Origin of the sequence: Streptomyces albiflavescens (assembly GCF_014645835.1) — a bacterium.
In the GTDB taxonomy this organism is placed as follows: Bacteria; Actinomycetota; Actinomycetes; order Streptomycetales; family Streptomycetaceae; genus Streptomyces; species Streptomyces albiflavescens.
On sequence record NZ_BMMM01000002.1, the window covers coordinates 56,388 to 114,058 of the forward strand.

The 57,671-nt window shown below is 69.5% G+C and carries 45 protein-coding genes and 1 other RNA gene (1 of these 46 only partly in view); 28 read left to right on the plus strand and 18 right to left on the minus strand.

Annotated elements, in window-relative coordinates; all coding sequences use genetic code 11:
* Positions 1–56: 56 nt before the first annotated feature.
* The 4 genes from IEY95_RS05215 to IEY95_RS05230 form a co-directional block, all read right to left on the minus strand.
* Positions 57–965, minus strand: a complete 909-nt coding sequence (locus IEY95_RS05215; RefSeq protein ID WP_189184689.1) for a carbohydrate ABC transporter permease — start codon at positions 963–965, stop codon at positions 57–59.
* Positions 962–2,305: a carbohydrate ABC transporter permease gene (locus tag IEY95_RS05220; RefSeq protein WP_189184690.1), complete on the minus strand. Its 1,344-nt coding sequence runs from the start codon at positions 2,303–2,305 to the stop codon at positions 962–964. The genes IEY95_RS05215 and IEY95_RS05220 overlap by 4 nt, the downstream gene beginning before the upstream one ends.
* 7 nt (positions 2,306–2,312) lie before the next feature.
* Complete coding sequence (locus tag IEY95_RS05225) at positions 2,313–3,740, minus strand: ABC transporter substrate-binding protein (RefSeq protein ID WP_189184691.1); 1,428 nt, start codon at positions 3,738–3,740, stop codon at positions 2,313–2,315.
* 296 nt (positions 3,741–4,036) lie between these two features.
* Complete coding sequence (locus tag IEY95_RS05230) at positions 4,037–7,882, minus strand: FHA domain-containing protein (protein ID WP_189184692.1); 3,846 nt, start codon at positions 7,880–7,882, stop codon at positions 4,037–4,039.
* A 456-nt stretch (positions 7,883–8,338) separates the two neighbouring features.
* On the opposite strand from IEY95_RS05230, the gene IEY95_RS05235 reads away from it, so the two are divergent.
* The 4 genes from IEY95_RS05235 to IEY95_RS05250 all read left to right on the plus strand — a co-directional run bounded on the left by IEY95_RS05235 (position 8,339) and on the right by IEY95_RS05250 (position 13,646).
* Complete coding sequence (locus IEY95_RS05235) at positions 8,339–10,021, plus strand: serine/threonine-protein kinase (RefSeq protein WP_189184693.1); 1,683 nt, start codon at positions 8,339–8,341, stop codon at positions 10,019–10,021.
* Between the two features lie 180 nt (positions 10,022–10,201).
* Positions 10,202–11,443, plus strand: a complete 1,242-nt coding sequence (locus IEY95_RS05240) for a serine/threonine-protein kinase (RefSeq protein ID WP_189184694.1) — start codon at positions 10,202–10,204, stop codon at positions 11,441–11,443.
* A 110-nt stretch (positions 11,444–11,553) separates the two neighbouring features.
* Complete coding sequence (prfB, locus tag IEY95_RS05245) at positions 11,554–12,660, plus strand: peptide chain release factor 2 (protein WP_189184695.1); 1,107 nt, start codon at positions 11,554–11,556, stop codon at positions 12,658–12,660.
* A gap of 326 nt (positions 12,661–12,986) precedes the next feature.
* Positions 12,987–13,646 (plus strand): hypothetical protein, encoded by a 660-nt coding sequence (locus IEY95_RS05250; RefSeq protein ID WP_189184696.1) that lies wholly within the window; start codon positions 12,987–12,989, stop codon positions 13,644–13,646.
* Between the two features lie 97 nt (positions 13,647–13,743).
* Here the strand turns inward: IEY95_RS05250 and IEY95_RS05255 are convergent, their stop codons facing one another.
* Entirely contained in the window at positions 13,744–13,935 is a 192-nt protein-coding gene (locus IEY95_RS05255) for a hypothetical protein (protein WP_028805018.1), read from the minus strand.
* Between the two features lie 402 nt (positions 13,936–14,337).
* Between IEY95_RS05255 and ftsE the strand changes: the two genes are divergently transcribed.
* The 5 genes from ftsE to ssrA all read left to right on the plus strand — a co-directional run bounded on the left by ftsE (position 14,338) and on the right by ssrA (position 18,348).
* Positions 14,338–15,027 (plus strand): cell division ATP-binding protein FtsE, encoded by a 690-nt coding sequence (gene ftsE, locus IEY95_RS05260; RefSeq protein ID WP_189184697.1) that lies wholly within the window; start codon positions 14,338–14,340, stop codon positions 15,025–15,027.
* Between the two features lie 33 nt (positions 15,028–15,060).
* On the plus strand, positions 15,061–15,981 hold the full coding sequence (gene ftsX, locus IEY95_RS05265) for a permease-like cell division protein FtsX (protein ID WP_189184698.1): 921 nt from the start codon (positions 15,061–15,063) through the stop codon (positions 15,979–15,981).
* A 67-nt stretch (positions 15,982–16,048) separates the two neighbouring features.
* Positions 16,049–17,215, plus strand: coding sequence for a S41 family peptidase (locus IEY95_RS05270; RefSeq protein ID WP_189184699.1), 1,167 nt, complete (start codon positions 16,049–16,051; stop codon positions 17,213–17,215).
* 103 nt (positions 17,216–17,318) lie between these two features.
* Complete coding sequence (gene smpB, locus IEY95_RS05275) at positions 17,319–17,852, plus strand: SsrA-binding protein SmpB (RefSeq protein WP_229702578.1); 534 nt, start codon at positions 17,319–17,321, stop codon at positions 17,850–17,852.
* 126 nt (positions 17,853–17,978) lie between these two features.
* Positions 17,979–18,348: a transfer-messenger RNA gene (gene ssrA, locus IEY95_RS05280) on the plus strand.
* Between the two features lie 60 nt (positions 18,349–18,408).
* On the opposite strand, the gene IEY95_RS05285 is transcribed toward ssrA, so the two are convergent.
* The 7 genes from IEY95_RS05285 to IEY95_RS05315 form a co-directional block, all read right to left on the minus strand.
* The gene (locus tag IEY95_RS05285; RefSeq protein ID WP_229702580.1) at positions 18,409–21,336 is read right to left on the minus strand and encodes a glycoside hydrolase family 3 protein; all 2,928 of its coding nucleotides are present in this window, start codon (positions 21,334–21,336) and stop codon (positions 18,409–18,411) included.
* A 50-nt stretch (positions 21,337–21,386) separates the two neighbouring features.
* Entirely contained in the window at positions 21,387–22,397 is a 1,011-nt protein-coding gene (locus tag IEY95_RS05290; RefSeq protein WP_189184701.1) for a LacI family DNA-binding transcriptional regulator, read from the minus strand.
* A 2-nt stretch (positions 22,398–22,399) separates the two neighbouring features.
* A complete protein-coding gene (gene yicI / locus IEY95_RS05295; protein ID WP_189184702.1) occupies positions 22,400–24,649 on the minus strand; it encodes an alpha-xylosidase in 2,250 nt (749 codons plus the stop codon).
* Positions 24,650–24,660: 11 nt separating this feature from the next.
* On the minus strand, positions 24,661–25,482 hold the full coding sequence (locus IEY95_RS05300; protein WP_189184703.1) for a carbohydrate ABC transporter permease: 822 nt from the start codon (positions 25,480–25,482) through the stop codon (positions 24,661–24,663).
* Positions 25,479–26,444: a carbohydrate ABC transporter permease gene (locus IEY95_RS05305; RefSeq protein ID WP_189184704.1), complete on the minus strand. Its 966-nt coding sequence runs from the start codon at positions 26,442–26,444 to the stop codon at positions 25,479–25,481. The genes IEY95_RS05300 and IEY95_RS05305 overlap by 4 nt, the downstream gene beginning before the upstream one ends.
* On the minus strand, positions 26,441–27,733 hold the full coding sequence (locus IEY95_RS05310; RefSeq protein WP_189184705.1) for an ABC transporter substrate-binding protein: 1,293 nt from the start codon (positions 27,731–27,733) through the stop codon (positions 26,441–26,443). The genes IEY95_RS05305 and IEY95_RS05310 overlap by 4 nt, the downstream gene beginning before the upstream one ends.
* Positions 27,734–28,124: 391 nt before the next feature.
* A complete protein-coding gene (locus tag IEY95_RS05315; RefSeq protein WP_189184706.1) occupies positions 28,125–29,456 on the minus strand; it encodes an MFS transporter in 1,332 nt (443 codons plus the stop codon).
* Between the two features lie 83 nt (positions 29,457–29,539).
* Between IEY95_RS05315 and IEY95_RS05320 the strand changes: the two genes are divergently transcribed.
* The 10 genes from IEY95_RS05320 to IEY95_RS05365 all read left to right on the plus strand — a co-directional run bounded on the left by IEY95_RS05320 (position 29,540) and on the right by IEY95_RS05365 (position 40,465).
* Complete coding sequence (locus IEY95_RS05320; protein ID WP_189184707.1) at positions 29,540–30,562, plus strand: LysR family transcriptional regulator; 1,023 nt, start codon at positions 29,540–29,542, stop codon at positions 30,560–30,562.
* 470 nt (positions 30,563–31,032) lie between these two features.
* Positions 31,033–31,878 carry a hypothetical protein gene (locus tag IEY95_RS05325; RefSeq protein ID WP_189184708.1) on the plus strand — a complete coding sequence of 282 codons (846 nt, stop codon included), beginning with the start codon at positions 31,033–31,035 and terminating at the stop codon, positions 31,876–31,878.
* Positions 31,878–34,088: a bifunctional polysaccharide deacetylase/glycosyltransferase family 2 protein gene (locus IEY95_RS05330; RefSeq protein ID WP_189184709.1), complete on the plus strand. Its 2,211-nt coding sequence runs from the start codon at positions 31,878–31,880 to the stop codon at positions 34,086–34,088. Before IEY95_RS05325 ends, IEY95_RS05330 begins: the two co-directional genes overlap by 1 nt.
* Positions 34,085–35,374, plus strand: a complete 1,290-nt coding sequence (locus tag IEY95_RS05335) for an acyltransferase family protein (protein ID WP_189184710.1) — start codon at positions 34,085–34,087, stop codon at positions 35,372–35,374. The genes IEY95_RS05330 and IEY95_RS05335 overlap by 4 nt, the downstream gene beginning before the upstream one ends.
* 203 nt (positions 35,375–35,577) lie before the next feature.
* Positions 35,578–36,228, plus strand: a complete 651-nt coding sequence (locus IEY95_RS05340; RefSeq protein ID WP_189184711.1) for a hypothetical protein — start codon at positions 35,578–35,580, stop codon at positions 36,226–36,228.
* Complete coding sequence (locus IEY95_RS05345) at positions 36,216–37,256, plus strand: hypothetical protein (protein WP_189184712.1); 1,041 nt, start codon at positions 36,216–36,218, stop codon at positions 37,254–37,256. The genes IEY95_RS05340 and IEY95_RS05345 overlap by 13 nt, the downstream gene beginning before the upstream one ends.
* Positions 37,257–37,384: 128 nt before the next feature.
* Positions 37,385–37,708 carry a DUF6317 family protein gene (locus IEY95_RS05350; protein ID WP_189184713.1) on the plus strand — a complete coding sequence of 108 codons (324 nt, stop codon included), beginning with the start codon at positions 37,385–37,387 and terminating at the stop codon, positions 37,706–37,708.
* Positions 37,705–39,045, plus strand: a complete 1,341-nt coding sequence (locus tag IEY95_RS05355) for a hypothetical protein (RefSeq protein ID WP_189184714.1) — start codon at positions 37,705–37,707, stop codon at positions 39,043–39,045. Before IEY95_RS05350 ends, IEY95_RS05355 begins: the two co-directional genes overlap by 4 nt.
* An 89-nt stretch (positions 39,046–39,134) precedes the next feature.
* Entirely contained in the window at positions 39,135–39,755 is a 621-nt protein-coding gene (locus IEY95_RS05360; protein ID WP_189184715.1) for a hypothetical protein, read from the plus strand.
* 20 nt (positions 39,756–39,775) lie between these two features.
* The gene (locus tag IEY95_RS05365; RefSeq protein ID WP_189184716.1) at positions 39,776–40,465 is read left to right on the plus strand and encodes a hypothetical protein; all 690 of its coding nucleotides are present in this window, start codon (positions 39,776–39,778) and stop codon (positions 40,463–40,465) included.
* Between the two features lie 287 nt (positions 40,466–40,752).
* Here IEY95_RS05365 and IEY95_RS05370 read toward each other — a convergent pair whose 3' ends face one another.
* Entirely contained in the window at positions 40,753–40,947 is a 195-nt protein-coding gene (locus tag IEY95_RS05370) for a DUF397 domain-containing protein (RefSeq protein ID WP_189184717.1), read from the minus strand.
* Between the two features lie 11 nt (positions 40,948–40,958).
* Positions 40,959–41,810, minus strand: a complete 852-nt coding sequence (locus IEY95_RS05375) for a helix-turn-helix domain-containing protein (protein WP_189184718.1) — start codon at positions 41,808–41,810, stop codon at positions 40,959–40,961.
* A gap of 224 nt (positions 41,811–42,034) precedes the next feature.
* On the opposite strand from IEY95_RS05375, the gene IEY95_RS05380 reads away from it, so the two are divergent.
* Positions 42,035–42,505 carry an ATP-binding protein gene (locus IEY95_RS05380; RefSeq protein ID WP_189185391.1) on the plus strand — a complete coding sequence of 157 codons (471 nt, stop codon included), beginning with the start codon at positions 42,035–42,037 and terminating at the stop codon, positions 42,503–42,505.
* A 391-nt stretch (positions 42,506–42,896) separates the two neighbouring features.
* Here IEY95_RS05380 and IEY95_RS05390 read toward each other — a convergent pair whose 3' ends face one another.
* The 3 genes from IEY95_RS05390 to IEY95_RS05400 form a co-directional block, all read right to left on the minus strand.
* Positions 42,897–43,664, minus strand: coding sequence for a hypothetical protein (locus IEY95_RS05390; RefSeq protein ID WP_189184719.1), 768 nt, complete (start codon positions 43,662–43,664; stop codon positions 42,897–42,899).
* Positions 43,661–44,137, minus strand: coding sequence for a hypothetical protein (locus IEY95_RS05395; protein ID WP_229702582.1), 477 nt, complete (start codon positions 44,135–44,137; stop codon positions 43,661–43,663). The genes IEY95_RS05390 and IEY95_RS05395 overlap by 4 nt, the downstream gene beginning before the upstream one ends.
* 115 nt (positions 44,138–44,252) lie before the next feature.
* Complete coding sequence (locus IEY95_RS05400) at positions 44,253–46,484, minus strand: glycoside hydrolase domain-containing protein (RefSeq protein ID WP_189184720.1); 2,232 nt, start codon at positions 46,482–46,484, stop codon at positions 44,253–44,255.
* Between the two features lie 834 nt (positions 46,485–47,318).
* Between IEY95_RS05400 and IEY95_RS05405 the strand changes: the two genes are divergently transcribed.
* The 3 genes from IEY95_RS05405 (at position 47,319) to IEY95_RS05415 (ending at position 51,048) form a co-directional block, all read left to right on the plus strand.
* Complete coding sequence (locus IEY95_RS05405) at positions 47,319–48,236, plus strand: hypothetical protein (RefSeq protein ID WP_189184721.1); 918 nt, start codon at positions 47,319–47,321, stop codon at positions 48,234–48,236.
* Between the two features lie 179 nt (positions 48,237–48,415).
* Complete coding sequence (locus IEY95_RS05410; RefSeq protein ID WP_189184722.1) at positions 48,416–49,798, plus strand: nitrate/nitrite transporter; 1,383 nt, start codon at positions 48,416–48,418, stop codon at positions 49,796–49,798.
* A gap of 98 nt (positions 49,799–49,896) precedes the next feature.
* Positions 49,897–51,048: a uroporphyrinogen-III synthase gene (locus tag IEY95_RS05415; RefSeq protein WP_189184723.1), complete on the plus strand. Its 1,152-nt coding sequence runs from the start codon at positions 49,897–49,899 to the stop codon at positions 51,046–51,048.
* Here IEY95_RS05415 and IEY95_RS05420 read toward each other — a convergent pair.
* Entirely contained in the window at positions 50,997–51,578 is a 582-nt protein-coding gene (locus tag IEY95_RS05420; RefSeq protein WP_189184724.1) for an anthrone oxygenase family protein, read from the minus strand. The two genes, IEY95_RS05415 and IEY95_RS05420, sit on opposite strands and share 52 nt — an antisense overlap.
* Before the next feature lie 163 nt (positions 51,579–51,741).
* On the opposite strand from IEY95_RS05420, the gene IEY95_RS05425 reads away from it, so the two are divergent.
* The 5 genes from IEY95_RS05425 to IEY95_RS05445 form a co-directional block, all read left to right on the plus strand.
* Positions 51,742–52,329, plus strand: a complete 588-nt coding sequence (locus tag IEY95_RS05425) for a CGNR zinc finger domain-containing protein (RefSeq protein WP_189184725.1) — start codon at positions 51,742–51,744, stop codon at positions 52,327–52,329.
* A 314-nt stretch (positions 52,330–52,643) separates the two neighbouring features.
* Positions 52,644–53,174, plus strand: coding sequence for a sigma-70 family RNA polymerase sigma factor (locus IEY95_RS05430; protein WP_189184726.1), 531 nt, complete (start codon positions 52,644–52,646; stop codon positions 53,172–53,174).
* 38 nt (positions 53,175–53,212) lie between these two features.
* On the plus strand, positions 53,213–54,001 hold the full coding sequence (locus IEY95_RS05435) for a zf-HC2 domain-containing protein (RefSeq protein ID WP_189184727.1): 789 nt from the start codon (positions 53,213–53,215) through the stop codon (positions 53,999–54,001).
* Positions 54,002–54,083: 82 nt separating this feature from the next.
* Entirely contained in the window at positions 54,084–56,612 is a 2,529-nt protein-coding gene (locus tag IEY95_RS05440; RefSeq protein ID WP_189184728.1) for a HelD family protein, read from the plus strand.
* Between the two features lie 394 nt (positions 56,613–57,006).
* Positions 57,007–57,671, plus strand: partial view of an NAD-dependent malic enzyme gene (locus tag IEY95_RS05445; protein ID WP_189184729.1) — the start only. It continues 769 nt past the right edge of the window; 665 of the gene's 1,434 nt are visible here — the first part of the coding sequence; the start codon lies at positions 57,007–57,009; its stop codon lies off the right edge, out of view.

A 57,671-nucleotide genomic window follows, 5' to 3' on the forward strand; every position in this document is an offset into this window, starting at 1 on the left:
AACGACGAGGGGCGGGCCGGTGTCCGGCCCGCCCCTCAAGTGCGATGTCGCCGACCCTACTTCACCGCGCCCGCCATGACTCCGGACACGAACTGCCGCTGGAACGCGAAGAACACGGCCAGCGGGATCACCATCGAGATGAAGGCGCCCGGCGCCAGCACGTCGATGTTGTTGCCGAACTGGCGTACCTGTGTCTGGAGTGCGACCGTGATCGGCTGGCTGCCCGAGTCGGAGAACACCAGCGCGACCAGCATGTCGTTCCACACCCACAGGAACTGGAAGATCCCGAGCGAGGCGATCGCCGGGCCGCCGAGCGGCATCACGACCCGTACGAACAGGCGCAGTTCACCGGCGCCGTCCAGCCGGGCCGCCTCCAGGAGCTCACGCGGGATCTCCGCGAAGAAGTTCCGCAGCAGGAACACCGCGAAGGGCAGGCCGAAGCCCACATGGAAGAAGACCACGCCGATGATCGACCCGAAGATGCCGATCTTGCCGAAGAGTTCGGCGATCGGGATCAGCGCCACCTGCACGGGAACGACCAGCAGTCCGACCACGCCCAGGAACCACCAGTCGCGGCCGGGGAACTCCATCCACGCGAAGGCGTACCCCGCGAGCGAACCGATCACGACGACGAGGACGGTCGCCGGAACCGTGATCAGCACCGTGTTCAGCAGCGAGTTGGTGATGTCGCTGTTCTCCAGGAGCTTTTGGTAGCTGTCCACGGTGAGCTGTGAGGGCTCGCTGAAGACCTTCCACCACCCGCTCGCGCTCATGTCCTCCGGCTTGCGCAGTGAGGACAGCAGCAGCCCGATGGTCGGCACCAGCCAGAACAGCCCGACGAGGAGCAGGAAGACCCGCAGGATCCCGCCACTGACCCCGCTCGCCAGCCGCGAGCCGAGGGACTGCTTCGCCTTCACGGCCGTCGCGGGCTCCGCTTCCGCCAGACTTCCGGCGTGGGTGGTCATCGCCGTACCTCCCGCCTGAGCCTGCGGACGTTGAACAACATCACCGGGATCACGAGCAGCAGCAGGAACACCGCGATGGCGCTCGCGATGCCCGGCTGGTCCTCCGAGAAGCCCTTGCGGTACAGCTCCAGGGCCAGCACGTTGGCGTCGTCCTGGGCCGAGCCCGGCGCGATGATGAAGACCAGGTCGAAGACCTTCAGCACGTTGATCATCAGGGTGACGGTGACGACCGCGAGCACGGGTGCGAGCAGCGGCACCGTGACCCTTCTGAAGACCTGCCACTCGCTCGCCCCGTCGACCCGGGCGGCCTCGAGGAGCTCGCGCGGCACTCCCGCGAGCCCCGCCGCGATCAGCACCATCGCGAAGCCCGCCCACATCCAGATGTACGAGCCGATGATGGCCGGGGTGACCAGGGACGGGCCGAGCCAGTCGAGGCCGTTGTACGGTTCCTTGAAATTGCTTGCCGGGAGCCGGAGTTGGGCCCCGCCAGCCTTGTCCGAGAGTGTGAACGTGCCGTCGTCGCGCACCTTCGTCGAGTCGACGACCTTGCCGTCCTTGACGGCCTCGATCTTCATGCCCGCGTAGCCGAGCTCACCCGTGTCCACCTGGCCGAGCTTTCCGACGCCCTTGCCGCGGGTGAAGTCCTGCCAGGCCGTGCCGGTGACCTTGCCGGGCTCGGCCTTGGCCTGTACGGCCTTCTTGGCGCTGTCGGGCATCTGGTCGGGGGCGACCCCGACGAGGGGGAGGGTGACGGACTGCCCGGCCTGGACCGGGCTCTTGGTGATGAACCCGCCACTTCGGGGTTCGAGTGGTGACTGCCGTCCCGGGTGGGCCTTCGGGAACGCGGACGACTCGGCGAACGTGTCGTGGATGCCGACCCAGACCGCGTTCGCGACCCCCTTGTCCGGGTCCTGGTCGTACACCAGCCGGAAGATGATGCCCGCGGCCAGCATCGAGATCGCCATCGGCATGAAGACGACCAGCTTGAACGCCGTGCCCCAGCGCACCCGTTCGGTGAGCACCGCGAAGATCAGCCCGAGCGCGGTCGCGATCGTCGGCGCGAACACCACCCAGATGATGTTGTTCTTGAGCGCGGTGCGGATGCCGTCGTCGGTGAACAGGGACTTGTAGTTGTCGATGCCGGCGAAGCCGTCGCCGGACTGGTTGTAGAAGCTGCGGACGACCGAGTATCCGATCGGATAGACCACGAGCGCGCCGAGCAGCACGAGGGCCGGCAGCAGGAAGAGGGCTGCCACGGTCTTGCGGGTGCCGGTCACACTCTTGCGCGGGCGGGGCGCGGCGGGGGTCGGGGGGACCTCCGCCGCCGCTGCCGACGTCATCGCCTGATCAGCTCCCGCTGCCGTACGCCGCCGCCGCGTCCTTCTCCAGCTTCGCCTGGGTGCCCGCGACGTCGGTCGGGTTCTTCAGGAAGTCCTGGAGATCCTTCCACTCGCCCTTGCCGGGCGTGCCGCCGAAGGCCTGCGGGGTCTGGTCGGACATGTCGAAGCGGAAGTCGTCGCCGGCCGCGATGAGCGCCTTGGCGATCTTCTGTTGCACGGCGTTCGGGTACGCCGAGTTCGGCACGTTCTTGTTGGGGGAGAGATAGCCGCCGAGCTTCGCCTGGATCGTCGCCGCGTCCGGCGAGGCCAGGAAGGTGGCGAGTGCCTGGGCCGCCTTGGAGTCCTTGAGGATCACCGCGGCGTCGCCGCCGGAGACCACTGGCGCGGTGTCGCCCACCGTCGGGAACGGGAACACCTTCGCGCCCGTGCCCACCTTCGCCTTCGTCTCCGCGATGTTGACCTGCACGAAGTCGCCCTCGTAGACCATGGCGGACTTCGGCTGGTCGCCGCCGGTGAAGGTCTGCGTCACGGAGGCCGGGAACTCGGTCTGCAGCGCGCCTTTCGCACCGCCCGCGACAAAGTCCTTCTTGCCCCAGATCTGGGCGAGGGTCGTGAGGGCCTGTTTGACGGACGGATCCGTCCACTTGATCTTGTGCTGGGCGAGCTGGTCGTACTTCTCCGGACCCGCCTGGGAGAGATACACGTTCTCGAACCAGTCGGTGAGGGGCCAGCCGTCGGCGCCGGCGACGGAGAACGGGGTGACACCGGAGTCGTAGATCGTCTGCGCGGTGCTCAGGAGGTCCTGCCAGGTCTTGGGCTCCTTCGCGCCCGCGTTCTCGAAGACCTTGGTGTTGTACCAGATCAGCGACTTGTTGGCGGCCTTGTAATAGACGCCGTACTGCTTGCCGTCGACCTTGCCGATGTCCTGCCAGCCCTGCGAGTAGTTCTTGCTGAGCTCCGCCTGTGCCTCGGCGCCGATCGGCTTCGCCCATTTCTTGTCCACGGCCTGCTTGATGGCCCCGGGCTGCGGCAGCATCGCGACGTCCGGCGGCTTGCCACCGGCGATCTTCGAACCGAGGAAGTTGATGATCGGGTCCTGCGCGGGTACGAAGGTGACCTTCGCGCCGGTGCGCTTCTCGAACTCCGCCAGCACCTTCTTGAAGTTGGCCTGCTCGTCGCCGGTCCACACGGCGGCGATTTCCAGGCTGGCGCCGTTGAGCTTGGGAAGGGTGACGGTGTCGCCGCCACTGCCGCTGCTGCTCTCCTTGCCGGTGCCGTCGTTCCCCTTGTCCTTGTTGTCGCTGCTGCATGCGGTGAGTGTGAGCGCGCCCGCGATGACGGCGGCCGCGGCGGCTCGTGCGGCTCTGCGTGACCTGTGTGTGGAGTGATTGGTGGAGTGATTGGGCGACCTGCGTACACGAAGATTGCTGCGCATCACTGCCCCGTTCTTCGTTCCTCGTCGAACGTCCGAGCGCTGTCCCGTGCGCTCTGGTCTACGCCCGGGGCTTGAGGGCGGCAAGAGCGCCTGCCGTGTCAAGTGAGCGATCGTGATTGGGTCGTGACGTGTTGTCGCCCCCGCCCCGTCAGGGGCGCGGGGAACTGCGCGACCAGCCCTCACCGGTCCGCACAAAAAGAACGACCAGGGGGTCTGGGGGCGCAGCCCCCGGTTACAGGACGGGTAGGGGCGGAGGGGGCGAAAAACCTCCCGGCCCCACCCACCCGCACCGGACGCTAAAGCAGCGACGGCACCTCGACCGCGGCCACCGACCGAGCCGCCCGCTCCAGCGCACTGGCGAGCAACGCCAAGTCCGTGGGCCCGTTGCCGAGTTCGCGAACGGGCCGCCGTGCCGGCGGGTCGCCCATGCGATGCCACTCCAGGGGCACGACGGTGGGGCGCAGGGTAGCCGTACGAGGAATGCGCCCGGTGACCCGACCGCCCTGGAAGGGCGTGTCCCGCCCGTCCGGGCGAAGCAGCCGTCCCCGCCCGGGAGCCGGCTCGTCCGGCCCCGTGGACACCGCGTCGAGGACGACCCGCACCGCGGCGGAACGCCCCAGCTCGGACGCCGCCGTACGCCCGTCGACCCCGGCCGCCGCCACAAGGTGCACCCCAAGCCGCTCCCCCTCACGGGCAACGGCCTCAAGGGCCCGTATGACGGATCCGGCCGCGGGCCTCCCCGGTGACCCCAACGGGGGCGACAGCAGCGCGTCCAGGTCGTCGACCACCACGACAAGACGGGCGAGCGGCGGCCCCGGCTCCGTACGCTCCCGCGCGGCGGCCGGCCGCAACCGCAGCGTCGAACTGGGCGGCGCGTCCAGATCCCCGGCGCCGGACGACGCCCCGGTCACCATCCCGGGCGACGACGACTTGGCCGAACGCTGGGCCACGATCCGGCCCGACACCTCGCGCCGGGTGTGCCACTCCGCGAAGTCGAGCCGCCCGAGCAGCTCGGCCCGCCGCTTCAGCTCGGCGCTGAGGGCCTGGGCGAACTCCCTCATCCGTACGGGGTCGTTGGCGGTGAGGTGGGTCGTGACATGCGGCAGGTCCGTACAGACCTGGAGCCCCTTGCCCCGCCCCGCGCCGCTGCCCCCGGTACCGTCGCACCCGTCTATCAGGACGATCCCGAGCCGGTCGGGTCGCTCCGCGGCGGCGAGGGACGCGGCGACGGAACGCAGCAGCTCCGTACGACCGCTGCCCGAAGGCCCTTCGATCAGCAGATGCGGGCCCTCGGCGGGGAGATCCACGGCGACGGGCCCGCGCGGCCCGGCGCCGAGGACGACCCGGCCGCGCCCACCGAGCGCCTCGGGGTCGTCGGCCGCGTCCGCCCAACGCGCCATCAGCGAGGCCGGGGTGGCCCGTGCGAGCCCCAATTCGTCGAGCAGACGTGCCGCTTGAGGCAGCGGCGCGGACACGCGCGGGTGCCGGTCGCCGTGCGTGCCGTCGGCCCGCAACGGCGCGAGCGCCCGTGCGAACCGCTCGGCCCACGCGACCGAGACGGCGTCGATCGCGGCGACGGTGCCGTGGCCCACGGGGCCGCGTGCCAGGTACCCGGTGGTGCCGAGGTGGGTGTGACCACCGCGCATCGAACCGGCATCCGCCCCGAAGGTCCCGGCGCGCGGGGAGCCTCCGTGGGTGGCGTCGGCGTGCGGGGGCCCGTCATGCGTCGGGCCCCCGTACGCCGACGCGCCGTGCGTCGGACCGCCGTGTGCGGGCCCGCCAGGTGTCGCGCCGCCGTGCGTCGGACCGCCGTGTGCTGTCCCGCCGCGCGTGGGCTCAACCCCGCCGCCGCGCGCGCGGTCCGCGGAGCCGCCCCGCGAGGACCCGCCGCGTCCGTCCTGCCCAGACCCGCCGAGCACACCCCGCCCGGCCCCCGCGGCGTCGGCCGCCGTGCTTCGTGCGGCCGCGCCCTGGGCGGAACCGGCAGGCCCGCCCGGCGCGACCCGCATCAGCCGCAGTGCCGTGGCCACGTCCCCACTGAGCAGCGCGACCGCTCCGCACTCACGGAACGCCGGCGATGCCTCGCACGCCGCCTCGTACGTCTCCGTCACCGGCGACGCGGGCGACGCCGCGGGGGCCTCGGCGAGGCACACCACATGGATCCCGGCCCGCGCCCCCTCATGGGTCAGCCGCATCACGGCCTTCCGCACATCGGCGCCCCCGGGGTCCCCGTCCACGACCACCACGGTGTACGGCCCGTCGAAGGCTCCGTCCGCCTCGTCGTCGTCCCGTGCCCAGGACGGCCGCCGGGCCGCGCCCCTCACATCGTCGTCGGGACGTGGGCCTCGGCGGGCGGCCGTACTGCCCGGTGTGCGGCCCGCTTCGGTCAGGTGGTCCTCCAGACGGCGGAGGAGTTCGTCCGTACGGGCCGTCGCCTGCTCGCGGTCGTAGGCGAGGAGGAGGCGGCAGTCCTGGCCGTGCGTGGGGCGGAGGTGAGGGAGCCAGCCGAGCCAGGACCACTCGGCGGTGCGCTCCTCCATCGTGCGGGAGCGGTCCGTGCTGATCAGAACGATTTCGAGGGCGTCGGGGGAGTGCAGCGCGGCCAACTGCGCCACGACCGCGCGGGCCAGCCCCGCGAGGCGCGGACGCGGCCCGGCCAGGCCCAGCGCGCCGACCTCCCGCAGGCCGGCGGTCACCGGCACCGCCGGCAGCAGGCCCGCGCCGTCGGGCGCCGCCCGGTCGGCCGTGCCCAGCCGCACCGTCAGTGCCTCCGGGTGCCCGGGGCCGCGCTCCCACAGCCGCGGTCCCGGCCCCAGCGCGGTGAGCAGCAGCGTCGCGGGGTCGGGCCAGCTCTCCGGCGACTGAGGCGCGGCGGGGAGGGGATCCTCCACCGTGGCTTCCTCGCCGTCGTACGGGTCCTGATCGGCTCCCGCCGGGCCAACGCGCCCTCCGGCCAGCCGCCGCGCCCAGGCGCCGATTCCGCCCCGCCTGCGCACACCCGACGGGACGTCCGTGCCCCGAGGGGGAGTGCCCTTGCGGGTGCTCGCGGTGCCCGCGCGCGCGGAGTCCCCGGTCTCCGTGGCGGGCTCGCCGTGCCCTGCGGGCTCGCCGCGCCGTTCGGCGCCGCCGCGCGGACGGCTCTCGATGCGGGGTGCCCCGCCCTGTTCCGGCACGACGGACGGCGAGGGAGACGGCCCGCCCGAGGGTGCGGTCTGCGGTACGGCCCGCCCGTGCTCCTGCGCGTCCGGGACTCCCCCCGCCGCTCCCCACTCCGCCGCTCCGTAGGCGTGATGTGTGTCGCCGGCGGACGGCGGGACCGGGGTGCCGTCGGTCGGCCCGGCGGCGGGGGTCCGGGCTGCGACGCCCCCCACGCGTGCGGGGGGCACGGTCGCGGTGGGCGATGCCGGCCCCGGGCGAGCGGGGCCGCCGTCACCGGGGGCACCGCTCTCCGGCCCGGCGTCCACGCTCACGCGTACATGCCCCTCCCCGTCCGGCGCCGTGCCCAGCGCCCCCGTACCCCCGGGCGGAGCCAGCCGCAGGGCGGACTCGCCGACGCGCAGGAGGGCCCCCGGGGCGAGGCGGACGGGGCGGGTGCCGACGCGGGTGCCGTCGAGTGCCGTGCCGTTCGTGGAGTCGAGGTCGGCGACCGAGACGCGGCCCTCGGGGGTGACCGTGACCGCGCAGTGCAGGCGGGAGACGTCGGGGTCGTCCAGGGGCACGTCCGCGTCGCCGGAGCGGCCGATGTGGACCTGGCCGCCGTGCAGGAGGTGGACGCCGCCCGCGTCGGGGCCCGCGACCACATGGAGCTGGGCGGCGCCGTCGTCCACGTCGGGGCCGGGCTCCGTGGGCGCGCCCAGGGACAGCACGGCGCCGTCCGTCAGGGGCGGCTCGCCCAGCGTGCAGCGCTGTCCGTCGAGCCGCTCCGCACCCGCGTACAGCACGACCTGGCCTCCGCCGGGCTCTCGGCTGCGCTCGACCGGGGAGGTGCCGCCGTCCCCGCCGACCGCCGAGGCCAGGCCCGACGCGACCGCGGCCAGCGCCGTCCCGGCGGGCGCGGTGACCAGCACATCGCAGGCCGCGGCTCGCCCCCGCGGCTCCGAGGGCGAGCCCAGCGGGTCTACGACGGTCAGCCGGATCTGCATCGCCGTCAGCGATCCCTTCCGCGCAGGTGTCCGCGACGAGGACGAGGCTGCGCTGCGGTCCCCCACCGCAGATTCCCCCACCGCACACGGGCACGTCGGCCAGTACTGGAGGCATCCTCGCACCTGCCACTGACAACGCGCCCGCCCCCCACCCGTAAGTGATCTTGATTGGTCGGCTCTGCCCGTAAAAGTGCCTGACCAGTGCCCGACCGATGCCCGCTTGAGATCGGTCACGTCCACCATTCGGCAACCAAGTGACCGGACCGAGCGTCTTTCCATCGAACACGGATGGGAAGGCGTACGTAAGCGCTTATGCGAACCACAGGCGCCTACGGGAAGCACAGCAAGGGGACAGCCCAGTGCCATGTGTGACGGCACTACAGTTGGGTCGGAACACCTGTACCACGGTGATCACGGTGGACGGACCAGGCAAGCAAGCAACAGGGAGCGCATGACGTGCGGCCGGTAGGGAGCAAGTACCTCCTTGAGGAGCCGCTTGGGCGCGGCGCCACAGGCACCGTCTGGCGGGCCCGCCAGAGGGAGACCGCGGGCGCCGAGGCGGCCGTGGCCGGACAGCCCGGCGAAACCGTGGCGATCAAGGTTCTCAAGGAAGAGCTCGCGAGCGACGCGGACATCGTGATGCGGTTCCTGCGGGAGCGGTCCGTACTGCTCCGGCTGACGCACCCGAACATCGTGCGGGTACGGGACCTCGTCGTCGAAGGCGAACTGCTCGCGCTCGTCATGGACCTGGTCGACGGGCCCGACCTGCACCGCTACCTGCGCGAGAACGGGCCCTTCACGCCCGTGGCCGCCGCCCTCCTCACCGCCCAGGTCGCCGACGCGCTCGCCGCCAGCCACGCCGACGGTGTCGTACACCGCGATCTGAAGCCGGCGAACGTCCTGCTCAAGCAGGACGGTGGCGAGATGCATCCGATGCTGACGGACTTCGGCATCGCCCGGCTCGCCGATTCCCCGGGCCTCACGCGCACCCACGAATTCGTGGGCACGCCCGCGTACGTCGCGCCCGAGTCGGCGGAGGGGCGTCCGCAGACGTCCGCCGTGGACATCTACGGGGCGGGCATCCTGCTGTACGAGCTGGTCACCGGGCGTCCGCCGTTCGCCGGCGGATCCGCCCTCGAGGTGCTGCACCAGCATCTGAGCGCCGAGCCGCGTCGCCCGTCGACCGTCCCGGACCCGCTGTGGACCGTTATAGAGCGCTGCCTGCGCAAGAATCCGGACCAGCGGCCCAGCGCCGAGAACCTCGCGCGCGGGCTGCGCGCCGTCGCCGCGGGCGTCGGTGTGCACGCGAACGCCGCGCAGATCGCCGCCGCCGAGGGTGTGGGCGCGCTGCTCGCCCCCGACCCGGCCCCGGCGACCGTCCCGGACGTGCCCGGCTCGGCCGACCCCACCCAGGTGCTGCCGCAGGGCGCGGGCGCGTACGACCCGCACGCCGCGACCAGCGTGCTGCCGCACACCTCCGGAGACGCCGACCCCACGTCCGTCCTCCCGAACCGTGGCGCGGCCGACCCGACCGCCGTCATGCCGCCCGTGCCGCAGCACCAGCCGGGCGGACAGCAGGGTCAGCCGGGCCGGCCCGAGGACCCGCATCCCTGGCAGAACCAGCTGCGCGCGGCCCGCGACCGCAATGAGCAGACGCAGGTCCAGTACCTCGACCCGAACGAGGATCCGCTGCGCCGGCGCCCGCAGCGGCAGGTCGCCCGGCCCCAGCAGCAACAGCGCCAGCAGCGTGGGCAGCAGCAGCCGCCGCCCGGATACGGATATCCGCAGCAGCAGCAGTACGCGCCTCAGCACCAGCAGCGGTACGCCCCCGCGCCCCAGCAGCAGCCGCAGCGGTACGCGCCTGCCCCTCAGCAGCCCCAGCAGCCCGCGCCGCGTCAGTCGCGCGAGCCGCGGCAGCGCAGCGCCAACCCCATGAAGATCCCGGGGCTCGGCTGCCTCAAGGGGTGCCTGTTCACCATCCTCATCCTGTTCGTCGCGAGTTGGCTGATCTGGGAGTTCAGTCCCCTCCAGGACTGGATCGGCTCGGGCAAGGGGTACTTCGCCCAGCTGAAGGATTGGTACAACACCGTCAGCGGGTGGATCGGAGACCTCGGCGGGGGCGGCTCCTCCGGCAACTGACGCCGGGTCAACCGCCCTTCGGGGCACGCGACTCTGGGGATTTGTCGACATCTGACGGGTGATTTCCGTCTCCGCGGTGAAGATTGGCTCGTCGGGCGCGTAGTTTTGTCGGCTGGGGGTCCGGGGGGTGGCCCCCGGGATGACGCAGCAGCGACAGCACGTGTCTCGGTAGGAGCAGTCTTGGCACGCAAGATCGGGAGCCGGTACACCGCGAACCAGATTCTGGGGCGGGGCAGCGCCGGCACGGTGTGGCTGGGTGAGGGGCCCGAGGGGCCCGTCGCCATCAAGCTGCTGCGCGAGGACCTCGCGTCCGACCAGGAGCTCGTAGGGCGCTTCGTGCAGGAGCGCACGGCGCTGCTCGGTCTCGACCATCCGCATGTGGTCGCCGTGCGTGACCTGGTGGTGGACGGCAACGACCTCGCGCTGGTCATGGACCTCGTCCGGGGGACCGATCTGCGGACCCGGCTCGACCGGGAGCGGCGGCTCGCCCCCGAGGCCGCGGTCGCCATCGTCGCGGATGTCGCGGACGGGCTCGCGGCCGCGCACGCCGCGGGGGTCGTCCACCGGGACGTGAAGCCCGAGAATGTCCTGCTCGACATGCAGGGCCCGCTGGGTCCCGGCGGATCCCACCCCGCCCTCCTGACCGACTTCGGTGTGGCCAAGCTCATCGACTCGCCCCGCCGGACCCGGGCCACGAAGATCATCGGCACGCCGGACTATCTCGCGCCCGAGATCATCGAGGGGCTGCCGCCGCGGGCCGCCGTCGACATCTACGCCCTGGCGACCGTCCTGTACGAGCTCCTTGCCGGGTTCACGCCCTTCGGGGGCGGGCACCCGGGGGCGGTCCTGCGCCGGCACGTCACGGAGACGGTCGTACCGCTGCCCGGCATCCCGGACGAGCTCTGGCAGCTGATCGTGCAGTGCCTGGCGAAGGCGCCGGCGTCGCGGCTGCGGGCGTCGGAGCTCGGGGCGCGGCTGCGGGAGCAGTTGCCGTTGCTGGCGGGGATGCCGCCGTTGGACGTGGACTCGCCGGACGCGGAGTCGGCGGACGGGGACGAGGCGTACGAGGAGACGGCGGAGCCGTCCGCTCCCGCGGCGCGTGAGCGGCGGGGGGCTGTGCCGCTGGTGCCGGGGGCCGCGACGGACTCGAACCGGGATACGCATACGTCGATGCGGGTGCCCGGGCCGGACGAGCTGGCGGGGGGCGCGCGCGGTACGGCTCGTGCGCCGCGTGCTGCGGGCGCGCCCCGGCCGGGGTCGGCCCGGCATCGGGCCTCCGCGCGGCGGCGGCGCATCACGCTCGCGGCGGCGGCCGTCGCCCTTGTCGCCGCCGTGGGCGTCGGCACCTGGCTCGCCACGTCCGGTGACGACGCAGGGGCGACGCCGCCGGACACGAAGAACTCGGCTCCGGCGTCCCCGTGACCGCCCGGTGGGGGCGAACAAACCCCGCCCCAGCTGCGGCGGTGCCCGGTATACGGGCTCCGTAGGGGCGAGGGGCGAGGCTCGCTTGTCGTAGCCGTTACGCTGGAGGCGTGGCAGTCGTCGATGTATCCGAAGAGCTCAAGTCCCTCTCCTCGACCATGGAGTCGATCGAGGCCGTCCTGGACCTCGACAAGCTGAGGGCAGACATCGCCGTGCTCGAGGAGCAGGCGGCCGCGCCGTCCCTGTGGGACGACCCGGACGAGGCGCAGAAGATCACCAGCAAGCTGAGCCACCTCCAGGCGGAGGTCAGGAAGGCCGAGGCGCTGCGCGGGCGTATCGATGATCTGAGCGTGCTCTTCGAGATGGCCGAGGAGGAGGACGACCCGGACACCCGTGCCGAGGCTGAGTCCGAGCTCGCTTCCGTCAGGAAGGCGCTGGACGAGATGGAGGTGCGGACGCTGCTGAGCGGTGAGTACGACTCCCGTGAAGCCGTCGTCACCATCCGTGCCGAGGCCGGCGGCGTCGACGCCTCCGACTTCGCCGAGAAGCTGCAGCGCATGTACCTGCGCTGGGCGGAGCGGCACGGTTACAAGACGGAGCTCTACGAGACCTCGTACGCGGAAGAGGCCGGCATCAAGTCGACCACCTTCGCCGTCCACTCGCCGTATGCGTACGGAACGCTGTCCGTGGAGCAGGGCACCCACCGGCTCGTCCGCATCTCACCCTTCGACAACCAGGGGCGTCGCCAGACCTCCTTCGCCGGTGTCGAGATCCTGCCCGTCGTCGAGCAGACCGACCACATCGAGATCGATGAGTCGGAGCTCAGGGTCGATGTGTACCGGTCGTCCGGGCCGGGCGGTCAGGGCGTCAACACCACCGACTCCGCGGTCCGCCTGACCCACCTTCCCACCGGCATCGTCGTCTCCTGCCAGAACGAGCGGTCGCAGATCCAGAACAAGGCCTCGGCGATGAACGTTCTGCAGGCCAAGCTCCTGGAGCGGCGCCGGCAGGAGGAGCAGGCCAAGATGGACGCCCTCAAGGGCGACGGCGGCAACTCCTGGGGCAACCAGATGCGTTCGTACGTCCTGCACCCGTACCAGATGGTCAAGGACCTGCGCACCGAGTTCGAGGTCGGCAACCCCGAGGCCGTGTTCGGCGGCGAGATCGACGGCTTCCTGGAGGCCGGAATTCGCTGGCGCAAGCAGCAGGAGAAGTAGGCGGGCAACAGGCGGGCGCATTCGTGCCCCATTGAAGCCTCTTTGTCGACAAGGCAACTGCCGTCCATCGGACGGCAGTTGCCTTTTGTGTGTAGGTTGTCTGGGTCTTACGTCACAGTCACATGTCCCCACGGCAGGCAAATGATGTTGATCCGGACATCGCGTGCGCAACGACCTTGACGTTGCTTTGAAAACTGGGAAGGCTAACGCGTGGCATGCGTATCTCTGGGGCGCATGTGAACCGGGGGGTTTGAGAGAAGCCACCTGTGACGCCGTGGCCCCGGGCGCTGCTCCATTGACGATCAGCTACTGGGGGTAGCAGGCAGATGACCAAGAAGACGCGGATCCGTGTGGCGCGGATAGCCGCCTGTGCGGTTATTGCCGCCGGTGCTTCGCTGACCGCTGCGGGTGCCGCTTCGGCGCTCGATGTCGGCGTGAAGGTCGGCGGACTGAGCGTGGGCGCCAACGCCGACGAGACCGGTGTGGGCGTGAACGTCGGTCTCGACGACCCGACCCCGACTCCGACCGAGACGGGAATTCCGACCGGGGAGCCGACCGAGCCGACTGAGGAGCCCACGGAGCCCACTGAGGAGCCCACGGAGCCCACCGAGGAGCCGACCGAGCCCACCGAGGAGCCCACGGAGCCCACCGAGGAGCCCACCGACCCGACCGCCGAGCCGAGCGACCCGGGCAACGGGAACGGCAACGGGAACGGCAACGGGAACGGGAACGGGAACGGCAACCACAACACCGACCCCGACGGTGGCTCCTCCACCCAGGAGGAGGGCTCCTCTGCCCTCACCGACACCGGCTCGGACACCTCGTCCGACACGTCGGCGCAGGGCAAGAAGGACGGTGAGCTGGCCGAGACGGGTGCCGGTCAGACCACGTTCCTGCTGATCGGTGCCGCCACGATGATCGCTGGCGGTATCGGCTTCCGCATGCTGCCGCGCCTCGCGGGCGGCCGCGGCGGTGCCGCCGCCTGACGGACACATGTGTGACGAAGGGCCCGGAGCAGTTCGCTCCGGGCCCTTCTCGTGTCAGGGACGTCTCTCACGGGCGGGCGCACCGCCCGCGCCCGTCTCACACCGTCTGGTGGGCCACCAGCGCCAGTGCGGCGATCAGCACGGCCAGCAGGGCGATCAGTGCCATGGGGTTCAGGCCCGCGAAGGGGCTCTCCTGCTGGAGTCGCTCGCGGTTCGCGCGGCAGACGGGGCAGCGGCCCTCACTCACGGGCGCCGCACAGTTCGCGCACACCAATCGGTCGTACGTCATGCGCTCGCCCTCCTTGCGCCGTATCCCCGCACACAACGCTCTACATAACGCCGTGGGGGACGCAACCGTTCCCCCTCCACTGTGCCAGGTTCCGCCGATTTCGGCGCGGTTCGCTTTATCCTGCCCCGCGCTCCAGAGAGCAGTCCCTGGAAAACGGTGCTCTCCGAGGGGTGGCCGGGCTGCGAGGCCGCGGGTCTTTTGTGATTGCTCTCACTTCCCCGCGCCCCCATGGGCGCTCCCTGCGGCGTCTCCAAGATCGGCACCAGGTCCCCGTGTCAAGCCCTGGACAAAGACCCGCACAAAACCGCACAAGCCTCTCGCAACCCCTGCCGGCGCCTGCGCTTGCACGCCTGACTCGCGTATGGTCACGCACACCTACCCCCGGCGACCCGTGGTGCATCCGTGATCCGATTCGACAATGTCTCCAAGGTCTACCCCAAGCAGACCCGCCCCGCTCTCAGGGATGTCTCCCTGGAGGTCGAGCGCGGAGAGTTCGTGTTCCTCGTGGGGTCCTCCGGCTCCGGAAAGTCCACCTTCCTGCGGCTGATCCTCCGCGAGGAGCGGTGCAGTCACGGTCAGGTGCACATCCTGGGCAAGGACCTCGCGCGCATCTCCAACTGGAAGGTGCCGCAGCTGCGCCGCCAGCTGGGGACCGTGTTCCAGGACTTCCGCCTCCTGCCGAACAAGACGGTCGCCGAGAACGTGGCCTTCGCCCAGGAGGTCATCGGCAAGTCCCGCGGTGAGATCCGCAAGTCCGTGCCCCAGGTGCTCGACCTCGTCGGCCTGGGCGGCAAGGAGGCCCGGATGCCCGGCGAGCTGTCCGGTGGTGAGCAGCAGCGCGTGGCCATCGCGAGAGCCTTCGTGAACCGGCCCAAGCTCCTCATCGCCGACGAGCCGACCGGAAACCTCGACCCGCAGACCTCCGTCGGCATCATGAAGCTGCTCGACCGCATCAACCGGACGGGCACCACCGTGGTGATGGCCACCCACGACCAGAACATCGTGGACCAGATGCGCAAGCGCGTCATCGAGCTGGAAAAGGGCCGCCTCGTCCGCGACCAGGCGCGCGGCGTCTACGGCTACCAGCACTGATCATCGTCCACGGAAAGGTCTGAAGAAGACGCCATGCGCGCGCAGTTCGTTCTGTCGGAGATCGGTGTCGGTCTCCGCCGCAATCTGACCATGACCTTCGCGGTCGTCGTCTCGGTCGCCCTCTCGCTCGCCCTGTTCGGCGGTTCGCTCCTGATGAGCGACCAGGTCAGCACGATGAAGGGCTACTGGTACGACAAGGTCAACGTCTCGATCTTCCTCTGCAACAAGAGTGACGCCGAGTCCGACCCCCACTGCGCCAAGGGCGCGGTGACCGCCGACCAGAAGAAGCAGATCCTCGCCGACCTGGACAAGATGTCCTCGGTCGTCCAGAAGGTCAGCTACGAGTCGTCGGACCAGGCGTACAAGCACTACAAGGAGCAGTTCGGCGACTCCCCGCTGGCCAGCTCGCTCACGCCGGACCAGATGCAGGAGTCGTACCGGATCAAGCTGAAGGACCCGGAGAAGTACCAGGTCATCGCGACCGCCTTCGACGGGCGTGAAGGCGTGCAGTCCGTGCAGGACCAAAAGGGCATCCTGGACAACCTCTTCGGGCTGCTCAACGGCATGAACTGGGCGGCGCGCGCGGTGATGGCGATGATGCTGGTCGTCGCGCTGATGCTGATCGTCAACACGGTGCGTGTGTCCGCGTTCAGCCGACGGAGGGAGACGGGGATCATGCGCCTCGTCGGCGCCTCCGGCTTCTACATCCAGGCGCCGTTCATCATGGAGGCCGCGGTCGCCGGACTCATCGGCGGCGGCGTCGCCTGCGGATTCCTGCTGGTCGCGCGCTACTTCATCATCGATCATGGGCTGGCCCTGTCCGAGAAGCTGAATCTGATCAACTTCATCGGCTGGGACGCCGTGTTGACGAAGCTGCCGCTCATCCTCGCGACGAGTCTGCTGATGCCCGCGCTGGCCGCGTTCTTCGCGTTGCGCAAGTACCTGAAGGTGTGACGCATGCCAAGAGGGCCGTACTGCCAACCGGCGGTACGGCCCTTTGCGTTGTCCTAGACTCACCGGCATGTCAGGCCGTGACCTGTTCTGTCAGCCCCGCCGCATCCGCCGCGGGGCCGCCCTGACATTGCTGTTCGCGAGCGTTCTCGTCACCGGTGCGGCGACCGGATCCTTCTCCGACCCGGGCCGGAAATCCCCTTCGTCCCCCTCCCGTTCGACGCTCACGGGCCATCACGAGGACGTCACCGAGGCCGCCGCCGAGGCGATGGCCGACGGCAAGTCGCCCATGGAGGCCGCCGAGCGCGCCGTCAGCCGCAGCGGCGACCGCTGGGGCGCGGTTTACTCCCGGGGCGAGTACGAGGAGTTCGAGGAAGCCCTCGACGGCCAGTACACCGGCGTCGGGCTCTGGACCCGGCGCGAGCGTGACGGGCGGATCGAAGTCACCCGCGTGCAGACCGGCTCGCCCGCGGCCGCCGCCGGAATCCGCAAGGGCGACCGGCTGCGCAGCATCGACGGCGAGAAGGTCGACGGCCGGCCGGTCACCGAGGTCGTCTCCTTACTACGCGGCGACGCGGACGACGCCGCCGCCGGTACGCAGGTCGCCCTCGGCCTGGAGCGCGGCACGCGCGCGTGGTGCCGGACACTGCGCCGGGCCAAGCTGTCCACGGACTCCGTGACCGTCCACAAGCTCCCCGGCGGCGTCACCGTGATCAAGGTCGCCGCCTTCACCAAGGGCTCGGGCGATCTCGTACGGACCGCCGTCGCCCAGGCCCCCCGGCGGGCCGGAATCGTCCTCGATCTGCGCGGCAACTCCGGAGGCCTGGTCACCGAGGCCGTCACCGCCGCCTCCGCCTTCCTCGACGGCGGCCTCGTCGCCACCTACGACGTCAATGGCGAGCAGCGCGCCCTGCACGCCGACCCCAGCGGTGACACGGCCAGACCCCTGGTCGCGCTCGTCGACGGCGGCACGATGAGCGCGGCCGAACTGCTCACCGGAGCCCTCCAGGACCGCGGCCGCGCGGTGGTCGTGGGCTCCAGGACCTTCGGCAAGGGCTCGGTCCAGATGCCGAGCAGGCTGCCCGACGGCTCCGTCGCCGAGCTGACCGTCGGGCACTACCGCACCCCCTCCGGGCGCGGCGTCGACGGCCGGGGCATCACCCCCGACCTGGAGGCGGAAGAGGGGTCCCTGCAGCGGGCCGAGACGGTACTGAGCGGGCTCGGGGACGAGTCGTAGCCGACCTTCGCGGTTCTCGTGAGCGACCGTTCGACGGATTCGTAATCGGCTTTCCCCCTGACCCCCCTGTAGTGCGAAAATGGCCAGCACTATGAGCAAGGGAATGTACGTACCGAAAGAGTCCCAGCCCAAGCAGGGCGGGGCGGCCTCCGCCAAGGCCAAGGACGGCAAGCGCAAGATCGTCGCCCAGAACAAGAAGGCGCGGCACGACTACGCGATCATCGACACCTACGAGGCCGGGCTCGTGCTCACCGGCACCGAGGTGAAGTCGCTGCGCCAGGGACGGGCCTCGCTGACCGACGGCTTCGTCCAGATCGACGGGAACGAGGCGTGGCTGCACAACGCCCACATCCCCGAGTACAGCCAGGGCACCTGGACCAACCACTCCGTGCGCCGCAAGCGCAAGCTGCTGCTGCACCGCGAGGAGATCGACAAGCTGGAGTCGAAGTCCCAGGAGACGGGTCACACGATCGTGCCCCTCGCCCTGTACTTCAAGGACGGTCGCGCGAAGGCCGAGATCGCGCTCGCCCGCGGTAAGAAGGAGTACGACAAGCGGCAGACACTGCGTGAGAAGCAGGACCGGCGCGAGTCGGACCGCGCGATCGCGGCGGCGAAGCGCAAGCAGCGGGGCGAGTAGCCGCGCGGCCGGAGGGAATACGCTGGCACCCGGCCGCGTTGGTCACGTACGATGGACCAGTCCCGCTGGTGACGGGACACCGGGTTCGCCGAGTTCTCAGCGAATCCACCTTTGAAAAATCAACATGGGGATGATCGGTTTCGACAGCGGCTGTTGAAGCAGGGGAAGCGTGTCGAGGAAGCGGCAATGATCTCGTAAACCATATGTCGCAAACAATAATCGCCAACACCAAGCGCGATTCCTTCGCCCTCGCTGCCTAAGTAGCGACTTGCGAAGTGTCAGCCCGGGGCTGTTCCCGACCCGGATCCTGGCATCAGCTAGGGAACTAAACTCCTAGACCCGGTCACGGGGTGTAGGAGGAAATCAAACAGTGGCTGGGCCCGTCGGCGACTTGTTCGCGTGATCGCCGGGGCCGAGAAAATCGCAGCGAACTGCACACGGAGAAGCCCTGATTTTGCACCGTTGGACGCGGGTTCGATTCCCGCCATCTCCACTCATCCCATGTGGGTCGAGCCCCGCTGCCGTGGCAGCGGGGCTTTTTCCTTTCTGCGGGGCTTCAGCGAAGCGAGAACGTCGACAGGCGCAGACCGTCGCTCAGCACCAGATACACGTCCTGGCGGCCCTTCGCCGCCGAGGTCAGGGCGCTGGTCACGGTCTCGTAGTCGTACGCCGATGCCGTGCCGTCCGTGTGCGCCGTACCGACCAGCGTGCCCGTAGGGGATCCGAGACGGACCTCGACCGTGCCGGAGGCGGTGCCCGCCACCCGTGCGGTGAAGCCCGCCGGCCCCGAACCGAGCCGGGCGTCCGCGAACTTCAGCCAGGCACCGTCGGCGGAGGCACCCACCGCCGTCCCCCGCGCCTTCGACTCGTCGACCAGTCGGACGTCCGCGTAGTCGTCGAAGTTCTCCGCGCGGGTCACCTCGGCGAGATCCCGGGCGGGGATCGTCTCGCCGTGCGCCGTCAGCGTCGTACGAGCGCGGATGTCGGACGAGGACGCGCCGACCAGGACGTCGTACGTGCCGCTCTCCACCACCCACCGGGAACGCGTGACGTCCCAGTGCGCGAGGTCCTTCGTGCGCAGTTTCAAGGTCACCGTCTTCGTCTCGCCGGGCTTCAGCGACACCCGCGCGTACGCCTTCAGCTGCTTCAGCGGTTGTTTGTCGCGCGAGATCCGCTGGTGCGTGTACAGCTGGACGACCTCGTCGCCGGCGCGGTGTCCGGTGTTCGTCACGGCCACCTCGTACCCGCCGTCGACGCGCTTCGGCGCGCCGTAGCGGAAGGAGGTGTACGAGAGGCCGTAGCCGAAGGGGTAGAGGGGCTGCCCCTTGAAGTACTGGTAGGTGCGGTCGGACTTGATGATGTCGTAGTCGAGGATCGACGGGAGGTCGGACTCCGACCGGTACCAGGTCTGGGTGAGGCGGCCCGCCGGGTTCGCGTCACCGTAGAGGAGGTCGGCGAGGGCGTTGCCGGTCTCCTGGCCCGCGTGGGTGGTCCACAGGAGGGCCGGGACCTCCTTCTGGAGGGCGCCGAGGGTGGTGGGGTAGCTGTTCTCGACGACCACGACTGTCTTCGGGTTGGCCGCGTGCACCGCCTTGACCAGGGCTTCCTGCGAGGGTGCGAGTCCCATGTCGGTGCGGTCGTGGTCCTCGCGGCCGTTGATCGAGGGCATCGAGCCGACCACGACCACCGCCGTGTCCTTGCCCTTCACCGCGGCGACCGCCTCGTCGACCCCGCTGCGGACGACGTCCTTCGTGTAGTGCGCGGCCCGCTCCTTGGGAACCAGGCCGAGGGTGCCGTCGTCGCCGGTCGGGCCGAGGTAGACGGGGTTCGACCACCAGGACTCGGCGGTCTCGTATCCGGCGTACCGGAGCAGATACGTGCCGTCGTCCTGGCGCTCCAGCTTGAACTGCTGCTGGACGTACCAACCGTTGGGCTGCACCTGGTCGTTGACGAAGTTCGACCAGGTGTAGCCGACGTATCTGCCGTTGGCGGCCGAGCGCAGGGTCACGATGCCGGAGCCCCAGTCGAAGACGTCGAACTGGGCGGCCGCGCCGGTCTCCGCGCTCTCCTTGAGAGCCGCTCCCGCGTCGGAGGTCCCCGCCGTGACGTACTTCCCCGTCGCCGTGTCCTTCAGCGCGATGCGGTCCGCGCCCTCGCTGCTCGCCACCGAGGTGCCGAGTTTCGCCTCGATGCCCTGCTTGGGGGTGATGGCGTACGGCAGCATGCCCGAGTACCAGTCGGTGTAGAGGGTGTCGGCGAGGGGGCCCACGACGGCCACGTCGTTCGCGGACTTCCTCAGAGGAAGCGCGTTCTGGTTCTTCAGCAGCACGGCCGACTCGGTCGCCGCCTCGCGGGCCAGCTTCCGGTGGGCCGGGCTGTCGATCACGGACTTGTCGATGGAGCCGTACCTGCCGCCGTTCGGATCGAATTCGCCGAGCCGGACGCGGACGGCGAGGACGTGGGAGACGGCCGTGTCGATGTCCGATTCCTTCAGCAGGCTCTGCTTCAAGGCCGAGTTGACGGCCGTGACCGTCGGGCCGGAGTCCGCGCTGTTGTCCGTGAAACTGTCGATGCCGGCCCTCAGCGCGGCCGCGTCACCCTCCGCGAGCGTGGGGTAGTAGTTCTGGGCGGCGGGGAGCAGGTTGCCGGGGGCGAAGGCGTCGGTGACGTTCAGCAGATCGCGCGAGGTCCAGGACCGTACGACGTCGTTCAGGTCCGGATCGACCGTGTTCGGGCGGCCGTTGACCAGGTTGTAGGAGGACATGACCCCGGTCGCCGCGTCCGCCTCGATCGCCGGCTCGAAGGCCGCCTCGTCGTACTCGTGCAGCACGCGCGGGCGCAGATCGGAGGACGTGGTCGCGCGGTGCACCTCGTTGTTGTTGGCGAGGTAGTGCTTGAGCGTGGGGGCCGCCTTGAGATGGTCGGGATCGCCGCCGGTCAGGCCGTCGCCGTACGCCGTGGAGATCGAACCGGTGAGGTACGGGTCCTCGGAGTAGCCCTCCTCGTTGCGTCCCCAGCGCGGGTCGCGCAGCAGGTTCACCACCGGCGCCCAGAGGTTGAGGCCCCAGCCGTCCGGGCGCTCCTGCTGAAAGCCGCGCGCCTCGTCGCCGACCGCCGAACCGACCCGCTCGATCAGCGCCGGGTCCCAGGTCGACGCGAGCCCGATCGCCTGCGGGAACACGGTGGCCTTGCCCAGCCAGGCGACGCCGTGCAGGGCCTCGGTGCCGGTGCGGAACGCCTGGATGCCGAGGCGGGGGATCGCGGGCTCGTACTGGTGGAGGAGGGAGATCTTCTCGTCGAGGGTGAGGCGGCCCAGCAGGTCGTCGACACGCTGATCGACGGAGAGCCGCGGATCGCGGAACGCGTACGCGGGGTCGTCCGCCGCGGCCGGCACGGTGGCGCCGAGCCCTGCGATCAGGGCCATCGCGACGAGGACCGTGGTTCTCCGCCTTCCCTGTCTTCCCTTGTTTCTCTTGCCTTTCATGACACGGCTCCTTCGGCTAGGGCCTTGCACTCGGGCGGTTCAACGGCACTTCACGGGGCCGCACGGCAGGCCGTGCTCGCCCGCTCCGTCAGCCGGGGAGCGAGCAGCGTCGCCTCGGGCACATCGGTGCCGCCCAGCTTCTTCATCAGCAGCTCCACCGCCCGTGCGCCCACCTCGGCGGACGGGATGGCGATGGAGGTGACGGGGACGCGGACGCCCTCGGCGAGTTCGTCCGGGCAGATGGCGGTGACGGACAGATCGCCGGGGACCCGCAGACCGAGCTGCTCGAAGGCGTCGATCAGCGGCTCGAGGATCGGCTCGTTGTGCACGACCACACCGGTCAACGCCGGCTGTTCGCGCAGCAGTTGCTCGGCGACCCGGCGGGCGGCGCCGGGTGACGCCTCGCAGGGGTGGACGGAGGAGGCGAGTCCGTTGCGGTCGGCGGCGGCGGTGAACCCCTCCACCACACGCTGGGCGAACGCCGTCCCCCGCACATACACCTCGGGCGGCGACCCGACCAGCGCCACAACCCGGTGCCCGAGCCCCGCAAGGCGCTCGACGCACAGCTCGCCCGCCGCCTTGAAGTCCAGGTCGATGCAGGTCAGCCCCTCCGGCGTCGCGGGGAACCCGATGAGAACGGACGGCCGGTCCAGCGCGCGCAGCAACGGCAGCCGGGGGTCGTGGAGCTGGACGTCCATCACGATCAGCGCGTCCACCAGCGCGGTGTCCGCGACCCGACGCAGCCCGTCCTCGCCCTCCTCCTGGGTGAGCAGCAGGACGTCGTGGTCGTGTCGGCGCGCAGCCGTCACCACCGACACCGCGAACTGCATCACGACCGGCACATGGATGCCCGCCCGCAGCGGCACGACCAGCGCCAGCACGTTCGACCGGCTGCTGGCCAGCGCCCGCGCACCCGCGTGCGGCCGGTAGCCCAGCTCACGGATGCTCGCCGCGATGCGCTGCCGGGTCTCCTCGGAGATCGGGCGCTTGCCGCTGAGGGCGTACGAGACGGTGCTCGGGGACACCCCGGCGTGCCGTGCCACATCGGTGATCTTGACCATGCTCAGTTCAGCTCCATCGACAGGAAGCCCGTCCCGGCCTTCGCCCGCACCCCACGCCCGCCCACGGCCAGCCCCCAGGGCGCCGAGGGGTCACTGGACGAGGCCCGCAGGGTGTCCCCCTCGCGTACGACGGTGAAGGTCACGCCGCCCACCGGCACCGTGACCTGCGCGCCACGCTCCAGGCCGTACGCGCGCAGGGTGACCCCGTCCACGTGGTCGTAGTCGGGCCGGTCGTCCACCGCGCCCACCGGGATCACCGCCCCCGGCCGCACCAGCAGCGGCACGCTCAGGAAGCCGTGCCGCTCGCGCACCCAGCGCGGGCCGGCCACCGTCTGCCCGCTCAGGAAGTGGGTCCAGGTGCCTTCGGGCACGTAGTACGAGACATCCCCGTCGTCGCTGAAAACGGGCGCGACCAGCAGATCGGGACCGAGCATGTACTGCCGCTCCAGATGCGCGCACCCAGGGTCGTCCGGGAATTCGAGCACCATCGCCCGCATCATGGGCACGCCCTCCGTGTGGGCGGCGCGGGCGGCCTCGTACAGATAGGGCATGAGGCCGAGCTTCAGCCGGGTGAACAGCCGCAGGACGTCCACGGCCTCCTCGTCGAACAGCCAGGGCACGCGGTACGAGGACGAACCGTGCAGCCTGCTGTGCGAGGACAGCAGCCCGAAGGCGATCCACCGCTTGAACAGCGCGGGCGTCGGCGTCCCCTCGAACCCGCCGATGTCATGGCTCCAGAACCCGAACCCCGACATCCCGAGGCTCAGCCCGCCGCGCAGCGACTCGGCCATCGACTCGTACGTCGCCTCGCAGTCGCCGCCCCAGTGCACCGGGAACTTCTGGCTCCCGGTGGTCGCCGAGCGGGCGAAGACGACGGCCTCCTGCTCGCCCCGGTGTTTGCGGAGCACATCGAAGACGGTCTGGTTGTAGAGGTAGGTGTAGTAGTTGTGCATCCGCTCGGGGTCGGCGCCGTCCGCGTAGGCGACATCGACCGGGACCCGTTCGCCGAAGTCGGTCTTGAAGCAGTCGACGCCCTGGGAGAGCAGCGCTTCCAGTTTGGCGGCGTACCACTGCCGGGCCTCCTCGCTCGTGAAGTCGACGAGCGCCATGCCCGGCTGCCACAGATCCCACTGCCAGACGCTGCCGTCCGGCCGCCTGAGCAGATGCCCGAGAGCCCGCCCCTCCGCGAACAGCGGCGACCGCTGGGCGATGTACGGATTGATCCATACGCAGATCCGCAGCCCCTTGTCCTTCAGCCGGGCCAGCATCCCTTCCGGATCGGGAAAGACCCGCGGATCCCACTGAAAATCGCACCAGTTGAACTCGCGCATCCAGAAACAGTCGAAGTGGAAGACGGAGAGCGGCAGTTCACGCTCCCGCATTCCGTCGATGAAGGAGGTGACGGTGGCCTCGTCGTAGGAGGTGGTGAAGGACGTCGACAGCCACAGTCCGAACGACCAGGCGGGCGGCAGGGCCGGACGGCCGGTGAGTGCCGTGTACTTGCGCAGGATGTCCTTCGGGGTCGGCCCGTAGATGACGTAGTACGTCAACTGCTGTGTCTCGGCGCTGAACTGGACCCGGGAGACCGCCTCCGAGCCGACCTCGAAGGAGACCCGGCCCGGGTGGTCGACGAAGACGCCGTACCCCGCGTCCGTCAGATAGAAGGGGACGTTCTTGTACGCCTGTTCCGTCGCCGTGCCGCCGTCGGCGTTCCACATGTCCACGACCTGGCCGTTCTTGACGAGCGGCCCGAAGCGCTCGCCGAGACCGAAGACCTGCGTACCGACGCCCAGGTTCAGCTGCTCGCGCAGATAGTGGGCGCCGGTCGCGTCCCGCATGATGCCCATGCCCTTGGGGCCGCTGGTGGTGAGGGTGCGGCCGTGGGCGAGGAAGTCGATGTGCCAGGGCGTGGTGCGGGCGACCCGGACCGACAGCGCGCCCGCGGTGAGGGTCGCGTGCTCGTCGTCGTACTCGGCGTGGGCCCTGAACTCCGCTGTGTGAAGCTCGAACTGGGGCTTCCTCGGCTCCTCGCCCTGGAAGTGCGTGAACGTGACGCCGATGACGTCGGGCATCGGCGCGTGCGCGCTGATCGTCACGACCGGTCCCTTCAGCAGGTCGCCGCGGTGGCGGATGGGCTGCGTCGGCGCGTGGATCTCCAGGCCGCCGCGCCCGGAGGTCACATCGAGGACCTCGACCGGGTGGGCCGCGGTGACACCCTCGCGCAGCAGCCAGTAGCCGTCGGTGAACTTCACGCCCGCACCCCTTACTTGACCGCGCCCACGGCGATGCCGCGGGTGAGGGTCCGCTGGAAGACGAGGAAGAAGACGATGGCGGGGAGGACGCCCAGCAGGGCGGCCGCGTTCGTCATCGTGGCGTCCATCAGGCGCTGGCCCTGCAGGACGCCGAGTGCCACCGACACCGTCTGGTTGTCGTTGGAGATCAGCATGACCAGGGGCAGCAGGAATTCGTTCCAGGTCCAGATGAAGAAGAAGACGAGCAGCACGCCGATGGTGGGGCGGCTGACCGGGACCACGATCCGCCACAGCACCTGCCACTTGTTCGCCCCGTCGATCCGGGCGGCCTCGATGATCTCGCGCGGGAACTGCCCGAGGACGGAGGAGAGCAGATACGTGCCGAAGGCCGCCTGGACGACCGTGAACACGATGATCACGCTGAGCCGGGTGTCGTAGAGACCCGCCTGCTTGCTCAGGTAGTAGATCGGATAGACCAGCGCCTCCTGCGGCAGCATGTTCGCCAGCACGAAGAAGGCGAGGACCCAGGTGCGGCCTCTGATCCGGCCGATGCCGATCGCGTACGCGTTGAGGACGGACAGGACGGCGGCCCCGATCGCCACGAAGCCCGATATCAGTACGGAGTTGATGAGCTTCTGCCCGAAGTCGACGCGTTCCCAGAAGTCCTTGATGCCGTCGAAGTAGAAGCCCCGGGGCAGGCTGAGCGGCCCGTGCTCCGAGTACTCGGCGGGGGACTTGATCGCGTTGATCGCGACGATGAGGAACGGCAGCACCATGAACAGGGCCGCGATGACGAGCGCGACGAGCACCGGATAGCGGCGTAGGGCGGTCATGCGCGGATCCCTTCCTCGGCGTCCTCGGCACGGGTCTGCAAGGTGAGGCCGATGAGCGCCAGGACGAGGATGATCACCGTCAGCACAGTGGAGATCGCGGCGCCGTAGCCGACCTGGGTCTTCTCGAAGAAGGTGGTGAAGGAGAAGTAGGAGGGCACGTCCGTGGCGCCGCCGGGGCCGCCCTTGGTGAGGACGTACACCGCTCCGAACACCTTGAGCGCGGCGATCGTGCACCACAGCAGCACGACGTAGATCTCGGGTCTGATCTGCGGCAGCGTGATGTGCCAGAAGCGGCGCCACCAGCCCGCGCCGTCCAGCTCGGCGGCCTCGTACAGCTGCGGGTCGACGCGCTGCAGCCCCGCCATGAAGACGACCAGGGGGAAGCCGATCTGCACCCACACCATCACCCCCATGACGCTGTAGAGGGCGATGTCGGGGTCCCCGAGCCAGTCCTGTTGCCAGGAGCCCAGGCCGACCGCCTTCAGCAGCTCGTTCAGGGAGCCGTTGTCGGGCGCGAGGATCCAGCTCCACACGATGCCGGCGACGGCGATGGGCAGGACCTGGGGGAGGTAGAAGCAGGCGCGGAGGACCGCGGCCGTCCTGGTCCCGAAGTGCTTGCCGACGAAGTCGAAGAGGGCGGCGGCGAGGACGAGTCCGATGACGGTCGGTATCGCGGCCATGGCGACGACCATGAACAGGCTGTGCCGGAAGGACGCCCAGAACTCGGAATCGTCCATCAGCTCACGGTAGTTGGCCGGCCCCGACCATTTCGGGGAGCCGACGCCCTGCCAGTCGGTGAAGCTGACGCCGGTGTTCATCAGGAACGGGACGACGACGACCGCGAGGAAGGCGAGGAAGCCGGGGAGCAGGAAGAGCGCGTAGGAGTTGCGGGGGCGGCGCGGGTGCCTCACTTCGTGCTGCTTGTGGATCACCCGGCCGCCCCGCTCGACGGTGACCGTCATGTCTTCGGTAGACCCTTGTCGTACGCCTTCTGCAAGGCGCTCAGATAGGCATCCGGTTTCTCGCTCCCCGTGATCAGCTTCTGGGTCTCCGAGACGAGGACGTCGTAGAAGCCGGCGACGGGCCAGTCGGGATAGAAGGCCAGTCCGTCCTTGCCGGACAGGGCGTTGAAATGGGCGATGAGGGACTTGGACTGCGGATCGGTGATCGCGGCGGGGTCGGCGGCCACGGGGACGCCGCCCTTGTTGCCCAGCAGGTTCTGGATCTTCTTCGACATGGTGATGTCGATGAAGTCGTAGGCGAGTTCCTTGTTCTTGGCGGCCTTGGGGACGACCCAGAGGTTTCCGCCGGAGCCGAGCGTGAGGTTGCTGCCCGGCCAGAGGAAGGTGTCCCAGGCGAACTTGTTCTCCGTCTGGAAGCGGCCGTACCACCAGCTGCCGCTGAACAGGATCGGGCTCTTGCCCTGGATGAAGGAGACGCCCGCATCCTCGGCCTTGGTGCCGGTGGACTTCTTGCTGATGTAGCCCTTCTTCACCCAGTCGGCGAAGGTCTCGGCGGCGTACGTCCAGGCGGCGTCGTGGAAGTCCGTTTTGCCCTTGTAGAGCTCGTACTTGTCGACCCAGGAGCGGTCGGCCTTCGACAGCGCCAGCTGGTAGAGGTACTGCTGGGCCATGTACTCGGCGCCGGCGTTCGCGAGCGGGGTGATGCCCTTCGCGACGAACTTGTCCATCGCGGCGGTGAGTTCGTCGAGGGTGGTGGGCTCGGCGACGCCGTACTTCTTGAAGAGGTCCTTGTTGTAGAACACCATCGTGTACTCGGCGTAGTTGGGCACGCCGTACCACTTCCCGGAGCCCATGACCCCGTCGGCGTCGTACTGGCTGATCGTCCGTACGCCGCCGCTGATCTCCTTGTCCCAGCCGCGCTTGGTGGCCTCGGCGGTCAGATCGGTGAGCAGGCCCTGCTTGGAGAGTGCGCCCGCGGTCGCGTTGCCCTTGTTGTACTCCATGATGTCGGGCGCGTCGTTCGAGTTGAGGACCATCGGGGCGGTCTTCTGGATCTGTTCGAAGCCCTTCTCCTCGAACTTCACCTTCACGCCGGGATGCTTCGCCTCGAACTCCTTGATGGCCTCCTTCCAGGCCACGCCCATCGCGCTGTCGGGTCCCTCGTAGTGCCACAGCTTCAACGTCTTGCCGTCGGATCCACCGCTGTCAGAGCCGCCGCACGAGGCCAGCAGCAGCGTCCCCGCCAGGGCCACCGCCGTCGCCACCGCACGCCTTCGTGTCGTCAACATCCATTGCCTCCAGGGGAGTTGGATGGGTTCCAGGATCGCCACGCAGCGTTCGTCGAATCGTTTCGATGCGTGACGTCGAAGCGCTTCGACGGGGGAAGGTATGTGGGGGCCGTGGACGCGTCAATGGGGTGCGCGGGAATTGGGGCGGGGGTTCGGCGGGTCGGACAGCGGGGGTCGGGCTCCGTTCGCCCCTCAAGGGGCGCGGGGAACTGCGCGACAAGCCCCCACTCACCCGCAGCCGAGAGGCAACCCAAGGGGTCCGGGGCGGAGCCCCGGGTACGGGACGGGTAGGGGCGGAGGGGGCGAAAACAAACCGGGGTCGGCACCGATCAGGGCCCAGGCCAGGGCGTGTGCCCAGCGGGTTGCCCGCGCCGCGCATGGGCGTCTGCGCTCAGCCTCGTGCCGGACGCCGCGCGGCGTGGCGTACCGCATGACGTGCGGCGCTCACCGTCGCGATCGCGAGGGCGAGCGCCGCCGCCGTGACCGGAACCCCGTACCCCGCCGCAGTCGACACGTGCTCCACCACCCACCCGCCGACCGCCGAACCGCAGGCGATCCCGCCGAGGAGGCCGGTCACCGCGAGGGTCATGCCCTCGTTCAAGCGGCCCTCGGGGGTGCGGCGCTGGACCAGGGTCATGCCGGTGACCATCGTCGGGGCGGTGGCCGTCCCGGCGATGAGCAGGGCGCCCGCGAGGACCAGGAGGGAGCCCGTCAGGGAGGCCGCGAGCAGCGGCAGGGTCATCATCACCGTCATCGCGGCGACGCACAGCGGGTAGCGCCGTTCGGCCGGACCGGCCGGCTTCGATGCGCCGTACAGCAGCCCGGCCACGCACGAGCCCGCCGCCTGCAGTGCGAGGACCGCGCCCGCGGCCGACTTGTGGCCCTGCGCGTCGGCGAACGCGATCGTGACGACCTCCATCGACCCGAAGACCGCGCCGGTGGCGAGGAATCCGAGGAGGAGGGCGGGCATTCCGGCGGCCCGGACGGGGGACCCGACGGCTTTCGTACGCCGCTGGGGCGGCGGCTGCGTCGATCGCTGGGCGGCGAAGATCAGGACGCCGGTCATCAGCAGGACGCCCCCGACCAGCGTGCCCGCCTCCGGGAAGAACGTCCCGCACAGGAAGGCCGCGCACACCGGGCCCAGCATGAAACACAGCTCGTCCGCGGCCTGTTCGAAGGAGTTCGCGGTGTGCAGCGCGGCCGGGTCGCCCTTGAAGAGGTGCGCCCAGCGGGCGCGTGACATGCCACCCGTGTTGGGCGTCGTGGCCGTGGCGGCGTACGCGACGAAGAGGGTCCAGTCCGGCGCCCCGTAGTGCACGCACAGCACCAGCGCGATGCCGCCCAGCAGGGCGAACGCCGTGGCGGGCACGGCGATACGGGCCTGACCGTGCCGGTCGACCAGACGCGCGGTCCAGGGGGCGACCACCGCCGTCGCCGCCAGTCCGGTCGCCGTGACGGCGCCGGCGAGCGCGTACGAGCCCCGCGAACCCGCGATCATGATGACCGCGCTCACGCTGAACATGCCCATGGGGAGCCGCGCGATGAGATTCCCGAGGGTGAAGGCGCGGGCGCCGGGGGTGGCGAAGAGGCGGTGGTACGGGGACCGGGGTGTCCGGTGGTGCCGAGCCGCCCGCCGGCGCGGCTGAAAGTCGACGGCCACCAGAGTGTCTCCTGTGACGGTGTAGAGGGGCGGGGGCGTCTGTTCGGTGGTCCGGTGCGGCATGGATCAACCGTCGCCCGGGACGGCGTGAGCGGTCCAACACTTACTCCGTCGCGATTGACGCACCTGCGTTGTAAGTTCGCCGGATGCCCGCGGACTTCGTACGCCCAGAGTCGACAGAGGGCGCGAGCCCGGGTGCGACTCACCTCGACCCCCGCCTCCTGTGCGCCTTCCTCGCCGTCGCCGAGGAACTGCACTTCACGCGTGCCGCCGCCCGGCTGTACGTCGCTCAGCAGGCGCTGAGCCGTGACATCCGGCGGCTGGAGCGCGAGCTCGGGGCGGAGCTGTTCGTGCGGACCACCCGGCAGGTGACGCTGACGGCGGACGGCGAGCGGCTGCTGCCGTACGCGCGGCGCGTGCTGGAGGCGCAGGACGCGCTGCTGGCCGTGTTCGCGCGCGGCCCGCGTGAAGCGCGGCCCCTGCTCGTCGACGTCAATTCCCCGGGGCTCATCTCCAGCCGGATCCTCGACCGGGCCCGCGAACTCGCCCCCGGCAGTGAGCTGATGGCCCGCTTCGAGAGCGGGCTGACGGGAGCGGCGGGGGAGCTGCTCGCCGGTCGGCTGGACGCGTCGTTCGGTCGGTTCGCCGGGCTCGACCCGGTGGTGCGGGCCCGGCTGGAGCAGCAGCCCGTACGGTACGAGCCGATGGCCGTTGTACTGCCCGAGGAGCATCACCTCGCCGCCCTGGACGAGGTACCGCTGGACGCGCTCGCGGGGGAGACCGTGTACGCGGGTGCGGGAAACCCCCGGACGCTGGAGTGGACCGATCTGGCGCGTCACCTGTTCGAGGGACGCGGCATCGAACTCGCGCCGCCCGCGCCGGTGGCCATCGGTGCCGAGGAGTTCCAGCGGATCATGGCCAAGAAACGGAACCCCGTCCTCGCCGTAGTGGATTTTCCGGCCATGCCCGAAACGGTACGGAGACCCCTCGTCGACCCCGTTCCCCTGTCACCCGTGTCACTGGTGTGGCGGAAGGGGCTGGTGCATCCGGGATTCGACGCGCTTCGACGAGCGGCCATCGAGCTCACGGACGAGGAGGGCTGGCTTCAGTGCCCCAAGGAGGGATGGATTCCGGCCACCGATGCACTCGTCATGATGAGTCACAGATGAGACGCGAGCGCACAGGTCCTCCATGTGCGCTACATTCTCCGTCCGGGCGCAGTGTGATAAGGGGGGCGCTCGGATCGGGTGGGGGCCCGGTCCGGACGACAAATGAGTAGTGCCCGGAGTCGTCGCGCACCCGAGAACTGTCCCGTGGGGGGATGTGCGTGCGCGTGGAAAATTGGCGGAAAGACGCCCAACCGGCTCGACGAGATGTCGATCAGCCGCAGGGGCGCCGAACCGATCCGTCACCTGGGCAAGGAGCCGACGCATCAGGCGTTCGGCGAGGAGCCCAAGACTCTGTCGTCTGGCCGGAAGCCGGGGGTAGAACGGCGTCCTGGCCACGGGCCGGGCAGAGCCCCGAGCTTCCTCGGGAGCCGCAGCCGGAGCCGGAGACCGAGGTGCTCTCGAACCCGGTTTCGGGCGCGGGCAACGATGCCGGCGCGGGCCCTGGTGCCGACGCGGATCGCGTTTCCGGCGTGGACCCCTTCCACGGGACAGCCCTTGCCGCGGACCAGGAGCGCGGGCACCGTGGCCACTTTGGCGAACACCCCTCCTGGGAGGACCCCGAGGCCCCCGGTCACACCCACGATCCCCATGAGGTGACGGTCCAGCTCGACGGTGTCGGACGCCAGTTGGAGGACTGGCTGGTCCAGCAGGCCAAGGACGCCCCGGGCGCCCAGGACGGCTCGGACGGCCCGGTCTTCGTCGACGCGTCGGGCCGCCGCAGCCGCAGATTCCGCCGCCTCGGCATCCTCGTCGGCATCGCCTGCGCGGTCTACGCCGTCGTCATCGTCGCCACGCTCGTGTCGGGCAACTCCAACGCGCCCTGGCTCCCGGTGCCGGGCCAGCAGGACGACCCGCCGGCCGGCCAGGTCGACACCTCACCGCTGCCCGCCGAGTCGGTGAGTCCGTCCGGCACGGGCAGTGCCTCGCCGGGCGCGAGCGCGACGGCCAGTGACGGCACGACGCCGTCGCCGGGCGCGAGCCCGACGCCGGACGCCTCGGGCACTGCCGCCGACCCGGGCACCTCCAGCGACCCCAAGCCCTCGTCGTCGGCGACGACGAAGCCGAACCCGGGCACGAGCACCACCAAGGACCCGGACCCCGGGGCGACCGACCCGGTGGTCGACCCCCCGACGCCCACAGCCACGGACACCGGCACGGCCACGGCCGATCCCACGGAGAGCGCGGTCATCGACGGGTCCGGTTCCGGAACGGTCGCGGACGGCGCCGCCTCGCCCCTCGAACAGAGCCACTTGGAGCACGAGCAGAGCGGCACCGGCTCCTCGTACTCCTCCTCGTACCCGGAGAACGTTCTCTGATGGCATCCCGCACCAGCCGTCACGGTCCCGCACCCAGTACGCGGCGGCCCGAGCCCAACGCCCGCCGCCGACGCGTGCCCATGCGCTTTCTGCTGCCCTCGCTCATCCTCGTGGCCCTGATGGCGATGCTGATGCTGCGCGGTTACGTGCACAGCGAGATCCTCGCCGACCACCGCATCCAGCCCGAGGCGTCCACCGACGAGGTACCGGAGAAGATCCTCAAGGGCGGCCCGGTCATCGACACCCGCAGCGGCCGTACGACCAGCATGAACGTGCCGGACCACCGCCTCGTCCTCACCTTCGACGACGGCCCGGACCCCACGTGGACGCCGAAGATCCTCGACGTCCTCAAGGCGCACCACGCGCACGCCGTCTTCTTCGTCACCGGCACCATGGCCTCGCGCTATCCGGAACTGGTGCACCGCATGGTCGAAGAGGGCCACGAGGTGGGCCTGCACACCTTCAACCACCCGGACCTCTCCTACCAGTCCACGAAGCGCATCGACTGGGAGCTGTCCCAGAACCAGCTGGCCCTGGCGGGCGCGGCCGGCATCCGTACGTCCCTCTTCCGGCCCCCGTACTCCTCCTTCGCCGACGCCATGGACGACAAGTCCTGGCCGGTGACGCAGTACATCGGGACGCGCGGCTACATCACCGTCGTCAACAACACCGACAGCGAGGACTGGCAGAAGCCCGGCGTCGACGAGATCATCCGCCGCGCCACCCCGCACGGCGGCAAGGGCGCCATCGTCCTGATGCACGACTCCGGCGGCGACCGCCACCAGACGGTGCAGGCGCTCGACAAGTTCCTGCCCGACCTGCAGGGCCAGGGCTACGAGTTCCAGAACCTCACCGAGGCGCTCCACGCCCCCAGCGCGCACACCGAGGTCGCCGGCCTCGACCTGTGGAAGGGCAAGGCCTGGATCCACCTGGTCCAGGCCTCCGAGAAGATCACCGACGGCCTCGTCGTCGGCATCGCCATCATCGGCGTCCTGGTCTTCACCCGCTTCGGCCTGATGCTGCTGCTCTCCGCCGCACATGCTCGCCGGGTGCGGCGCCAGGACTTCCGCTGGGGCCCGGCCCCGATCACGGAACCGGTGTCGGTGCTGGTCCCCGCGTACAACGAAGCGAAGTGCATCGAGAACACCGTCCGTTCGTTGATGGCGAGCGAACACCCCGTCGAGGTCATCGTCATCGACGACGGTTCGAGCGACGGCACGGCCCGCATCGTCGAGAGCCTGCGCCTGCCGAACGTACGCGTCGTACGCCAGCACAACGCGGGCAAGCCCGCGGCCCTCAACAGGGGTCTGGCGAACGCCCGTTACGACATCGTCGTGATGATGGACGGCGACACCGTCTTCGAACCGGCGACGGTCCGCGAACTGGTCCAGCCCTTCGCCGATCCGACGGTCGGCGCGGTCGCCGGCAACGCGAAGGTCGGCAACCGCGACTCCCTCATCGGCGCCTGGCAGCACATCGAGTACGTGATGGGCTTCAATCTGGACCGCCGGATGTACGACATCCTGCGCTGTATGCCGACCATCCCGGGCGCGGTCGGAGCCTTCCGTCGCTCGGCCCTGGAACGCGTCGGCGGCATGAGCGACGACACGCTCGCCGAGGACACCGACATTACGATGGCCCTGCACCGCGACGGCTGGCGCGTGGTGTACGCGGAGAAGGCCCGGGCCTGGACCGAGGCCCCGGAGTCCGTCCAGCAGCTCTGGTCCCAGCGCTACCGCTGGTCGTACGGCACGATGCAGGCGATCTGGAAGCACCGCAGGGCACTGATCGAACGGGGTCCGTCGGGCCGCTTCGGCAGGGTGGGCCTCCCGTTGGTGTCGCTGTTCATGGTCCTGGCCCCGCTGCTGGCGCCCCTGATCGACGTATTCCTTCTGTACGGCGTCGTCTTCGGCCCGACGCAGAAGACGATCGTGGCGTGGCTGGGCGTACTCGCGATCCAGGCGGCGTGTGCGGCGTACGCGTTCCGCCTGGACAGAGAACGCATGACGCACCTGATTTCCCTCCCCCTCCAGCAAATCCTCTACAGGCAGTTGATGTACGTGGTCCTTCTCCAGTCATGGATCACTGCCCTCACCGGAGGCCGTCTGCGCTGGCAGAAGCTGCGGCGCACGGGCGTGGTGGAGGCACCGGGATCGATCCCGCGGCAGCGGGCGGCACGCAGCGGGAACGATCGGAGGCCGGTGGGATGACGACGCACGAGTACACGGCTGGTGCTGGTGCCGGTGCGGGTGCTGGTGCTGCTACTGGTGCTGCTACTGGTGCGACACCGCCGCTGGGCGCGCCGCGGGTCGCTGCCCCACCCGCTGCCGGGCGGAAGCCGGGCGGCCGGGACCGCTACCTGGACCTTCTCCGCTCGATAGCCCTGGTCCGAGTGGTGGTCTACCACCTCTTTGGCTGGGCGTGGCTGACGGTCATCTTCCCCTCCATGGGCGTGATGTTCGCGCTGGCGGGTTCGCTGATGGCACGCTCGCTGAGCCGCCCGGCGCTGAGCGTGATCCGCGGCCGAGTACGCCGACTGCTGCCGCCCCTCTGGGCGTTCAGCGCGGTGGCGCTCACCCTGATGTTCGCCGGCGGCTGGAGTGTGACGAAGGACCCGGACCACGGCGGTACATGGGGCCTGGTCGAGATGATCAACTACGTCATCCCCTTCGGAGCCCCGCCCTTCCCCTGGCACATCGGGGACAAGGCGGGCCTCCTGGAGGACACGTGGGCGGTCCAGGCGGTGGGCCCGCTGTGGTACCTGCGGGCGTACCTGTGGTTCGTGGTGGCGTCACCGCTTCTGCTGTGGGCGTTCCGCCGGGTTCCGTGGGCGACGCTGTTCTTCCCGCTCGCGTTGACCGCGATCGTCGGCACGGGCCTCGTGAACATCCCCGGGGAGACGGGCAACGCCATCTCCGACTTCGCGGTCTTCGGCGGCTGCTGGGTCCTGGGCTTCGCCCACCACGAAGGCATACTGGTGAAGGTCCCCCGCTACGTCGCGATCTCCTGCTCAACCCTGCTCATGGCCTTCGGCCTGTGGTGGGCGTCGGGCCACCTGGGCCCCGACGGCTGGGACCTGAACGACATCCCGCTGGCCCAGGCGACGTGGTCCTTCGGCTTCGTCGTGATCCTGCTCCAATACTCCCCGTCGTGGCAGGAGTTGCCGGGCCGCTTGGCCAAGTGGGACAAACTCGTCACCCTGTCCAACAACCGCGCCGTCACGATCTACCTCTGGCACAACATGCTCATCATGGCCACGGTCCCGATCATCGACCAGGCGTACAACTTGCCGTTCATGCAGAGCGACCGCGCGGTGGGGGCCCTCGACACGACGTACATGCTGTGGATGTTCGTGTTGGTGTGGCCGCTGATCGGATTGACGATCGTCGCGTTCGGGTGGATCGAGGACATCGCGGCGAAGCGGAGTCCTCGGCTGTGGCCGAACGGAGCGAAGGGGCGCGGCCGCGCGGCGCGAGCCGGTTCCCACCGGGGCTGACGGCTTTGCACCGGCCAACGCCGGTCAGGATTCCGGCGTTTCACGTCACTCAATCGAGGGTTCAGAGCGCTGTTTTAGCCGGCTTCTGTGGTCATATGCCTGATTTATCACGGCGGTTGACGTAATTCGCTCTGGTGTCGCCACACACGTCACCGATACCGTATCGGGGCCCTCCCGAACCCCACGTCGCACAGGAGCCTGCCGTGAACCGCCGTACCCGCCTGCTCACTACAGCCGCCGTCGGTGCGGCGGCTGCACTGCTTCTGACCGCCTGCGGCGGGGACGGCGGCGGCTCGAAGGGGAACGACAAGATCGCGGGCGCGGATACGGGGGGTTCGGCTTCGCCTAGCGCGAGCGCGACGGAATCCGCCGGGCGGCCCAAGATCACATTGCCATCCGACCTGACGCTGACCTTCGAAGGATCGAAGACCGGCGACTCCATCAAGGACGCCGTTCTCGCCGACAGCGCGGAGCGCATGCGGGCTGTCGACGCAGCGATCACCGGGACGGATCCCAAGGGCGAAGCGATCGGGTTCTACAACACCGGCAAGGCTCTCGAAGCGGCGCTGACCTGGGTCCAACAGTTCAAGGACGCGGGTGCCACCCTCACCGGTGAGGCGCGGTACTACGACCGCACCGTGACGCTCAAGGGCAAGACCTCGGCCTCGCTCACATTCTGCGCGGACGAGAGCAAGGGCTACAGCAAGGACAAGAAGACCAACAAGATTGACAAGACGCCGGTCACCAAGAACAGCTACGTCTTCTACAACACGCGCTTGGACAAGAACTCCGAGGGTGTCTGGCAGACGTCGCAGATCATCTCCACAAGGGGGGCGGCTCAGTGCCAGCCGTAGCGAGGAACGCCGTTCGTGCCACTCTGCTCGCCAGCGCCCTTGTACTCGCCAGCGGTCCCGCTGCCCGGGCGGACTTTGTGCCGGGCGGCAAGGGCACAGGGTCCGAGACGCAGGTAGACGGTGGACAGAAGGACCAGAAGGTCGCTGCGACTGCCGGCGCCGTTGTCTTCGACCGCTCGAAGAACGGCTCAGGCGACTCGGCGGGACCGGTGACATCCACGACCACCTGGACCCCGCCCGCGTGCTACTACGCCCCCAAGTACACCCCGAACGAGCTGCAGAAGTACCTGGAGCCGATCTGGAATGCCGAGTCGACCGGGTCCGAGTGGGACTTGCAGCAGCGGAAGCACTATGTGACCGACGACTACAAGGACTTCAACAAGGCCAAGACCGGCAAGGGCTACTGGTGGGACTCGTACGTCACCAAGGGCCGCGAGGGTGACCCGGGCGCCCTCGACTGCGACAAGCCCATCTTCTGGGTGGACAAGGGGGCGCCGCCGCCCGCGGACATCCCCGAGGCGATCACGCCCGAAATGCTGGCGCAGCTTGCGTACGCCGAGATACGCGTCCCGTCGACGAAGGTGGAACTGGCCCCGGCGGGCACCACGAAGGTGAACCTTCCGACGTGGGCGTGGCTGGACACGGCAAAGTTCAAGCCGGTGTCAGTGACCGCCTCGGTTCCTTTGCTCAACGTCTCGGCGACAACCACCGCGGAGCCGATCGCGCTGAAGATCGAGCCCGGCACGGACGACGCCACGACGTACCCCGCCTCCGGTGTCTGCGAGTTCGACAACGGCAACGGCCACATCGGTGAGGCCTACGCCAAGGGCAAGTCCGACGAGACCCCGCCCTGCGGCGTGCGCTACCTGCGCTCCTCGGGCGACGGTTCGTACAAGCTGAAGGCCACCATCACGTGGAAGATCCACTGGACGGGTACCGGGGTGGCCCGCGCACAAGGTCTGCCGGACGGCACGTTCGGGGCCGAGCAGGATGTCGTCGTCCAGGAGATCCAGTCCGTGAACCGCTGACGGCAGTCACGATCCGTGTCCGGTAAGTGCTCCCTCTAAAGAGGGGAGCGCTTACCGGGGCGTCACGAAAGATCGCCGACGTCGTTCCTCCCCGTGGTGCAGGTGCACCGGAAGAGGGGGCGGGGCGCATGGCGGAACGGCTGGTCGTGGACGGTGACGAGCTCGCGCATTTCATGAGGATGCTCAGGAAATCGAGCGACTCGCTGAAGGGCCTGCGAAGGGCGCTGGAAGACGCGACTGTCACGGGCCTGGGTACCGATGATCTCGACACCGCCTGTGAGGACTTCCAGGAGGACTGGAAGTACGGGGCCGATCAGATCGGTGAGCAGACCGAAGATCTCGCCAAGATCATCGGTAAGAGCAGGGACAGCTACCGCGAGGTGGACAAGGCGCTGGAGGAGGCCCTGAAAAAGTCCACGGTCGCCAAGGGCAAGGTCGGGGCTTCGAAGTGACGTACCCGCCCGGCGATTCGGGAGCGGCCCTCGACCCGCAGTCCCGAGCCGACCGCGACAAACCACAAGGCCTCAAGTCCGCCCCGCGCATCCCGAACCCCGACTACCCGCACCTCGGTTTCAACCCTGTCCCAGGCAGCACCGAGACGGTAAGCGGCCTGCGCAAGAAGCTCGCGGGGTGTGCGAAGGTCCTTGAAGAGACGCATGGCCTCGTCACCACGTTGATGGACGGCAGCTACTGGAAGGGCGACGCGGCAGTCGCCTTCCGCGAGCAGCTCGACGGCGGCCCGTTGCCTCTGAATCTGAAGAACGCCGCGCACTCCATCCGCAAGGCAGCCAGGCAACTCGACCGCTGGGAGGGGGAGCTCGACGACTTCCAGCGTCGGGCGAAGCGACTCGAAGAAGACGCGAAAGAAGCGCAGGCCGCCGTGGACCGGGCGAAGGGCCACGCCTCCAAGGCGGGCGACAGCCCTGACCTGGACAAGAAGGGCGCCAGGCACGACGAGGCGCAGAAGGCCCTGACCAAGGCGAACACGGCCGTGGACGACGCCGAGGACGCGCTCGAGAAGATCCGGAGCAAGGCCCGCAAGCTAGCCGACGAACACGAGCTTCAAGCCCAGCGCCGGGCACGCAAGATCCGCGACGCCACAAAGAAACTGGCACCGCACGAGCCGGGCTGGTTCGAGTCGGCTCTGGACTGGCTCGACGAGAATCTGCCGGACATCCTCAGCGCCGCGGCGGCCGTGATCGGGCTTGTGGCGCTGTTCGTGGTGTCGGGCGGGACGGCGGCTGCCGTTCTGCTGCTCGCCGCTGCGGTTTTGAGTGCGGCGGCGTTAGGGATGAGGGTTTTTGGCGACCCAACGCTGGGTGCCTCGCTGTGGGACGGATTCACCAAGGGCGAGTTCGACACGGACTTCTGGAGCAACCTCGTTACGGTCGGTGGCGACGCCCTCGGCATGTTGCCCGGGGTCGGTGCTGCGGGCAAGGGCGTTGTGGCTGCCGTGCGGGCAACTGGCGAGGCGGGGGAGGCACTCACGTTCGTACCGCGAGTGGCCCGATTCGGAAGCAGCACCATGGAAAACGCGAAGACCATTTCCGACCTGGACAACGCTCTGCTCGGCTTTACGATCCGAGGTGCCCGAGCAGCACAAATCACCAGAGCGGCCGAGGTCACGTCAGCCTCAGTCGGAGTGGCCACCGCGGGTTTCGGGCTGGTCATGACCGCGGTCGACACCGACGACGACGGGGTCAAGGACGGCTCCATGGCCAGTATCGACGGAGTACGGCTTGGCCTGGACGTCGGCGAGCTCGTCAATGTTGCCCGGCACGCCTTCTGAGCCCCGAACGGAGAGCTCACCACATGAATCCGACCAATTACCGCACTGCTTGGGAGCATCCTCCAACCAGGCGGGCCTGGATCCAACACATGATTATGATCGTGTTGCGGCTGGTCGGCTGGGCCGCCGTCTGGCTCGGAAGTCTCTTTCTCATCGTGGCAACACCCCGCTGGATCGGCTGGGTCTTCCTCCCTTTCCTCGTGTACGCCACCTTCCGCGCCGTAATTCAGCTCCCCCACTTCCGTTCCTCCATCTACATCCAGCGTGTCCTCTGGCAGTACCCCTGGCAGCTCCTCACCGGCGTCCCGCGCGGCCGAAACAAGCACCCCCAGGTCCAGGAGGACGAGATGTGGTTCGAGTTCCCCAACCCGGAGAAGCCCGAGGAACAGATCCCCCTGCTGTTCCTTGCGAACATGCGCACCTTCTGGTGGATGCGACGCTTCGGCACTGCCCGCACGAAACCGGAGCTGAAAGCCCAGATCGAGCCGCTCTGGTTCGCCGGCGACCCTCGCTTCATCGCCGTCGTCGCGGCCACCGGCCGCCGCGGCAGCGCACCCAGACGGCTGCACCTCCTCTACCAGCGCACAGCCACGGGCCGCCGCGGTATCGAACCGACCGACTGGAACGCGAGCCCCGCCGCCCTTGAGCGCGCCCGCCGCGCCGGAGCCCACGTTCCCGACTCGGCGTCCTCGCAACCGCGCCCGTACTGACTCGTATCGAACAGGACCCCATGACCACGGCCCCCTACTTCGTTGTCGCCGACTCGGCCAGGGACCCAGACGCCGACATCTGGTTCGTCGAACCCGCAGGCTTTACAGCATTGCCGCTGGATTCTCTGCTCGCCCCGCCAGGTTCTGCGGCTGCTGACGAACTGCGCACGGCCTTCGCCCCGTTCCTGGACGTCGCGCCGAACGAGGCGATTCGCCAGCAGTTCGTCGCGCAACTCGCGGCAGGCCGACAACTGCTCGGGGCGCTGTGCGAGGTCGGCACCGTCCACTGTTCGATCGGCCTCCACCGCGACGACGTAGACGACACCAGCAGTGGTGGGGGCCAACCTCTGCTCTCCCTCTTCACGCTCTCTTGGCGAGACACGACCGTGGCCGCACGTGCCGTCACTGCCGCCCGCGCCGTGACGGGCGCTGAGGAGCACACCCGCATCGAGTACGCAGAACTGCCTTGCGGCCCAGCTACATTCAGCGAGACGCTACGCACCCCCGGGGCCGACATGGGTCTTCCGCAAATGCCACTTCTTCAGATCCACGCCCACCTGCCGCACCCGGACTGCAAGCGTCTCGTCGTCCTCACGCTCAGCACGACGACTGTGGCCCGACGCCAGCAGTACCGCGCGATCCTCCAGCAGATCGCCGAAACAGTCAGCTTCGACCATCCACTGGAACCCGACACAGGCGAGGCGCGTTGATCGTGGAAACCGAGAAATAGGGATTTACCAGCGGAGACGGCGGTCCGAAGCGTCAGCGCGGCCTGACGGTCTCATCCTGGTGGGCCTCGTCCTCGGGCTTTTGGCCGCCCCCTTTGACTGGGCCTGGGCGGTGGGAGCCGTCGTCTGCGTCGTCACCCTTGAACTTCTAGCTGACGCCATACCGCGGCTGCCCGTCAGCAATTGGCAACTTTCGGCCACCGGGAGCGCGGCGACACCCGTCGTACCTGGTGCTGGGGGATGACTGGCTGGCCCGAAGTTGCCAATTGTCAGGCGCTGTGCGTGGAAGGGGGCGCCTTCAGGGTTCGTATCAGCTCGTGTAGGCGGGCGCGGGTTGTAGTGAGGATGACATCCGGTTCGTCGCTTTCACGGAGGTGGATCGTTCCGGTGGGGGTGGCGGCGACGTATACGCAGTTTGAGGCGTCAGGGCTGTAAGTGGACTTCTGCCACTGGGGGTTGGGCACGGCCGTCTCTCTCAGGTGTCCTGGGCGATGCGGTGGATTAGGTCACGGGACGCGGCGGGTTTGAGCGCGTTCGCCTCCATGCGGTCCAGCACGTGACGGTACTTGTCCAACTGGGACTCCGCGTCCAGGAATTCGCAACCGTGGTGGGTGTCCAGCTGAACAGTGTCGAGTTGCGGGACCGTACCCACGAGGTAGTCGACGGACTGTCCGGTTCCGGGGAAGGAGCCTTTGCCGAGCGGGATGATCCGGACGGTGACATGGTCCAGCTCGCTCACGCTCAGGAGATGCTGGAGCTGGGCGCGGACAGTGACCGGGCCGCCGTATCCCATGTGGAGGGCGCACTCGTGAATCACCGCCGTGTACGGGGGCGGGGTCTCTCGATAGAGGATGCCCTGCCGCTTGATGCGGTGGGTGACCCGGTGCTCGATCTCGTACTGTCGCAGGGGCGGCACCGCCTCGTTGAAGAGGGCGCGGGCATGGTCGGTGGTCTGCAGTAGGGCGGGGATGTGGACGACCAGCGCCACGCGCAGAGCCGCCGCGTGGTGCTCCAGCTCCGCGAGGTCGATGAGGCCGACTGGCAGGTTTTCGCGGTACTCCTCCCACCAGCCGCGTGGGCGCCGTCCCGTCATCGAGGCCAGGGCGTCAGTGAGCTGTGCGTCGGAGCAGTCGTACGCGTGGGACATGGCGCGGACGCGCTCGGCGCTGAGGGGGCTGCGTCCGGTTTCGATCATGCTGACGCGGCCCTGGTTGACGCCCAGGCGTGCGGCGGCCTGCGTGGCATTCATGCCGGCTCTCTCACGGAGCTTGCGCAGCTCGGTGCCCAGTCTCCGCTGGCGCAGCGTGGGATTGCTGGTGGGCGGCAAGGCGCCTCCTTTCGAGGCCGCAACGCGGCACTCTTGTACCCCACACGAGGTAATCAGGGGCACTTCTCCCAATTTCGGGAGAAGTATCTCACTTGCTGCATTACGTTGAGTCCTGTCGCCCAACTCCCCGCGCCCCTAAGCCGGAAGCGCACCAATCCAGGCATTGCCGCCGCACGGTGCCGACGTTGAGCGAGCCCAAGCCCCCTTCCTTCCCGGAGGTGTTCATGGTCACCGTAGCCCCGCCCGATACCTGGGTGTACGCCCTTCGACTGCCCCATGACCCCCGCGCCGCACGCGTCGCACGTATGACCGTGCGGGCCGCGCTCGGTGGGCATGGCCTGCACGAAGTCCTCGACGTGGTCGAGCTGTTGACGTCCGAGTTGGTCACCAACGCGTACCGGCACACGAAAGGGCCTGCCTCCCTGCGCCTGACGGCGTTGGGGGGTGGGCGGTTACGGGTTGGGGTGTGGGACAGCAGCCCGTACATTCCCGCACCCTTCGGCAAATCGCCCGGGGACAGGGTTCGCCCCCCTTGCGAGAACGCCGGCGGCGGGCGCGGGCTGCTCCTCGTACAGGAATGCGCGGACTCGTGGGGTGGTTGGCCGCTCGGCGACGACCCGCTGGGGAGGGCAGCCGGAAAGCTGCTGTGGTTCGAGGTCGGCAGGCCTGGGAATGCCCAGGCCGCATCTCCTTGACTGAAGGCGGGCCCGTACGGAGGCGGATCGGTGATCTTCACCCGCTCGTACGGCCACGACCTGCTGGGCCGCCGTACGCGTCACACCAATCCCAGCGGAACCACCAGCAGCTGGTCCTACGACGCCGCAGGCAACCCCGCCAGGCTGACCACAGGCGGGCGGGCCATCGCCTTCGACCTGGATCCGCCCGGACGGGTCACCGCCGTCCGAGCCAGGGACTGGTCCGAGCGCTACGCATTCGACGAGGCGGGCAACCAGACAGACGCCTCCTGGCCCACCTCTCACCCGGCCCCAGCCGTCTCCTTCGAGGTTGTGGAAGACCTTCGAGTCGGTGGACCACCAGGCCGCGGGGTCGAAGGTGACGGTGGAGCCTTGCGGGTGAGCCCGATGTTCAGCTCGTCCGGTGTGAACCCGTCACGTCCGCCAGTACGCCTGCCCCCCGCCCCGGAGTCTCGTCCCAGAGGCGGATGCGGGACGCGGTGGTGGTGAGGCGGGGGTCGCCCGGGCGTACGGCGATGTAGAAGAGGGACTCGTCCGGCTTGGGGGCGTGGCCGCCCCAGCGGACTACGCCGCCCAGTTCGGTGAGGATGTCCTCGATCACCAGGCGCTGTTGGGGGAAGAAGCCGCCCCGGGTGCCGGCGGGGTAGGAGCCGGGGCGGATCTGGACCGCCGTGCCGGAGGCCTGGTTGGACTCCGGGAGGCCCTTGCGGACCTTGCCCGGGGAGCGCCAGCCGACGATGTCTCCCTTGCGGAGTTCGTCGATCTCGTAGTGGAAGCGGCGTACGACGTGGACGAGGACCGTCTCGACGTCGCCCATGCGTACCGCGATTCCCGCGGTGCCCGTCAGGGGGGTGCCGGGGACCGGACGGGTGAAGATGTTGCCGCCGTCGTCGGCGGCCCGCTCCATCTCCCAGCCGTTGCGGGACGGCTTGCCCGTCATCACCCGTCTGGCGCGGGCCTCCGCCTGGCGGACGGCCTCGCGCACCTTCGCGGAGAGCGGGTTCGTGCCGGGGACCGGGTCCTTCCCGGCCGCGTACGCCGGGCTCGCCAGGAACTGCGAGGCCGGGAGCGAGACCGCGATCGCCGCGCCCGTGATCACCGCCGTGCGGGTGAGCACCGTACGCCGGGATACGTGAGGATTGTGCTGTGGCTTGTTCAACTTGTCTTCTCTTTCCTGAAGTTGTCTCTGGCGCGGAGCTCCGAGGCGAACGCCGCGAAGACTCCGAGCGCCACGGCGGTCAGGGCCAGCCCCAGGGCTGCGGGGTTGACGTAGTCCGGTACGGCCGCGGCGTACGTACCGGCGCCCCTGACATGGCAGTTCAGGTGCAGGGGGATGTACGAGACGTCCGCGCCGGTGATGTCGGCGGCGTGCTCAGGGCCCACCGCGGCCCGGCACGCGTCGGTCGTCATCGACTCGTCCTTGACGAGGTGGAGGGCGCCCCAGACGTACATGGCGGCGGCCGCCGCGGCGGCGACGCCGGCGAAGCCGCGGAGCATGACGTCCTTCTCCGAGCGGCGGACGCCGTGCCGGGCCAGCGTGGTGAAGCCGAACACCGCGAACCCGCCCGCCACGGCCAGGCCGACGAGGCCGATCAGCAGGATGGCGAGGATGTTGGGTTGGTCGTCACTCATGGGGCTTCCTCATCGGGCTTTCCTGATGGGCTTGCTCACGGGGGCGCGCTCAGGGGGGGGGCGCGCTCAGGGGGCGCGCTCAAGGGGCTTCCTGATCAGGGCCGCCCGGGCTCACTCACTGGTTCCGGACTATGCCGTTGTACTTCTCGAAGATCTGGTAGAGCGCCATCCGCTTGGTCGCGTGTTCCTCCGCCTCCTCGCCCCAGCCCTGGTAGCGCCGCAGCACCTGGAAGATCTCCGACTCGGTGTAGTCCAGGCGCATGGAGCGCAGGGTGGTCTCGCCGGCGGGCGGGTTCTGGCCGCCGGGTTTGCCCTCCGCGTCCCACAGGTGGATCAGGGAGACGGTCTGCAGGGCGTAGGCGTTGTCCTTGTTGACCTTCTGCCACATCGTCCAGATGTCGGCGTCCTTGGCGGGGTCGAGGATCGTGCCGGAGACGTAGCCCTTGGTGATGCAGTGGTTCCAGGCACGGATGCCGACCTCGCCGCTGATCTGGGCGATACCCGTGGACGAGTCGCGCTTCGGGGTCATGCCGCCGCCGACGCCGGTGTGGTAGTAGACGACGGCGGCGTCCACGGCCTGGTCGATGATGTCGTAGTGGCGCATCTCCCAGTACGCGGACGTCTGGATCAGCGCCTTGCGCATGCTGTAGCGGTTCGACTGCGCGGTGACCACGTCGTCGTTGGCGAGGACCGTCTCGAAGCACTGGGTGTGGCTGAAGATGCGGTTGCCGCCGTCGTTCGGGAAGCCGATCGACTGCATGTACTTGCCGATGTCGTCGTGCAGCGCGTTCAGGTAGCCGCCGAGGAAGCGGACGTCCGGGAGGACCCCGCGCGGCTTGTCGAAGGAGTTCTCGCCGATGTCGCGGCCGGAGGCGATGTTGTTGTCGATCTCGATCTTTCCGTCGCCGGAGCCGACGGTGCGCGTGACGATCTGGTCGTAGGCCCAGTCCGCGGGCAGCGGGTAGCCGTAGTTCCCCGAGAACCCGGAGGACATGTCGGAGACGAACGAGGCCGAGGAGTGGCCGGCCTCGGCGACTCGCGTACACACGTTGCGCGGACCGTACACACCGACCTTGAACGGGTTCCCGGCGTCCGCCATCGAGTCCTCGATGCCCTTGAAGTGGGGCAGGACGTTGCTGGTGACGTCCGCGTCGAGGGCGTCGAAGTCGACGGCGAAGAAGATCCGGGCGCCCGGCTTGAACCCGTGGTCCAGCGCCGCGTTGACGGCGGCGTAGCCGGCGGCCCGCCCGGCGGGGTAGGTGAAGCCGGAGGCGTCGCGGCCGAAGGTCTGGTAGATCGGGAAGCAGCGCAGGCCGCTCGTGGCGATCGTCTGGAGTTCGCCCGGCTGGATCGCCTTCTCGGGCAGCGAGGTCGTGCTGGGGTTGGTGAGGTAGCGGCCGACGTACTTGATGCCGTCCGCCTTCAGGGCCGCCGCCCGCGCCGTGGTGATCTTCGTGACGCCGTCGCAGGCCTCGCCCTTGCGGTCCTGGTCGCCGTAACTGACGAGGAGCGACGCCCAGGTCTGGAAGTCGCCGCTGCCGTTCACCGGGAGCTTGGCGAAGGACTGGAACGTCCGGACCGCGTCGGCCAGGGAGGAGGAGAAACTGGAGGAGAAGGAGACCGGCCGCTGGTTGAGGATCATCGCGGCGGAGAAGAGGGAGACCCAGGTGCCCGTCGAACCGCTCGAGACGGTGTGCGACTTGAGGCCGGACTTCGTGCCGGGACCGAAGACGCCGTTCGCGGTTCCGTCGGCCATGCCCAGCTCGTACTGGATGGCGTAGAGCATGGACTTGGACACGTCACGGGAGTTGTGGCCGTCGCACGGGATGACGAAGAAGTCCGCGCGGTTCACGTAACGGCCGTTCAGCCACCGCTGCACACTGCGGATGCCGTCGGACCCGGAGTTCACGGTCACATAGGCGTCCATGTTCAGCAGGCCCTTGAAGACCTTGGGCACCAGGTCGCCGCCGGGGAACGCGCCGTCGACGCCCATGTCCGTCTTCAGCTTGGCCACCGAGGACGCGACGCGGGAGTTGTACTTCCCGTCGATGTCACCGCCGTCGTAGCCCTTGCAGTACAGAGCGGACTGGATGATGCGGGCGAAGTTCGCCGAGGGGGTCGTCGAGGCGTTCAGCTTCGGGAACTTCGAGGCGAGCGTCGTCAGGGTGGTCGGGCCGAACGTGTCCGACAGGCTCGAGATGCCGAGTTCGTACTGGAGCGCGCGGGTCAGCGCGAACATCGTCGTCCAGCCGGTCTGGCCGTTCTCGTCCAGCGCGGGGATGCCGAGCATGTTGGGGTAGGTGCGGTTGATGAACTGCTGAGCTCTCCGGACCATCTCGTCGGCCATGGGGCGCGGGTTCTCCTTCGGTGGTCGCGTACGGCGTACGGCATACGGCGTACGGCGGGTGGCGTGCGGCGTGCGGGCGGCGCGAGGCAGGGCAGGGCAACAGCACGGCGGAGCACCAGGCTTGAGGGCGACCGGTCGGTCGGCAGACCTGTCCGGCCGAGGCGTGTGTGGCGGAAGTGGTGTGGCGGAAGTGGTGAGACCGATCAGGCGCGTGAGGCGCGCAAGCCACGCAGGGCAGAGGCACGCACTTCAGGTACGGCAGAGACACGCACGCCAAGCACGGCTGATGAGGCGCGTACGACTTGTGCGGCGCGTGCGGCGTGTGAGGCCTGTACGGCGCGTACGACACGTTCGACGCGTAGGACTACTGCGGCGCGTACGACTGCCGCGGCGTGTACGGCGCGATCCCCCGTGAACATGGTTCCCCCCATGGTTCCCCCGGTGTCGGTCGGCGCGTCCGGGATGCCTGGTCAGGGCCCCGTGGCGCGGCGATCACCATAAGCATGGGGGCGGAGCGCCGAGCAAGAGTGATGCGGGGCCTGGCCGGATCGCGACGGCCGGGGCCCGGGGCCGTCCGGAGCGGCCCGACGGGTGTCTGGATTCGCCTGGGACCTGTGTGTTTCCAGTGAAACTCGGGCACGGTCGAGGTCTCACCCCATGCGCTCCCCCTGGCTCGTCCCGTGCGCGGAATTGGCTTGGTCTCGACGGTCTCTGTCAAGGCGCGGTCAAGGCCCGGTAAATCAGGTTGCCTTGCCGTTCTTGGTGGAGGGGCGCGTGAAAGGCTGGGCCGGTTGCGGATGTGAACGGGTGGGCCCGGTGGGGAGTTGGGGCGGCATGAGCAAGCGGCAGATTCGGAAGATGTTCCAGTTGATGGCCGCGGGGGAGGCGGTTCAGCTCACGAGTCCCCTGGCCTCGGTGAAGAAGTTGGCCCGACTCGCCTTCTTTGCCCAGCAGTTCGGGTACGAGTACGCCGACGTACGGCAGGGAAGCGGGCGGAACAACGCGCTCACGATGCTCATCGTGCCCGATCCCAGCCCGCAGGCCCAGGCGCGGGCCGCGCAGAACTGGGCGCAGTTCCCGCAGGCCGGGGATGGGCAGTCGCTGCCGCCCGTCATTCCCGACGCGCTGGAGCTGCTCAAGGCCCGCATCAATTTCGACCTCACCGGCAAGAACGCCGAGAAGCGGATGCTGTACGGGGTCGTAGGCGTCACCGTCGGGTGCGTGGTCCTGGGGGCCCGGGCCGGTGGGGATTCCGTCGCCTTCGCCGTGGCGGGCGTGGTGTGGGCGGTCCTCATGGCCGTCTTCGGCATCGGTCTCGTCGTCACCCGCAAACGCAACGCCAAGTTCGCGGCGCGGTTGCAGGCCGCCGGGTTCGTGCCCGTCACGGAGGAGGGCGGCCGGGTGCGGTACCTGCCGCCCGCGCCGTACGCGCAGCAGGCCGCCGGACCAGGGACATACCCTCCGCAGGCGCCGGGTCCGTACGGCCAGCAGCCGGTTCCCGGCCAGTACGGCCAGCAGCAGGCCCCGGGTCCCTACGGTCAGCAGCCGACCCCGGGTCCGTACGGCCAGCAGCCGGTTCCCGGCCAGTACGGCCAGCCGCAGACCTCGGGCCCGCACGGCCAGCCGCAAGCGCCCAACCCGTACGGCCACCAGCAGCCCCCCACCCCGCCGTACCCCGGTCAGCCGGCCCCAGGCCCCTACGCCCAGCCCCAGCCCCACCCCCAGCCCGGCCCCATCCCCCCACAGCACTGAGTACTAAGGACTGAGGACTGAGAAGGCGAACCCCGCCCTCACCGCCGCCCCCGCGCCCGAGTGAGAGCAACGTTCCCTTCCAGTCACCCACAGCCACAGGCCGGAAACGCGTCCTCCCTACCTTCGGTTGTCATCCCCAGGAAGACACGAGCACCGCACCGGAGAACCGTGGAGGCGTCATGACAGCCCCTAGTACAGCCCCCGCACAGAGCAGGGGAGGCCGCTGGATCGAGGACTGGGATCCGGAGAACGAGGCCTTCTGGGCAGAGACGGGTGAGAAGGTCGCCCGGCGCAACCTGCTCTTCTCGGTCCTCTCCGAGCACATCGGATTCTCGATCTGGACCCTGTGGTCCGTGATGGTGCTCTTCATGGGCCCCGAGTACGGGCTCACCCCCGCCGACAAGTTCCTGCTCACCTCGATGGTGACGCTGGTCGGGGCGGTCGTGCGGGTGCCGTACACCTTCGCGGTCGCGATCTTCGGCGGGCGGAACTGGACCATCGTCTCCGCGAGCCTGCTGCTCGTGCCGACCGTCGCCGCCTTCGCGGTGATGAAGCCGGGGACCTCGTTCTCCACCTTCCTCGTCGTCGGTCTGCTCGCCGGTATCGGTGGCGGCAACTTCGCCTCCTCCATGACCAACATCAACGCCTTCTTCCCGCTGCGGAAGAAGGGGTGGGCGCTCGGGCTCAACGCGGGCGGGGGCAACATCGGCGTACCCGTCATCCAGCTCGTGGCGCTCGCCATCATCGGGGCGAGCGGCGGGCCGAGGGTCCTGCTGGGGATCTACATCCCGCTCATCGTCGTCGCCGCCGTCCTCGCCGCGCTCTTCATGGACAACATCTCGTCCGTGAAGAACGACACCGGTGCCGCCAAGGACGCCGCTAAGGACGCGCACACCTGGATCATGTCCTTCCTGTACATCGGCACGTTCGGGTCCTTCATCGGCTACGCCTTCGCCTTCGGACAGGTGCTGCAGGTCCAGTTCGGGCGCACGCCGCTGCAGGCCGCGTACCTCACCTTCATCGGTCCGCTGCTCGGCTCGCTGATCCGGCCCGTGGGCGGCTGGCTCGCCGACCGGTACGGCGGTGCGAAGATCACGCTGTGGAACTACGTCGGCATGGCGGCGGCGACCGGAATCCTCGTCGTCGCCAGCATGCAGAAGTCGCTTCCCCTGTTCGTCAGCGTCTTCGTGGTCCTGTTCGTCCTCAGCGGGCTCGGCAACGGGTCGACGTACAAGATGATCCCCGGGATCTTCCAGGCCAAGGCCCTCGCCAAGGGACTGGAAGGCGAAGAGGCCGCCGCCTATGGGCGCCGTCTCTCCGGGGCCTCCATGGGGCTCATCGGAGCCGTGGGCGCGCTCGGCGGCGTCGGTATCAACCTCGCCTTCCGGCAGTCCTTCCTCTCCTCCGGCTCGGGTACCGGCGCCTTCGTCACCTTCCTCGCCTTCTACGCGCTCTGCTTCGCGGTCACCTGGGCCGTATACCTTCGCCGCCCGGCCGCCCAGGCTCAGGCCAAAGCTGCCGCCTCCGAGGCGAAGCCGCAGCTCAGCTACGCCGAGGTGTGACGTAACACGAGCGACATGAAGCCGAACCGAGCCTGTCATGCACCGTTGACAGGCTCGGTCGGCATGTAGGTGCAACGACTCCAGGCGAGACGAGAGCCATGTACGACGAACAGCAGCGACCAGCCGCCGGCCCCCTCGCCGGATTCACCGTAGGCGTGACAGCCGCGCGCAGAGCCGACGAGCTCGGCGCGCTGCTCCAGCGGCGCGGCGCCTGCGTCGTGCACGCGCCGGCCCTGCGCATCGTGCCGCTCGCCGATGACAGCGAACTGCTCGCTGCCACCAAGGAACTGATCGACCAGGCACCGGATGTCGTGGTGGCCACGACCGCCATCGGATTCCGGGGCTGGGTCGAGGCGGCCGACGGGTGGGGGCTCGGCGAGGACCTGCTCGGCCGGCTGCGCGGGGTCGAGCTGCTCGCCCGCGGGCCCAAGGTCAAGGGGGCGATACGGGCCCAGGGCCTGACCGAGGAGTGGTCTCCGTCCTCCGAGTCCATGGCCGAGGTCCTCGACCGGCTCCTGGACGAGGGTGTCGACGGGCGCCGTATCGCCATCCAGCTGCACGGCGAGCCCCTGCCGGGATTCGTGGAGTCGCTGCGCGCCGCGGGCGCCGAGGTCGTCGGGGTCCCCGTGTACCGGTGGATGCCGCCGGAGGACATCGGTCCCGTCGACCGGCTGCTCGACGCGGCCGTCACCCGGGGCCTGGACGCGCTCACCTTCACCAGCGCGCCCGCCGCCGCCTCCTTGCTGTCCCGGGCGGAGCACCGGGGGCTGCTCCCGGAACTTCTCGCCGCGCTGCAGCACGACGTGCTGCCCGCCTGTGTCGGCCCGGTCACCGCGCTGCCGCTGCAGGCCCGGGGCATCGACACCGTCCAGCCCGAGCGCTTCCGGCTCGGTCCCCTCGTACAGCTGCTGTGTCAGGAACTGCCGGGGCGGGCCAGGGCGTTGCCCATCGCCGGGCACCGGGTGGAGATCCGTGGGCATGCCGTGATGGTGGACGGGGCGCTGCGGCCCGTGCCGCCGGCCGGGATGTCGCTGATGCGGGCCCTGTCGCGGCGGCCCGGCTGGGTGGTGGCCCGGGCCGAGCTGCTGCGCGCGCTGCCGGGTGCCGGGCGGGACGAGCACGCCGTCGAGACGGCGATGGCCCGGCTGCGTACGGCACTGGGCACGCCCAAGCTCATCCAGACGGTGGTCAAGCGCGGCTACCGGCTCGCGCTCGACCCGGCCGCGGACTCCAAGTACGCCGACGCGTAAGACCTTCCGGACCTTCCGTACCTTCCGTACCTTCCGTGGAGAAGGAGCGCGCGTGCCAGGCACACCAGCGCGAGCGTCGACAGCAGAGCCCGTACGACGTTCCACGCCACCCACGTGTCCTCGAACTTCTCGCGTACGGCGGCCGGGTCGGCGATCTTCGCCGGGTCGCCGGCGTTCGCGAGGTCGTTGTTGAGCGGGATGTTCACGACGACGGTGAAGAGGAAGGCGAGCGTGTACGCGGCGAGGGCCGCGAACACCCACCACCGGTAGGGAGAGTTCCGCGCCTGCCAGGCGGAGATCGCCGTCAGCGCCAGTGCGCCCATGAAACTCAGGAAGAACACCGGGTTCTGGATCACGTCGTTGATGTTCTGCATGACCTCGATGAAGACGCGGTCGTCACTGCGGGCCAGTGACGGCATGACGTCGCAGGCGAATATGTAGAAGACCCCGGCGATCAGGCCCATCGCGACCGTGGCCGCACCCAGTACACCTCCGGCGGTCGTACGCCGCCCCGTGCTGTTGTCTGTCATGTCCTTGAGTCAACCGGCGCCGCGGCACGGGTGACATGGCCGAGACGCGCGGCCCCATAAGCGCGCGTCCAGCAGATGAGCGGTACTGAGTCTTCCGGCCGCGCGTGCGGGCATGCACTGTAGGGAGTACGACAGCGGGTAACCCCAAGGCGGTGACAGGCACATGGCATCGGGCATGGCCACGGCCTCGTACGAGCTGCGGTTCGACTCCGGGCGGATCTGCCTGGACCTGACGGCGACCACCCATCCCGAGGAACGGCTCGACTCGGCCGCCCGGCTGCGCGCCTGGATCGCCGCGTCCGGACTCGTGCCCGGGGGGACGCCACTGGCATCGGTCGACGAGGCATGGCTGCTCGGCTTCCGTGAACTGCGCGGACATGTCGCCCAGTTGGTGCGCGGCGAGCTCGACGCCCGGCCCGCCGACGCGGCACTCGCCCGCGTCAACGCGGTCGCGCTGGGCAATCCGCCCGCCCCCTGGGCGGTACGCGCGGACGACGGTTCGCTGCACCGCAGGCTGCGCACCCCGCCCGGTTGCGCCGAACTGCTCGCCGTCGTCGCCCGGGACACCCTGGAACTGCTCACCGATCCGTCGGCGCGGGCGAGCCTGAGGCAGTGCGAGGGGGACAACTGCCCGATCGTCTACCTCGACACCTCCCGGGGCCGGCGCCGGCGGTGGTGCTCCAGCGAGGTGTGCGGCAACCGGGAGCGGGTGGCCCGGCATCGCCGCCGGGCGGCTCTCGCCCGCGCGTGATTGCCGTCACATACGGCCCCTGTCGTGCATGAGGGCGATGACGTGCGGACCTCGCCTCGCGTGATCGCGCGGTCACGGAGCGCGTAATCGGCGTCCATATGTGATGTTGCGACCACGTCAAGTGATCAAGAAAACCCTTGCATTCTCTCTTCACACCTTGAACAAGAAATAAGTGCACGCTCTTTGAACACACACACGCCCACGCACGTACCCGGAGATGAGCGACCGACTGGGGGAACCCCCGGACACCGGAGGTAGGCGTGCGCAAGGATTCCGCCGTGGCTGATGAACACAGGCCAAGGGCCCGACATCGCATGTCCCCGCAATCCTCGTCGAGCGAACCCGACGAGGAGCTGATGCGTGCGTTGTACAGGGAACACGCGGGGCCCCTGCTGGCCTACGTGCTGCGGCTGGTCGCCGGAGACCGGCAGCGCGCCGAGGACGTCGTGCAGGAAACGCTCATCCGTGCCTGGAAGAACGCCGGTCAGCTCAATCGTGCGACCGGTTCGGTACGACCCTGGCTGGTGACGGTCGCCCGGCGCATCGTCATCGACGGCCACCGCAGCCGGCAGGCCCGGCCGCAGGAGGTGGACCCGTCACCGCTGGAGGTCATTCCCGCGGAGGACGAGATCGACAAGGCGTTGTGGCTGATGACACTGTCGGACGCGCTGGACGACCTGACCCCTGCTCACAGGGAAGTTCTGGTCGAAACGTACTTCAAAGGGCGTACGGTCAATGAGGCGGCCGAGACGCTCGGCATACCCAGCGGCACCGTGCGCTCCCGGGTGTTCTACGCCCTGCGCTCGATGAAGCTGGCGCTGGAGGAGCGGGGGGTGACGGCATGAACGCGTACGGGGGTTACGGAACGGGCGGTCCAGGAGCCATGCAGGGACCACGGGGACAGCAGAATCCCGGTGACAACATCCACGAGACCGTAGGTGCCTACGCCCTTGGGATTCTCGACGACGCCGAAGCAACCGCTTTCGAGGCACACCTCGCCACCTGCGAGTGGTGCGCCCAGCAACTCGACGAGCTCGCGGGCATGGAACCGATGCTCGCCGCGCTCGCGGATCTGCCCGCCTCCCAGGGCACCCCGGCCATCGGCGACTCTCTTGCCGCCCGCCCGAGCCCACAGCTCGCGGAACGGCTGGTCGACGAGGTCTCGGAGCGGCGCGCCCAGAAGCGCCGGCGCGGGATGTACCTGGTGGCGGCCGCGGCCGCGCTGATCATCGGCGGTCCGCTGACGGTGATGGCGGTCACCGGTGGGGACGACACCACCAGCAACGAGGCCGGGATGGCGCACCCCACCAGCCCCGCCAAGGCCGCCTTCGACGTCATGACGGACAGGATCTCGGCGACGGACCCGAAGACCCAGGTCAACGCCGTCGTCGCCGTGGAGAAGAAGGACTGGGGCACCCACGCCGTCCTCCAGCTCAAGAACGTCAAGGGCCCGCTCAAGTGCTCCTTGATCGCCGTCGGCAAGAATGGCGAGCGCGAGACGGTGACCTCCTGGGCGGTCCCGAAGTGGGGTTACGGCATCCCGAACGCCAAGACCGAAGAGGGGAAGAACCCGCTCTACGTGCACGGCGGAGCCGCCTTCTCGCCCAACCAGATCGACCACTTCGAGGTCATGACTTTCGACGGGAAGCGGCTCGTGGAGGTCAACGCGTGAGCGAACCCGGAGCGCACGCGTAGCCTACGGGCCCCCCTTCGCGTACGGTTGACGGCTGCCCAGCACGTCAGAAGGGGGCCCGGTGGCCGCTCAGGCTCAGCAGGAAACCGCGCTCGGCTCGGTCCACGCATCCGTGAAGGACGACTCCGTCAAGGACGACTCCGTACGGGACCGGGAGATCAGCGTCGAACAGGAACATCTGGACCGGGTGTACCGGCGCCTCGAGGAGAAGATCCACGAGGCGGAGTTCCTGATGAACGACGCCGCCAAGCGCGGTCAGGTCGGTACGCCGGGGGCGCTCGCGGAGCGGGACGCCCAGGTGTTCCGCGCGGGAGTTCACCTCAACCGCCTCAACAACGAGTTCGAGGACTTCCTCTTCGGCCGTATCGACCTGCTCCTGGGGAGGGACGGCAAGAAGGGCCCGGACGGCGCGTACACGGCGGTGGAACCGGCCGAGGGCGCCGTCCGTGAGGACAACAGCGCCGACATCGCCGAGACGCTCCACATCGGCCGGATCGGCGTTCTCGACGCGGACTACGCGCCGCTGGTCATCGACTGGCGGGCGCCCGCCGCTGCCCCCTTCTACCGCTCGACGCCGGTCGACCCGGGTCGTGTCGTACGCCGTCGGGTCATCCGTTCCAAGGGGCGCAAGGTCCTCGGTGTCGAGGACGACCTGATGCGCCCGGAGCTGAAGGCCTCCCTGGGCGGCCGTGAACTCCCGGTGATCGGCGACGGCGCGCTGATGGCCGCGCTCGGGCAGGCCCGCAGCCACACCATGCGTGACATCGTCGCGTCGATCCAGGCCGAGCAGGACCTGGTGATCCGGGCGCCCGCCGCGTCCGTGACGTACGTGGAGGGCGGCCCGGGCACGGGCAAGACGGCGGTGGCCCTGCACCGGGCGGCGTACCTGCTCTACCAGGACCGTCGCCGTTACGCGGGCGGCATCCTGATCGTCTCCCCGACCCCGCTGCTGGTCGCCTACACCGAGGGCGTGCTCCCTTCCCTCGGCGAGGAGGGCCAGGTCGCCATCCGCGCGATCGGCTCGCTCGTCGACGGCGCGGAGGCCACGCTGTACGACTCCCCGGCGGTGGCCCGCGCCAAGGGCTCGTACCGGATGCTGAAGGTGCTGCGGAAGGCGGCGCGCGGGGTGCTGGAGGGGCCCGGTGGCGGCACCGGGCGGTCCGCCGGGGGCACGGGCACCCTGCTGGGCAGGACCGACACGGCCGGGGCCCCGGGGAACGGCGGCGTGGACGCGCCGGGCCCCGGCGCGCGGGCCGGCGACCGCGGCCCCCACGCCGAGCAGCTCGCCTTCGGCGAGGAGGCCGGGGCCGCCGGCGGCGGCTCGGAGGGTGGGGCCCCCGCGGGTCCGCCCACCCGCCTGCGCGTCGTTGCCTTCGGGCGGCGGCTGGAGCTGGAGGCGCCCGAGCTGGACCGGATCAAGCGCAACGCGCTCGGCGGGACGGCGCCCGTCAACATGCTGCGGCCGCGCGCCCGCAAGCTGCTGCTCGACGCGCTGTGGGCGCACTCGGGCGCCGGGACGCGCCACACGGACCCGGAGCTGGCCGCCGAGCTGCGGTCGTCGTTCGACGAGGACATCGCGTCCGAGGACGGCTTCATCGAGTTCCTGGACGCGTGGTGGCCGGAGCTGACCCCGCGCGGCGTGCTGGCCGCCATGGCGGACGAGCGGCGGCTCGGACGCTGGGCGCGGCGGATCCTCAACCCCGGCGAGATCCGCCGGGTGGCGCGCTCGCTCAAGCGGGACGGGCTCTCCGTGCACGACGTGGCCATGCTTGACGAGCTCCAGGCGATTCTCGGTACCCCGGCCCGGCCCAGGAAGAAGCGCGATCTCGATCCCCTGGACCAGCTCACCGGACTCGAGGAGCTCATGCCCGTGCGCGAGGAGTCGCAGCGCGAGCGCGCCGAGCGACTGGCGCAGGAGCGGACCGAGTACGCGCACGTCATCGTCGACGAGGCGCAGGACCTCACGCCCATGCAGTGGCGGATGGTCGGTCGGCGGGGCCGGCATGCCACCTGGACAGTGGTCGGCGATCCGGCGCAGTCCTCGTGGTCCGACCCGGACGAGGCCGCCGAGGCCCGTGACGAGGCCCTCGGGACCCGTCCCCGGCGTCGCTTCACCCTCACCGTCAACTACCGCAACCCCGCCGAGATCGCCGAGCTGGCCGCCAAGGTCCTCGCCCTCGCCATGCCCGGCTCCGCGTCCCCGTCCGCCGTACGGTCGACCGGCGTCGAGCCGGGCTTCGCCGTCGTACGGGACTCACTCGCCCAGGCGGTGCGTGCCGAGGCGGCGCGTCTTCTCGACCGGGTGGACGGCACCGTGGGTGTCGTCGTCGCCATGAACCGGCGCGAGGAGGCCGCACGCTGGCTCGCCGGGCTCGGCGACCGCGTGGTGGCGCTCGGCAGCCTGGAGGCCAAGGGGCTGGAGTACGACGCGACGGTGGTGGTCTCGCCCGCGGAGATCGCCGACGAGTCGCCCGCGGGGCTGCGCGTGCTGTATGTGGCTCTCACCCGGGCCACTCAGCAGCTGACCATCGTCTCGGGGGACCGTGACGAGCCCGATGCGAACGGGGTTCCCGACCTGCTCCGGGACTGATGCCGGACCCGGTCTCCCGTTCGCCCACCCGTCTCGTTTCTCTCAAAGAACTCTCCAGGCGGGAATTGCCTTACGGGGATCGTTTGTTACCGTTGACGTGGCACCGGCCCGATCCAAGCCCCCGGGCCCAACCTTCGTCGCTACGAGCGACCACTTGCCGCGAGGCGAGCATGGCGGGTCGGTGTCATTGAACGTATGAGAGACCCACGTCACCCCGTGACGTGGGTCTCTTTTGCTGTGCTCCCACTTCTCGTATGGTGGAAGACGCTTTCCGAAAACTGCTACCGCTCGCGAACAATACGTTCGCAATCCGGGGCGGCTACCGCGTACTCGACGGTAGGTGCGACGATCGGACGGCATACCAGCGACACGGTGAAAGCAGAGGAAGTCGGCCATGGCAACGGCGCCCAGCGTCTCCTACTCGATTACGGTCCGGCTGGAGGTGCCCGCGAGCGGAACCGCGGTCTCCCAGATCACCACGGCCGTAGAGTCCCACGGAGGCTCGGTGACCGGCCTCGACGTGACCGCCTCCGGCCACGAGAAGCTCCGGATCGACGTCACCATCGCCGCGACCTCCACGGCCCACGCCGACGAGATCGTCCAGCAGCTGCGCGGCATCGAGGGCGTCACGCTCGGCAAGGTCTCCGACCGTACGTTCCTCATGCACCTCGGCGGCAAGATCGAGATGGCGTCGAAGCACCCCATCCGCAACCGTGACGACCTCTCCATGATCTACACGCCGGGTGTGGCCCGCGTCTGCATGGCGATCGCCGAGAACCCCGAGGACGCCCGCCGTCTGACCATCAAGCGCAACTCCGTTGCGGTTGTGACGGACGGCTCGGCCGTGCTGGGCCTCGGAAACATCGGGCCCAAGGCCGCCCTCCCCGTCATGGAGGGCAAGGCGGCCCTCTTCAAGCGCTTCGCCGGCATCGACGCCTGGCCGCTGTGCCTGGACACCCAGGACACCGACGCGATCGTCGAGATCGTGAAGGCGATCGCCCCCGGCTTCGCGGGCATCAACCTGGAGGACATCTCCGCGCCGCGCTGCTTCGAGATCGA

Bases quoted from the DNA above. Each gene is read 5' to 3' on its own strand.
- IEY95_RS05215 (WP_189184689.1), bottom strand. From the start codon at position 965: ATGACCACCCACGCCGGAAGTCTGGCGGAAGCGGAGCCCGCGACGGCC.
- IEY95_RS05220 (WP_189184690.1), bottom strand. From the start codon at position 2,305: ATGACGTCGGCAGCGGCGGCGGAGGTCCCCCCGACCCCCGCCGCGCCC.
- IEY95_RS05225 (WP_189184691.1), bottom strand. From the start codon at position 3,740: ATGCGCAGCAATCTTCGTGTACGCAGGTCGCCCAATCACTCCACCAAT.
- IEY95_RS05230 (WP_189184692.1), bottom strand. From the start codon at position 7,882: ATGCAGATCCGGCTGACCGTCGTAGACCCGCTGGGCTCGCCCTCGGAG.
- IEY95_RS05250 (WP_189184696.1), top strand. From the start codon at position 12,987: ATGACCAAGAAGACGCGGATCCGTGTGGCGCGGATAGCCGCCTGTGCG.
- IEY95_RS05255 (WP_028805018.1), bottom strand. From the start codon at position 13,935: ATGACGTACGACCGATTGGTGTGCGCGAACTGTGCGGCGCCCGTGAGT.
- ftsX (WP_189184698.1), top strand. From the start codon at position 15,061: ATGCGCGCGCAGTTCGTTCTGTCGGAGATCGGTGTCGGTCTCCGCCGC.
- IEY95_RS05270 (WP_189184699.1), top strand. From the start codon at position 16,049: ATGTCAGGCCGTGACCTGTTCTGTCAGCCCCGCCGCATCCGCCGCGGG.
- smpB (WP_229702578.1), top strand. From the start codon at position 17,319: ATGTACGTACCGAAAGAGTCCCAGCCCAAGCAGGGCGGGGCGGCCTCC.
- IEY95_RS05285 (WP_229702580.1), bottom strand. From the start codon at position 21,336: ATGAAAGGCAAGAGAAACAAGGGAAGACAGGGAAGGCGGAGAACCACG.
- IEY95_RS05290 (WP_189184701.1), bottom strand. From the start codon at position 22,397: ATGGTCAAGATCACCGATGTGGCACGGCACGCCGGGGTGTCCCCGAGC.
- IEY95_RS05300 (WP_189184703.1), bottom strand. From the start codon at position 25,482: ATGACCGCCCTACGCCGCTATCCGGTGCTCGTCGCGCTCGTCATCGCG.
- IEY95_RS05305 (WP_189184704.1), bottom strand. From the start codon at position 26,444: ATGACGGTCACCGTCGAGCGGGGCGGCCGGGTGATCCACAAGCAGCAC.
- IEY95_RS05310 (WP_189184705.1), bottom strand. From the start codon at position 27,733: ATGTTGACGACACGAAGGCGTGCGGTGGCGACGGCGGTGGCCCTGGCG.
- IEY95_RS05315 (WP_189184706.1), bottom strand. From the start codon at position 29,456: ATGCCGCACCGGACCACCGAACAGACGCCCCCGCCCCTCTACACCGTC.
- IEY95_RS05320 (WP_189184707.1), top strand. From the start codon at position 29,540: ATGCCCGCGGACTTCGTACGCCCAGAGTCGACAGAGGGCGCGAGCCCG.
- IEY95_RS05330 (WP_189184709.1), top strand. From the start codon at position 31,878: ATGGCATCCCGCACCAGCCGTCACGGTCCCGCACCCAGTACGCGGCGG.
- IEY95_RS05335 (WP_189184710.1), top strand. From the start codon at position 34,085: ATGACGACGCACGAGTACACGGCTGGTGCTGGTGCCGGTGCGGGTGCT.
- IEY95_RS05350 (WP_189184713.1), top strand. From the start codon at position 37,385: ATGGCGGAACGGCTGGTCGTGGACGGTGACGAGCTCGCGCATTTCATG.
- IEY95_RS05360 (WP_189184715.1), top strand. From the start codon at position 39,135: ATGATTATGATCGTGTTGCGGCTGGTCGGCTGGGCCGCCGTCTGGCTC.
- IEY95_RS05365 (WP_189184716.1), top strand. From the start codon at position 39,776: ATGACCACGGCCCCCTACTTCGTTGTCGCCGACTCGGCCAGGGACCCA.
- IEY95_RS05380 (WP_189185391.1), top strand. From the start codon at position 42,035: ATGGTCACCGTAGCCCCGCCCGATACCTGGGTGTACGCCCTTCGACTG.
- IEY95_RS05395 (WP_229702582.1), bottom strand. From the start codon at position 44,137: ATGAGTGACGACCAACCCAACATCCTCGCCATCCTGCTGATCGGCCTC.
- IEY95_RS05400 (WP_189184720.1), bottom strand. From the start codon at position 46,484: ATGGCCGACGAGATGGTCCGGAGAGCTCAGCAGTTCATCAACCGCACC.
- IEY95_RS05405 (WP_189184721.1), top strand. From the start codon at position 47,319: ATGAGCAAGCGGCAGATTCGGAAGATGTTCCAGTTGATGGCCGCGGGG.
- IEY95_RS05410 (WP_189184722.1), top strand. From the start codon at position 48,416: ATGACAGCCCCTAGTACAGCCCCCGCACAGAGCAGGGGAGGCCGCTGG.
- IEY95_RS05415 (WP_189184723.1), top strand. From the start codon at position 49,897: ATGTACGACGAACAGCAGCGACCAGCCGCCGGCCCCCTCGCCGGATTC.
- IEY95_RS05420 (WP_189184724.1), bottom strand. From the start codon at position 51,578: ATGACAGACAACAGCACGGGGCGGCGTACGACCGCCGGAGGTGTACTG.
- IEY95_RS05425 (WP_189184725.1), top strand. From the start codon at position 51,742: ATGGCATCGGGCATGGCCACGGCCTCGTACGAGCTGCGGTTCGACTCC.
- IEY95_RS05430 (WP_189184726.1), top strand. From the start codon at position 52,644: ATGTCCCCGCAATCCTCGTCGAGCGAACCCGACGAGGAGCTGATGCGT.
- IEY95_RS05435 (WP_189184727.1), top strand. From the start codon at position 53,213: ATGCAGGGACCACGGGGACAGCAGAATCCCGGTGACAACATCCACGAG.